General features: G+C 65.7%; 57 protein-coding genes and 1 riboswitch (2 of these 58 running past the window's edge). Of the genes, 22 read left to right on the forward strand and 35 right to left on the reverse strand.

The features are described from left to right. The 5 genes from J5474_RS12110 to J5474_RS12130 form a co-directional block, all read right to left on the reverse strand. Positions 1-1,155 carry the 5' portion of a putative DNA modification/repair radical SAM protein gene (locus J5474_RS12110; RefSeq protein WP_209361174.1) on the reverse strand. Its footprint begins 81 nt before the window's first position, so 1,155 of the gene's 1,236 nt are visible here — the first part of the coding sequence; its start codon is at positions 1,153-1,155; the stop codon falls past the left edge of the window. Positions 1,156-1,219: 64 nt separating this feature from the next. Next, positions 1,220-1,402 (reverse strand): hypothetical protein, encoded by a 183-nt coding sequence (locus J5474_RS12115; protein ID WP_209361175.1) that lies wholly within the window; start codon positions 1,400-1,402, stop codon positions 1,220-1,222. A 4-nt stretch (positions 1,403-1,406) separates the two neighbouring features. Further along, positions 1,407-2,270 carry an inositol monophosphatase family protein gene (locus J5474_RS12120; protein WP_209361176.1) on the reverse strand — a complete coding sequence of 288 codons (864 nt, stop codon included), beginning with the start codon at positions 2,268-2,270 and terminating at the stop codon, positions 1,407-1,409. Positions 2,271-2,481: 211 nt separating this feature from the next. After that, the gene (locus tag J5474_RS12125; protein ID WP_209361177.1) at positions 2,482-4,998 is read right to left on the reverse strand and encodes an ABC transporter permease; all 2,517 of its coding nucleotides are present in this window, start codon (positions 4,996-4,998) and stop codon (positions 2,482-2,484) included. Beyond that, the gene (locus tag J5474_RS12130) at positions 4,995-5,702 is read right to left on the reverse strand and encodes an ABC transporter ATP-binding protein (RefSeq protein WP_209361178.1); all 708 of its coding nucleotides are present in this window, start codon (positions 5,700-5,702) and stop codon (positions 4,995-4,997) included. Before J5474_RS12130 ends, J5474_RS12125 begins: the two co-directional genes overlap by 4 nt. A 14-nt stretch (positions 5,703-5,716) precedes the next feature. Between J5474_RS12130 and J5474_RS12135 the strand changes: the two genes are divergently transcribed. Next, positions 5,717-6,388 carry an arylesterase gene (locus tag J5474_RS12135; protein WP_209361317.1) on the forward strand — a complete coding sequence of 224 codons (672 nt, stop codon included), beginning with the start codon at positions 5,717-5,719 and terminating at the stop codon, positions 6,386-6,388. Between the two features lie 5 nt (positions 6,389-6,393). Here J5474_RS12135 and J5474_RS12140 read toward each other — a convergent pair whose 3' ends face one another. The 6 genes from J5474_RS12140 to J5474_RS12165 all read right to left on the reverse strand — a co-directional run bounded on the left by J5474_RS12140 (position 6,394) and on the right by J5474_RS12165 (position 10,169). Then, positions 6,394-6,588, reverse strand: a complete 195-nt coding sequence (locus J5474_RS12140; protein ID WP_209361179.1) for a hypothetical protein — start codon at positions 6,586-6,588, stop codon at positions 6,394-6,396. Between the two features lie 147 nt (positions 6,589-6,735). Beyond that, positions 6,736-7,899, reverse strand: coding sequence for a geranylgeranyl reductase family protein (locus J5474_RS12145; protein ID WP_342454032.1), 1,164 nt, complete (start codon positions 7,897-7,899; stop codon positions 6,736-6,738). Continuing rightward, positions 7,896-8,444, reverse strand: coding sequence for a L,D-transpeptidase (locus tag J5474_RS12150; RefSeq protein WP_209361180.1), 549 nt, complete (start codon positions 8,442-8,444; stop codon positions 7,896-7,898). The genes J5474_RS12145 and J5474_RS12150 overlap by 4 nt, the downstream gene beginning before the upstream one ends. A 147-nt stretch (positions 8,445-8,591) precedes the next feature. Further along, positions 8,592-9,278, reverse strand: coding sequence for a MotE family protein (locus tag J5474_RS12155; RefSeq protein WP_245216414.1), 687 nt, complete (start codon positions 9,276-9,278; stop codon positions 8,592-8,594). 9 nt (positions 9,279-9,287) lie between these two features. Continuing rightward, complete coding sequence (locus J5474_RS12160; protein WP_209361181.1) at positions 9,288-9,641, reverse strand: hypothetical protein; 354 nt, start codon at positions 9,639-9,641, stop codon at positions 9,288-9,290. A 12-nt stretch (positions 9,642-9,653) separates the two neighbouring features. Next, positions 9,654-10,169 (reverse strand): flagellar basal body-associated FliL family protein, encoded by a 516-nt coding sequence (locus tag J5474_RS12165; protein WP_209361182.1) that lies wholly within the window; start codon positions 10,167-10,169, stop codon positions 9,654-9,656. Between the two features lie 128 nt (positions 10,170-10,297). Between J5474_RS12165 and fliF the strand changes: the two genes are divergently transcribed. From fliF to fliP, 4 genes are read left to right on the forward strand one after another with little or no spacing between them, the layout of a single operon-like run. Continuing rightward, on the forward strand, positions 10,298-11,908 hold the full coding sequence (gene fliF, locus J5474_RS12170) for a flagellar basal-body MS-ring/collar protein FliF (RefSeq protein ID WP_209361320.1): 1,611 nt from the start codon (positions 10,298-10,300) through the stop codon (positions 11,906-11,908). Further along, on the forward strand, positions 11,905-12,525 hold the full coding sequence (locus J5474_RS12175; RefSeq protein WP_209361183.1) for a FliH/SctL family protein: 621 nt from the start codon (positions 11,905-11,907) through the stop codon (positions 12,523-12,525). Before fliF ends, J5474_RS12175 begins: the two co-directional genes overlap by 4 nt. Next, complete coding sequence (locus tag J5474_RS12180) at positions 12,518-12,799, forward strand: FliM/FliN family flagellar motor switch protein (RefSeq protein WP_209361184.1); 282 nt, start codon at positions 12,518-12,520, stop codon at positions 12,797-12,799. The genes J5474_RS12175 and J5474_RS12180 overlap by 8 nt, the downstream gene beginning before the upstream one ends. 1 nt (position 12,800) lies before the next feature. After that, positions 12,801-13,535: a flagellar type III secretion system pore protein FliP gene (fliP, locus tag J5474_RS12185; RefSeq protein WP_209361185.1), complete on the forward strand. Its 735-nt coding sequence runs from the start codon at positions 12,801-12,803 to the stop codon at positions 13,533-13,535. A gap of 24 nt (positions 13,536-13,559) precedes the next feature. Here fliP and J5474_RS12190 read toward each other — a convergent pair whose 3' ends face one another. Continuing rightward, the gene (locus tag J5474_RS12190) at positions 13,560-14,516 is read right to left on the reverse strand and encodes an aldose epimerase family protein (protein ID WP_209361186.1); all 957 of its coding nucleotides are present in this window, start codon (positions 14,514-14,516) and stop codon (positions 13,560-13,562) included. Between the two features lie 65 nt (positions 14,517-14,581). Here J5474_RS12190 and J5474_RS12195 point away from each other — a divergent pair, with 65 nt between their 5' ends. After that, positions 14,582-15,799, forward strand: a complete 1,218-nt coding sequence (locus tag J5474_RS12195; protein ID WP_209361187.1) for an MFS transporter — start codon at positions 14,582-14,584, stop codon at positions 15,797-15,799. 88 nt (positions 15,800-15,887) lie between these two features. Here J5474_RS12195 and trhO read toward each other — a convergent pair whose 3' ends face one another. Both trhO and J5474_RS12205 read right to left on the reverse strand, forming a co-directional pair. Next, positions 15,888-16,817, reverse strand: coding sequence for an oxygen-dependent tRNA uridine(34) hydroxylase TrhO (trhO, locus tag J5474_RS12200; protein ID WP_209361188.1), 930 nt, complete (start codon positions 16,815-16,817; stop codon positions 15,888-15,890). Positions 16,818-16,856: 39 nt separating this feature from the next. Continuing rightward, positions 16,857-18,074, reverse strand: a complete 1,218-nt coding sequence (locus J5474_RS12205) for an Hsp70 family protein (protein ID WP_209361189.1) — start codon at positions 18,072-18,074, stop codon at positions 16,857-16,859. Positions 18,075-18,177: 103 nt separating this feature from the next. Here J5474_RS12205 and pncA point away from each other — a divergent pair, with 103 nt between their 5' ends. From pncA to pncB, 3 genes are all read left to right on the forward strand, one after another. Then, positions 18,178-18,771, forward strand: a complete 594-nt coding sequence (gene pncA, locus J5474_RS12210; protein ID WP_209361190.1) for a bifunctional nicotinamidase/pyrazinamidase — start codon at positions 18,178-18,180, stop codon at positions 18,769-18,771. Between the two features lie 132 nt (positions 18,772-18,903). After that, entirely contained in the window at positions 18,904-20,868 is a 1,965-nt protein-coding gene (locus J5474_RS12215) for a hybrid sensor histidine kinase/response regulator (protein ID WP_209361191.1), read from the forward strand. Next, the gene (gene pncB, locus J5474_RS12220; RefSeq protein WP_209361192.1) at positions 20,805-22,094 is read left to right on the forward strand and encodes a nicotinate phosphoribosyltransferase; all 1,290 of its coding nucleotides are present in this window, start codon (positions 20,805-20,807) and stop codon (positions 22,092-22,094) included. The genes J5474_RS12215 and pncB overlap by 64 nt, the downstream gene beginning before the upstream one ends. A 16-nt stretch (positions 22,095-22,110) precedes the next feature. On the opposite strand, the gene J5474_RS12225 is transcribed toward pncB, so the two are convergent. After that, positions 22,111-23,208: an acyltransferase family protein gene (locus J5474_RS12225; RefSeq protein WP_209361193.1), complete on the reverse strand. Its 1,098-nt coding sequence runs from the start codon at positions 23,206-23,208 to the stop codon at positions 22,111-22,113. Beyond that, positions 23,205-24,200 (reverse strand): sterol desaturase family protein, encoded by a 996-nt coding sequence (locus tag J5474_RS12230; RefSeq protein WP_209361194.1) that lies wholly within the window; start codon positions 24,198-24,200, stop codon positions 23,205-23,207. Before J5474_RS12230 ends, J5474_RS12225 begins: the two co-directional genes overlap by 4 nt. A gap of 256 nt (positions 24,201-24,456) precedes the next feature. Here J5474_RS12230 and hisC point away from each other — a divergent pair, with 256 nt between their 5' ends. The 3 genes from hisC (at position 24,457) to J5474_RS12245 (ending at position 27,131) form a co-directional block, all read left to right on the forward strand. Continuing rightward, positions 24,457-25,542, forward strand: a complete 1,086-nt coding sequence (gene hisC / locus J5474_RS12235; RefSeq protein WP_209361195.1) for a histidinol-phosphate transaminase — start codon at positions 24,457-24,459, stop codon at positions 25,540-25,542. A 68-nt stretch (positions 25,543-25,610) separates the two neighbouring features. Beyond that, positions 25,611-26,465, forward strand: a complete 855-nt coding sequence (locus J5474_RS12240; RefSeq protein WP_245216435.1) for a prephenate/arogenate dehydrogenase family protein — start codon at positions 25,611-25,613, stop codon at positions 26,463-26,465. Between the two features lie 36 nt (positions 26,466-26,501). Next, positions 26,502-27,131, forward strand: a complete 630-nt coding sequence (locus J5474_RS12245; RefSeq protein ID WP_342454034.1) for an extensin-like domain-containing protein — start codon at positions 26,502-26,504, stop codon at positions 27,129-27,131. Between the two features lie 4 nt (positions 27,132-27,135). Here J5474_RS12245 and J5474_RS12250 read toward each other — a convergent pair whose 3' ends face one another. Together J5474_RS12250 and J5474_RS12255 are read right to left on the reverse strand one after the other, a co-directional pair. Continuing rightward, entirely contained in the window at positions 27,136-28,062 is a 927-nt protein-coding gene (locus J5474_RS12250; protein WP_209361197.1) for a sterol desaturase family protein, read from the reverse strand. Beyond that, positions 28,052-28,459 (reverse strand): hypothetical protein, encoded by a 408-nt coding sequence (locus J5474_RS12255; RefSeq protein WP_209361198.1) that lies wholly within the window; start codon positions 28,457-28,459, stop codon positions 28,052-28,054. The genes J5474_RS12250 and J5474_RS12255 overlap by 11 nt, the downstream gene beginning before the upstream one ends. A 333-nt stretch (positions 28,460-28,792) precedes the next feature. Between J5474_RS12255 and J5474_RS12260 the strand changes: the two genes are divergently transcribed. After that, the gene (locus tag J5474_RS12260; RefSeq protein WP_209361199.1) at positions 28,793-29,101 is read left to right on the forward strand and encodes a hypothetical protein; all 309 of its coding nucleotides are present in this window, start codon (positions 28,793-28,795) and stop codon (positions 29,099-29,101) included. Positions 29,102-29,322: 221 nt separating this feature from the next. Here J5474_RS12260 and gcvP read toward each other — a convergent pair whose 3' ends face one another. From gcvP to J5474_RS12285, 5 genes are all read right to left on the reverse strand, one after another. Next, positions 29,323-32,166, reverse strand: coding sequence for an aminomethyl-transferring glycine dehydrogenase (gene gcvP, locus J5474_RS12265; RefSeq protein ID WP_209361200.1), 2,844 nt, complete (start codon positions 32,164-32,166; stop codon positions 29,323-29,325). Between the two features lie 118 nt (positions 32,167-32,284). Then, the gene (locus J5474_RS12270; RefSeq protein WP_209361201.1) at positions 32,285-32,575 is read right to left on the reverse strand and encodes a hypothetical protein; all 291 of its coding nucleotides are present in this window, start codon (positions 32,573-32,575) and stop codon (positions 32,285-32,287) included. Between the two features lie 132 nt (positions 32,576-32,707). After that, positions 32,708-33,067 carry a glycine cleavage system protein GcvH gene (gene gcvH / locus J5474_RS12275; protein WP_209361202.1) on the reverse strand — a complete coding sequence of 120 codons (360 nt, stop codon included), beginning with the start codon at positions 33,065-33,067 and terminating at the stop codon, positions 32,708-32,710. Positions 33,068-33,084: 17 nt separating this feature from the next. Beyond that, entirely contained in the window at positions 33,085-34,221 is a 1,137-nt protein-coding gene (gcvT, locus tag J5474_RS12280) for a glycine cleavage system aminomethyltransferase GcvT (protein WP_209361203.1), read from the reverse strand. Positions 34,222-34,376: 155 nt separating this feature from the next. Beyond that, a riboswitch (glycine riboswitch) is annotated at positions 34,377-34,472 on the reverse strand. An 8-nt stretch (positions 34,473-34,480) separates the two neighbouring features. Continuing rightward, on the reverse strand, positions 34,481-35,002 hold the full coding sequence (locus J5474_RS12285) for an RrF2 family transcriptional regulator (protein WP_209361204.1): 522 nt from the start codon (positions 35,000-35,002) through the stop codon (positions 34,481-34,483). A 97-nt stretch (positions 35,003-35,099) separates the two neighbouring features. Between J5474_RS12285 and J5474_RS12290 the strand changes: the two genes are divergently transcribed. Then, on the forward strand, positions 35,100-35,675 hold the full coding sequence (locus J5474_RS12290) for a gamma-glutamylcyclotransferase family protein (RefSeq protein ID WP_209361205.1): 576 nt from the start codon (positions 35,100-35,102) through the stop codon (positions 35,673-35,675). A 73-nt stretch (positions 35,676-35,748) separates the two neighbouring features. On the opposite strand, the gene J5474_RS12295 is transcribed toward J5474_RS12290, so the two are convergent. Together J5474_RS12295 and ubiG are read right to left on the reverse strand one after the other, a co-directional pair. Continuing rightward, entirely contained in the window at positions 35,749-36,054 is a 306-nt protein-coding gene (locus tag J5474_RS12295) for a YciI family protein (protein ID WP_209361206.1), read from the reverse strand. Beyond that, positions 36,048-36,797 (reverse strand): bifunctional 2-polyprenyl-6-hydroxyphenol methylase/3-demethylubiquinol 3-O-methyltransferase UbiG, encoded by a 750-nt coding sequence (gene ubiG / locus J5474_RS12300; protein WP_209361207.1) that lies wholly within the window; start codon positions 36,795-36,797, stop codon positions 36,048-36,050. The genes J5474_RS12295 and ubiG overlap by 7 nt, the downstream gene beginning before the upstream one ends. A 47-nt stretch (positions 36,798-36,844) precedes the next feature. Here ubiG and pip point away from each other — a divergent pair, with 47 nt between their 5' ends. From pip to J5474_RS12325, 5 genes are all read left to right on the forward strand, one after another. Then, on the forward strand, positions 36,845-37,843 hold the full coding sequence (pip, locus tag J5474_RS12305; RefSeq protein WP_209361208.1) for a prolyl aminopeptidase: 999 nt from the start codon (positions 36,845-36,847) through the stop codon (positions 37,841-37,843). A gap of 64 nt (positions 37,844-37,907) precedes the next feature. Then, complete coding sequence (locus J5474_RS12310; RefSeq protein WP_209361209.1) at positions 37,908-38,897, forward strand: ABC transporter permease; 990 nt, start codon at positions 37,908-37,910, stop codon at positions 38,895-38,897. Further along, on the forward strand, positions 38,894-40,087 hold the full coding sequence (locus J5474_RS12315) for an ABC transporter permease (protein ID WP_209361210.1): 1,194 nt from the start codon (positions 38,894-38,896) through the stop codon (positions 40,085-40,087). Before J5474_RS12310 ends, J5474_RS12315 begins: the two co-directional genes overlap by 4 nt. A gap of 73 nt (positions 40,088-40,160) precedes the next feature. After that, positions 40,161-41,810, forward strand: a complete 1,650-nt coding sequence (locus J5474_RS12320) for an ABC transporter ATP-binding protein (RefSeq protein ID WP_209361211.1) — start codon at positions 40,161-40,163, stop codon at positions 41,808-41,810. 110 nt (positions 41,811-41,920) lie between these two features. Beyond that, a complete protein-coding gene (locus J5474_RS12325) occupies positions 41,921-43,471 on the forward strand; it encodes an ABC transporter substrate-binding protein (RefSeq protein ID WP_209361212.1) in 1,551 nt (516 codons plus the stop codon). A gap of 150 nt (positions 43,472-43,621) precedes the next feature. Here the strand turns inward: J5474_RS12325 and J5474_RS12330 are convergent, their stop codons facing one another. From J5474_RS12330 to J5474_RS12345, 4 genes are read right to left on the reverse strand one after another with little or no spacing between them, the layout of a single operon-like run. Beyond that, positions 43,622-44,053: a MarR family winged helix-turn-helix transcriptional regulator gene (locus J5474_RS12330; RefSeq protein ID WP_209361213.1), complete on the reverse strand. Its 432-nt coding sequence runs from the start codon at positions 44,051-44,053 to the stop codon at positions 43,622-43,624. Beyond that, positions 44,050-44,901: a carbon-nitrogen hydrolase family protein gene (locus J5474_RS12335; RefSeq protein ID WP_209361214.1), complete on the reverse strand. Its 852-nt coding sequence runs from the start codon at positions 44,899-44,901 to the stop codon at positions 44,050-44,052. Before J5474_RS12335 ends, J5474_RS12330 begins: the two co-directional genes overlap by 4 nt. Beyond that, complete coding sequence (gene grxC / locus J5474_RS12340; RefSeq protein WP_209361215.1) at positions 44,901-45,158, reverse strand: glutaredoxin 3; 258 nt, start codon at positions 45,156-45,158, stop codon at positions 44,901-44,903. Before grxC ends, J5474_RS12335 begins: the two co-directional genes overlap by 1 nt. Positions 45,159-45,198: 40 nt before the next feature. Continuing rightward, entirely contained in the window at positions 45,199-45,912 is a 714-nt protein-coding gene (locus tag J5474_RS12345) for a ComF family protein (protein ID WP_209361216.1), read from the reverse strand. 30 nt (positions 45,913-45,942) lie between these two features. Here J5474_RS12345 and J5474_RS12350 point away from each other — a divergent pair, with 30 nt between their 5' ends. Both J5474_RS12350 and hemH read left to right on the forward strand, forming a co-directional pair. Then, positions 45,943-46,761, forward strand: a complete 819-nt coding sequence (locus J5474_RS12350; RefSeq protein ID WP_209361217.1) for a methyltransferase domain-containing protein — start codon at positions 45,943-45,945, stop codon at positions 46,759-46,761. Positions 46,762-46,820: 59 nt separating this feature from the next. After that, positions 46,821-47,888: a ferrochelatase gene (gene hemH / locus J5474_RS12355; RefSeq protein WP_209361218.1), complete on the forward strand. Its 1,068-nt coding sequence runs from the start codon at positions 46,821-46,823 to the stop codon at positions 47,886-47,888. A gap of 200 nt (positions 47,889-48,088) precedes the next feature. Here the strand turns inward: hemH and J5474_RS12360 are convergent, their stop codons facing one another. Together J5474_RS12360 and J5474_RS12365 are read right to left on the reverse strand one after the other, a co-directional pair. Further along, positions 48,089-48,286 carry a hypothetical protein gene (locus tag J5474_RS12360; RefSeq protein WP_209361219.1) on the reverse strand — a complete coding sequence of 66 codons (198 nt, stop codon included), beginning with the start codon at positions 48,284-48,286 and terminating at the stop codon, positions 48,089-48,091. Between the two features lie 147 nt (positions 48,287-48,433). Next, a complete protein-coding gene (locus J5474_RS12365) occupies positions 48,434-49,033 on the reverse strand; it encodes a L,D-transpeptidase (protein ID WP_209361220.1) in 600 nt (199 codons plus the stop codon). A 170-nt stretch (positions 49,034-49,203) separates the two neighbouring features. Here J5474_RS12365 and dalA point away from each other — a divergent pair, with 170 nt between their 5' ends. Further along, on the forward strand, positions 49,204-49,755 hold the full coding sequence (dalA, locus tag J5474_RS12370) for a divisome-associated lipoprotein DalA (RefSeq protein WP_209361221.1): 552 nt from the start codon (positions 49,204-49,206) through the stop codon (positions 49,753-49,755). A 118-nt stretch (positions 49,756-49,873) separates the two neighbouring features. Here the strand turns inward: dalA and J5474_RS12375 are convergent, their stop codons facing one another. The 4 genes from J5474_RS12375 to J5474_RS12390 form a co-directional block, all read right to left on the reverse strand. Continuing rightward, on the reverse strand, positions 49,874-50,374 hold the full coding sequence (locus J5474_RS12375; protein WP_209361222.1) for a L,D-transpeptidase family protein: 501 nt from the start codon (positions 50,372-50,374) through the stop codon (positions 49,874-49,876). 77 nt (positions 50,375-50,451) lie between these two features. Next, complete coding sequence (locus J5474_RS12380) at positions 50,452-51,675, reverse strand: class I SAM-dependent RNA methyltransferase (protein WP_209361322.1); 1,224 nt, start codon at positions 51,673-51,675, stop codon at positions 50,452-50,454. 98 nt (positions 51,676-51,773) lie between these two features. Further along, entirely contained in the window at positions 51,774-53,606 is a 1,833-nt protein-coding gene (locus J5474_RS12385) for an ABC transporter ATP-binding protein (protein WP_209361223.1), read from the reverse strand. Then, on the reverse strand, positions 53,603-55,067 hold the 3' portion of the coding sequence (locus J5474_RS12390) for an ABC transporter ATP-binding protein (RefSeq protein WP_209361224.1). 383 nt of this gene lie beyond the right edge of the window; only the last 1,465 of its 1,848 coding nucleotides appear in the window; its start codon lies off the right edge, out of view — the gene reads right to left on this strand; the stop codon is at positions 53,603-53,605. Before J5474_RS12390 ends, J5474_RS12385 begins: the two co-directional genes overlap by 4 nt.

Consider the following 55,067-nt stretch of genomic DNA (forward strand, 5'->3'; position numbering starts at 1 on the left):
GTCGAGCGCGTGGATGAAGGGTTTCGCGTTCTTGAGATTCGCGCCCATGCGCTTCAGGTCATCGTAGCGCAGGGTACGGTGGCGTCGGCTGGCGAGGATGCGCTGCACGGTCTTCGTGCCAAAGCCGGGCACGCGCAGCAGCACCTCCTTTTGCGCATGGTTTACGTCGACCGGAAACAGCGCACGGTTCGCCAGCGCCCAGGCGAGTTTCGGATCGATTTCCAGGTCGAGATTTCCGTCGCTGCGGTTGGCGGTGATCTCCTGGACGTCGAACCCGTAGAACCGCATCAGCCAATCGGCCTGATACAGGCGATGCTCGCGGATCAGCGGCGGCTTCACCAGCGGCAGCTTTGCCGTTGCGTCCGGGATCGGCGAAAAGGCGGAATAATAGACCCGCTTCAGCTTGTAGGAACTGTATAGCCGGGTGGAGCTGGTCAGGATCGTCGCGTCCGACGCACCATCCGCGCCGACGATCATCTGCGTCGACTGACCCGCCGGGGCGAATTTCGGCGGGCGCCTTCCGGTGTGGGACCGCTCTGTCGCCCCTTCCTTCAGCAACCGCACGTCGGCCATGGCCTTGCGGATGCGGTCGGGTGACTTCTCTGGCGCGTAGTCCTGTACCGCACGGTCGGTTGGCAGTTCGACATTGATCGACAGGCGGTCGGCATAAAGCCCGGCCTCCTCGATCAGCTTCGGGTCGGCGTCGGGGATGGTCTTAAGATGGATGTAGCCGCGAAAATGGTGTTCCTGCCGCAGGGACCGCACGATGCGCACCATATCCGCCATGGTATCGTCGGGCGAACGGATGATCCCGGAGGACAAAAACAGCCCTTCGATGTAATTGCGGCGGTAGAACTCCAGCGTCAGGTGCACGACCTCCTCGGGCGCGAAACGCGCGCGCTCGACGTTGCTGCTGACGCGGTTCACGCAGTAGGCGCAATCGTAGATGCAGAAGTTCGTCATCAGGATCTTGAGCAGGCTGATGCAGCGCCCATCCGGTGCGTAGGCGTGACAGATTCCAGACCCGGTGGTGGAACCGATGCCCTTGCCGTCGCGCGAATCGCGTCGGGTACCGCCACTGGAAGCACAGGAGGCATCGTATTTCGCGGCGTCCGACAGGATTGCCAACTTCTGTTCGAGGGTCTTGCTGTGCATTTGTTCCTTTTATGTTCACTTTTTTACGTGAACAAGTGCAGAACTTTAACCGATCACGAAGGCGTCAGCGTTTGAGAACCTCCGCCGAAAAGGCCACGCAACGAGCCGCCAGCCATTCCGTGACATGCGCGATCGTCCCGTCAAGCGAACAGATCCCCGTCAGGCAGGCCGGATCGTGGCCATAGGCTTCGCGCAGGGCCAGTTGCTTCTCTGGCGAAAGACTGGCGCAGGCGCGGGCGTCAGACACCGGGTTACTCGATGAGAAAACCAAAGAGGTCGCGCAACCGGGTCCACGTCTCCTCGTTCGCCGCCGCCAGCAGGAAACCCTGCGTGCGGTCGGCCCGATAGTCGGAACCGTCCAGCATCGCCACATGGCCACCGGCCTGGCGGATTGCGATTGCCCCGGCGGGCTGGTCCCATGGCGTGAGCTTTCCATACAGGACGAAATCCGCGTGGCCGGAGGCGACCATGCGCGCCTCGTGGCAGGCGCAGCGCAAGGAGGTTACCCGGGCAAAGCGCGGAAAGGTGGCGGCCATTTCGCCGCGTTTCGGTTCGGGGACGAGGGCCAGCGGAACAAAGCCCACGAGATCCTCCACAGCGCCGCCTGCCGATGTTTGCACCGGACGGCGCAGGTTGCGGGGCATGACCAACTCCGCAGGGTGCCCCGCGGCGGCCGTGATGAAATCGTTCACCATCGGGTCATAAAGCAGCCCGTAAACCGGCGTGCCGAACCGCAGGATCGACAGCATCACCCCAAAGAGCGGCAGACCCTTGGCATAGTTCCACGTCCCGTCGACCGGGTCGATGGTGATGCACATCTCCGCCTCGGCGATCTTTTCGACAATCTCCGGGTGGGCGGACGCGTGTTCCTCCCCGACAATCAGGGCGTGCGGAAACATGGCCTGCAACGCGCGGGTGAGCATCGCCTCAGCGCCCTTGTCGGCCTCGGTCACGAGGTCGTGCACGCCGGTCTTGGTCGTGACCTCATGGGCGGAAAGCTTGCGGAAACGCGGCAGGATTTCCGCGCGCGCGGTGCGGCGAACAAGGTTCAGCACCTGTGCCCGCTGGGCGAGTGTCAGGGGCGCGGTGACGGGCATGGGCAGGTGGTCTGTCATCTCGGCGGCTCCGGCGGTTTGCTGCGACTGCTCCATTGAGTGCCAGCCCCGCCGCCCTGGAGCAAGTGTTTGCGGAGGTGGCATGGTGTCCGCCTGTCTCGCCGGGACGACCCATGGCTATGGGTCCATGCTGGCTACGCCACGGCAAGGGAATCTCTATATTTCAACCCGCGTTCCAGGGACGATTTGGACCAAGAAGAAACAGGGGCCCTCATTCGCTGGCCCGGAGGACCTGCGCCGGGCGGGCGGAAAGCGGTCGCCAGGCAAAGAGCAGGTTGGCGGCAAGCGTGGCGAAGATGCCGCCCGACACGACGCCCAGCGCGTTGGGCCAGACCACGGCAAAGCGCGTCTCCATCACGAAGGTCATGATCGCCCAGGCCCCGAGGATGCCCGCCGCCAGCGCCACCAGCCCCGCGGCCGCCCCCAGCAGGGCGGAGCGCAGGGCAAAGCTTTGCAGGATCGTGCGGCGCGGGGCGCCCAGTGTCTTCAGCACGGCGGATTCGTAGGTGCGCGCGGTTTCCCCCGCCGCCGCCGCGCCGATCAGCACGAGGAAGCCGGTCAGCAGTGTCGCCGCCGCGCCCCAGCGCACCGCGCTGGCGATGCCGTCCAGCAATTCGGAGACACGCTCGATGGCGTCCTTCACCCGGATCGCGGTGATGTTGGGATAGGCACCCGCGAGGTCGCGCAGGATCGCCGCCTCCGCATGTGGCTCGGCGTAGACGGTGGAGATGAAGGTATGCGGCGCACCTTCGACCGCGGCGGGGTTCATGGTCAGGACAAAGCCGATCCCGGCGGTAGAAAAATCGACCTCGCGGAAGGAGGTTATCGTCGCCTCGATGTCGCGGCCGAGAATATTGATGGTGATCGTGTCGCCAAGCTTCAGACCGATCTCCTCGGCTTCTTCGGCGGCAAAGGAAACCTGCGGCGGGCCACTGTAATCCTCGGGCCACCATTCCCCGGCGGTGACGGTCGTTCGGCTGTCGGGTTGTGCCGCGTAGGTGATGCCCCGGTCGCCCCGCACGACCCAGTGACTGCCCGCCACCTCGCGCGCGGGGCGGTCGTTTATGCGTGTGATGATGCCGCGCATCATCGGCGCGCTGTCGACGCGGGACACCGCCGGATCGTTTTCCACCCGATCCCGGAAACCGGGCATCTGGTCCTTCTGGATGTCGACAAAGAAGTATGACGGCGCGCGCTCCGGCAGGTCGCGCTGGATCGCGGCACGGAAGTTGCCGTCGATCTGGCCGATGGCGGCCAGCACCGCGAGGCCGAGGCCAAGCGACAGCACCACGGCGGAGGCGCTTTCGCGCGGGCCGCCGATGCTGGCCACGGCCCAGCGCAGGGCCGGACGCCCCCGCGTGGCGCGGGCAGCACGCCGGGCCACGGCGCGGATCAGCAGGGCCGCCCCCGCCAGCAGCACAAGAGCGCCAAGGATACCCCCGGCGGTGGAAAAGGTGAGCAGCGCATTGCCGGAGAACAGCGCCGCTGTGCCGACAAGCCCCGCGATCAGGATGCCCGTGGCGATCACATACTGGGCGGCGGGCAATGCACGGGCGCTGTCCAGCGCGTCGCGAAACAGGGTCGCGGCGCGCACTTCCTCCGCTCGCGCCAGCGGCCAGAGGGTGAAGATCAACGCGGTGAGCGTGCCATAAAGGGCGGCTTCCATCAGCGGTTCGGGGTAAAGGGTAAAGACCGTCGGGATCGGCAACGCCTGCGCGATGATCGGTGACAGCAGCAGCGGGATACCCACACCGAGGCCGAGGCCAATGCCGATGCCCAGCACCGACAGGGCGCCGATCTGCAGAAAATACGTCAGGAAGATGGTCTTCCGCGTCGCCCCGAGCGTACGCAGCGTCGCGATGACAGAGGTTTTAGTCGCGAGATAGGCCCGCACGGCCGCCGACACGCCGATGCCCCCCACGGCGAGGCCTGAAAGCCCCACCAGAACGAGAAAGCTGCCCAGCCGGTCGACAAAACGCGCGATGCCCGGCGCACCACGCCGCGAATCGCGCCAACGCAGCCCGCTGTCCTCGTATTGCGCCAGCGCGTCCGCGCGCGCCACGTCGAGATCCGTGCCGGGAGGCAGCAGCAGGCGGTATTCCGTTTCATACAGCGATCCGGGCGCGAGCAGGCCCGAGCCTTCGAGGTCGCGCGTCAGCACCAGCGTACGCGGCCCGAGGCCAAAGCCGTCGCCCGCGTCGTCAGGTTCGGTCACGATGGTGGCGCGCAGTGTGAAATCTGCCTCCCCAAGCCGAAAACTGTCCCCCGGTTTCAGCCCCAGCCGGTCCGCCAGAACCGGGGCCATGACGGCCCCCCGGTCGGAAAGCGCGTCAGGCAGGGCAACGTCGGGCGACAGCACCATCCGCCCCAGTAACGGATAGGCGTCATCGACGGATTTCACCTGTGTCAGGCCGCGCTCCGTCTCTCCGTTCCGAGTCACCGTGGCCATGGAGCGGAAATCCGTGATCTCCGAGACCTCCGTGGCGATGGTGCCGAGCCAGGCGCGTTCCTCTTCGGTGGCGAAACGATAGGTGAATTCCGCCTGTGCGTCGCCTCCGAGCAGGACCGCGCCCTGATCCTGAAGCCCCGCCTGAATGGCCGAGCGAACAGAACCGACACCGGCAATGGCCGCGACGCCAAGCGCAAGGCAGGCAAGGAAAATCCGGAAACCCTTCAGGCCGCCGCGCAATTCCCGGCGGGCGAAACGGCGGGCGATCAAGAGGCTCATTCGGCGGCTCGGGTCTGGGAACCCGCCAGCGCCTCGGCATCGATCAGCCCGTCGCGCAGCGGCACGGTCCGGTCGCAAAGCGCGGCAAGCTCCGGCGCGTGGGTCACCAGAACCAGCGTCGCGCCATGGTCCTTTGACAGTTCGAACATCAGGCCGGTGATCGCCTGCCCGGTTGTGCCGTCCAGGTTGCCCGTCGGTTCGTCCGCCAGCAGGATCTTGGGCTGCGGTGCCAGCGCGCGGGCCAACGCCACGCGTTGCTGTTCTCCGCCCGACAGCTGAGCCGGGTAGTGATCGGCCCGCGGGCCCAGCCCCACCCGATCCAGCATCGCCTGCGCCCTGTCGAAGGCATCCGGCAGGCCCGCGAGTTCCAGCGGCGTGGCGACATTCTCCAGCGCGGTCATGGTCGGGATCAGATGGAACCGCTGAAACACCACACCCATGTTGTCGCGCCGGAATCGCGCCAGCGCGTCCTCGTCCATGGCGGTCAGATCATGGCCCAGCGCGGTGACGGTGCCGGTGGTGGCGCGTTCCAGCCCGCCCATGATCATCAGCAGCGACGACTTCCCCGACCCCGATGGCCCGACGAGGCCCAGCGTCTCGCCCTCTGCCACGTTCAGCGAAATGCCATGCAGGATTTTAACCATCCCGGCATTGCCCCTCAGGCTGAGGGTGACATCTTGGAGGGAGAGAACGGGTGAAGACATGGAGATGCTCCGCGATGTTTGGTCAGTTGGGATATGGGGTCGTTCGCGGCTGCAGCAAGGCGCTGGCCTGCGCGGTCTTCCTTTGCGGCAGTGCGGTGCAGGCGGAAACGGTGCACCTGCTGGCACTGGGCGACAGCCTGACCCAGGGCTACGGGCTTATGGACGACGAAGGGTTCGTGCCGCAACTGCGCGAATGGCTGGCCGACCACGGCCATGACGCCCGCGTGGTGAACGGCGGCGTCTCCGGCGATACCACAGCGGGCGGGCTGTCGCGGGTGGAGTGGTCGCTGACCCCCGAGATTGGGGGGATGATCGTCACACTCGGCGGCAACGACCTGCTGCGCGGGATCGACCCGGCAGCCTCGCGCGCGAACCTCGACGGTATTCTGGAGGTGGCAGAGGCGCACGACCTCGAGGTCCTGCTGATCGGCATGACCGCTCCGGGCAACTACGGTGCCGCCTACAAAAAGTCCTTTGATGCCATGTATCCGGAGCTGGCCAAGCAATATGGGACGCTCTACCTCGACAGCTTCTTTGCCGGGTTGATGACGGATGGCGAGACACCCGCGGATGTGAAAAGCTTCATGCAGTCGGATGGGATTCATCCCAATGCAGAGGGCGTCCGCCGAATTGTGGATGCGGTCGGGCCGAAGGTCGAGGAACTGATCGCCCGCATCGAAGATTAAGGCCGTCAGCCCGCCACAGAAAGACGGGTGCCCTGTAAGGGGGGGCGCATTGCAAGGGCGATCAGGGTGAGCCCGAGGCCCGTCGCGACGGCGAGGTATACACCAAAGCTGGCCGGGAGCGACATATCAAGCGCCAGCCAGCCGCCAAGAGCGATAATCAGGCCGAGGATGCTGCTTGCCATAAGGGAGATGATTGCCATGCGGGAGCCTCGCTATCCGGGGAGTGCGGAGGAGCGCCAAGCATGGATCACCGGCAAACCCGCATCACTCCTGGAGGTTAACGCCACAATGTTTAATTGAGTGTTAATGCGGTAAGGTGAATTGAAGGCATTTTCATGGAGAGAGCATTATTGCCCGCGCAGAGCCCGCCAGGCCAAGCCGGGCAGACGCCGCGCCATGCCAGCCATGATCGCGGCATACTCGGTTTCTCCGGCAAGAAGCCGGAGGTACTCTGTCTTCAGGCTCCGGGAATTGCGGAAACTACGCAGGAAGGCGGGCCGCAGCGGGCGACGGAACATCAACTGGCGCAGAATGCGGGCCTGTCGCAGGCCGGAATGGATCGGATGCAGCGCGTCGGTGTAGACCTCTAGCGCGGAATCCGGGGCCCCTGCCGCCAACGCGCGTATCGCGGCCCGGGCGGCAAGTTCGCCGCTGCGGAGGGCATGAGCGATGCCTTCGCCGGTAATCGGATCGACAAGCCCCGCCGCATCCCCCGCCAGCAGTATCCGACCCCGCCCCGGCACCGCACGAAAGGCGCCGAAGGGCAGGAACTGACCCTTGACCGTCAAGTCTTCGGTCACGCCGAGGGCGGCGAGGTAGGCGTTCAGCGCCGCCTTCATGTCCGGGTTCCGGCGCAAGACCCCGCCAAGCCCGATGGTGGTTCCGTCAGCCTTCGGGAATTGCCAGCCGTAGCCCCATTCCGCCGCGCCAAAGTCGATTCGCAGCGGCGCGTCACCAGAGTCGCCGGGCCGTTCCACCTCAAGCGCGAAACCGATCCGGTCGCGATCATAAGCCGCTCCGAACAGACGTTTCGCGGTCGGGCTGTTCACCCCGTCGGCGGCCACCACCAGCGGCGCGGTCAGACGCAGGCCGGGCAGGTCAATGGCCGGAGCCTCGCAGTGGAGCGTCCCGCTCCGCCCGGTGAAATCCATTGCTCCGGCGGACAGCGCCCGCTCCACCAAGTCTGCGTCGAAGTCGCGGCGCATGAGCAGGTGGATCGGCGGGGCGTGTTCCCCGGTGTCGAGCCGCTCTCCGAACGCGTGGAATTCAAAGCTGTCGCGCTGTGTCATCGGCACATCCGGCAGCGGCGCGCCAAAGATCCGGGCATAGTGGCCAGTGGCGCGCCCGGTCAGCCCGCCACCGCAAAGCTTGTCTCGCGGAAATCGCTTTCGGTCGACAAGCGCTGTCCTGAGCCCGGCTTTTGCGGCGGTTGTCGCACAAGCGGCGCCAGCTGGGCCGGCGCCGATCACGATCAGGTCGAAATGTCGCGCCATGACGGCAGCGAGTGTCACAGGACGGTGACCTTTGCGCCGACCGGCACGCGCGGGTACAGATCCATCACGTGTTCGTTGATCATCCGGACGCAGCCGTTCGAAACGGAGCGGCCAATGGATTCGGGCGAGGTCGTCCCGTGAATCGCGTTATACGTGTATCGCCCATCGCGATAGAGGTACATCGCCCGTGCCCCCAGCGGGTTTTCCGGCCCGCCGGGCTGGACGTAGTCGTTGCCCTTGAAACGGCCGTAGTGCCCCGGGTCACGTTCGATCATGGCATCGGTCGGGCGCCAGGTCGGCCACTCCTTCTTCGATCCCACGTAGAACTCGCCGGTGATCGCCTGCCCCGCCTTGCCGAAGCCCACGCCATAGCGCATGGCCGATCCGGGCTGATCGACGAAATAGAGGAAATGCGCACGCGGCAGAATCAGGATCTGTCCCGGCACCATGTCCGCCTTCATGCCGACACGCTGCGGCTTGAAGATCGGATCGACCTCGAAGCCAAGCGCGGGAGTGGCCAGGGTCGCGGCAGAAGCGGCGATGAAGGTACGACGGGAAATCATTGGCGGTACTCTCCTCTGGGCGGACCTTGCTGATGTGACCCCAGGAGGGTCGAAAATCAATCCCGGCTTCGGGAAGAAAGGGATCACGATGGCGTCGTGGCAATGGCAACCGTGGCGAATGCGCCACAGTTGCTGTGGGCGGCAGGCTCAGTCCTTTGGCACCTCGGCATTGCGCCCGGCGAGAATGACGCTGATGAGGTAGGCCTTCTCCGGTTCCATGCCGGCCATGATCGCGGCGGCCGAATCGGGTTTCATCCGGGCAAGGAATCCGGAGGCAAAGTTCGGGTCCATCTGCTCGAAAAGCTGGGCGGCCTGTTTCGGCTTCATCCGGGCGTAAACGTCGGTAAGCTGGGTGATGTCCTGCTCCGCAGCGTCGCTGGCCATGGTCATGGTCTGGCGCAGGCTCGTCTCCGCTGCTTCCAGCGCCTTCAGCTTGCGGTCGATTTCCTGCTCCGCCAGCGACAGCGCCTGCATCCGGACATCCATGTCCTCCTCGCGCTTTTCTATACGGGCCTCGCGCGCCTTCAACGCTTCCATCAGGGGGAGGATGTCCGCGTCGGTGATGACCGGCGCCTCCATGGCCGCCAACTGAGTGCCCTGGTCCGGTCCGTGCGCGGCGGGGGCGGGATCGTGCGCAGCCGGGCTGTCCTTGGCAAAGGCCTGACTGGCGCCGATGCCGCCGACACGGACCAGCGCGGAGGCCACGAGCAGCGCACATATGGCGGCCAGAGCGCCCTTCTGACGCCTGCGCGTCTTCGCGGGTTTGCTGGCGGCCTTTGTACCGGTCGAAGCCTTCGCCGCCGTGTTGGCGGGCTTTTTCGTCTTCTTCAGCATGGCGACCCCTCAGTTGCGCGAGCGCAGGAATACAGGTTCGGCAGGCTCTGCCTTGGCTTGCGGCTGCGCGGCGGGTTTCGACGGCAGGTCATGCATGGAGGCGACCATCAGTTCCAGCCGCCGGGCGACATCCTCCGCCCGCTCCGTCAGTTCCTCCAGCGATTTGGTCGAAGATCCGGCGCTGTCCTGTGCGGCGGTCAGCGTGCGCGTGAGGTCGTCGACCTGCGCCGAGAGTACCGCCACCGCGCCGCCGACGCCGTTCTCCAGATCCGTGAACTTTGTCAGCCGCCGCGCCAGGATGAAGCAGTAGAACCCCGCCCCCAGCGCCCCGGCCACCAACAGGATGTCAGCAATCATTTCCATTTCGTTCCACCCTCAGTTCAATACGAATTCGAGGACCAGCAGGTCCCGCACCCGGTCCTCCCCGGCGACGAGCCGGACGCGGCGCAGCATCTGGCCACGCACCTTCACCAGCGCGCCGGGGGCCTCTATGTCGCGGGGTTCCAGCGCCCGCAGGTAGCTGTTCAGCACGTCCTGCACGCGGGGCAAGATGCCCTCCACCTCCGTCTGGTACTTCTGCGGCACCTCGAGGCTGGCACGGAACCGCAGATGTTGCGCCTGCCCGCCAGAGACGGAGACGACCACCTGCGGCACTTCGACAAAGGAAACGGCGGGCAGGGCAGGTGTGTCGACCTGTTCCTCCACCGGGTCGTGCGGCTCCCCGGTCGCAACCTCCGCCTGCGCGGCATCGCCGCCGCCAAGCATCCCGGACTGCACCGCGAAGAACCCGCCGCCGCCGCCCGCGATGGCCAGGACCACGCCGATGATCATCGGCAACTTCGAAGGCTTTTTCTCTTCGACCCCGTCGTCGTCGACCGTCGCATCCGACATGTAAAACCTCTTTTTCGCTCCGGGGTCGTTATAGGCCGAAAGGGGCTAACTGATTGTTAAGTCGAATGCGTCAAAACACTGGACAACCGAACAGAAGGTTTGGACGGAGGTCGGTTTTGAGCCAGATCATGAATAGTTGGGCGGCCCTCGGCGGGCGCCAGAGAATGGTGGTCATGGGGGCCACGGTGGCGATGGTGCTCGCGGTCTGGGGGCTTGCCCGGCTGGCCTCGGCACCGAATTTCGCGCTGCTCTATGCCGGTCTGGAAAACGACGCCGCGGGCGATGTGGTGACCGCGCTGGAACAGCGCGGGGTGGCCTACGATGTGCGCGGCGGTGCGATCTTCGTCCCCGAAGCGGAGCGCGACGCGCTCAGGCTGACGCTCGCGTCGGAAGGGCTGCCGGCCAACAGCGGTCAGGGCTACGAACTGCTCGATTCGCTGACCGGGTTCGGCACCACCAGCCAGATGTTCGACGCCGCCTATTGGCGCGCGAAGGAAGGAGAGCTGGCGCGAACCATCGTCTCCAACCCGCAGATCGCCGGGGCGCGCGTGCATATCGCCAACACCACCGCGAATCCCTTTCAGCGCGACGTGAAGCCCACCGCCTCGATCTCCGTCACGACCACGGGCGGCACGCTTTCGGTGCAGCAGGCCCGGGCGCTGAAATACCTCGTGGCCTCCGCCGTTCCGGGGATGGAGCCGGAGGATGTCGCGGTGATCGATGGCAAGGGCGGCCTGGTCGGCGCGGAATCGGAAACCGGGGCCGGCCCCACGGCCGACGACAAGGCCGTGCTGCTGCGCGACCGCGTACAACGCCTGATGGAGGCCCGCGTCGGCAACGGCAACGCCGTGGTCGAGGTCAGCGTCGATACGGTTACCGAATCGGAGATGATCCGCCAGCGCAGTTTTGACCCGGAGGGGCGGGTCGTGATCTCGACCGACACGCAGGAAAGCAGCGATCAGTCGCAGAATGAGGGCGGCGGCAATGTCACCGTGGCGTCGAACCTGCCCAGCGGCGACACCGGCGGCAACGGCTCCAGCAGCAATGCGCAATCCAACGACACGCGGGAGCGGGTGAATTACGAGGTGTCGGAAACCACCCGCGAGATCACCAAGGTACCCGGCGCGATCAAGCGGCTGACCGTGGCGGTGCTGGTGAACGGCAGTTATGTGGACGACGGCAGCGGCGGCCAGACCTTTGTTCCGATCCCGGACGACGAACTCACCGCGCTGCGGGAACTGGTGTCCTCCGCCGTGGGTTACGACGAGGCCCGCGGCGACCAGATCACCCTGCGCTCGCTGCCCTTCGAACGGCCCGAGGGTCTCGGCACCGGGCCGATCGAACCCGGTCTTCTGGTCGGCTCCATCGATACCATGCGGCTGATCCAGATGGCGGTTCTGGCGGTGGTGGCGCTGATCCTCGGTCTCTTCGTGGTGCGTCCCGTTCTGGCCGGGACGGAGGCTGCCAGCGCCGAGGGAGCCATGGGCGCGCTGCCTTCGCCCGACGATCCCGAGGCGGGTCCGGCCCTCGACGGCGAGATAGAGCCGCTGGGCGGCTTTGGCGACCTGCCGATGATGGGCGACGGACCGGACTTCAGTGGCATGGGCATGGTCGACTTCGACAACCCGCCCGACGAGGACCCAGTGGACCGCCTCCGTAACCTCATCCAGGAGCGCAAGACCGAGACGGTCGAGATCCTGCGCAGCTGGCTCGAAGAGGACAAGGAGCGCACCCCGTGACAAATCTGCAGGATCTGCTGGAGGACTTCGGGACGCACCTTCCCGCCAGGGGGGCCGCAGCGGCGGCACCGCCAGAGCCGTCGATCAGCGAATCGGAACTTGAAGGCCACAAGCTGGAATCCTTCGAGAAGGGCTATCGCGCGGGCTGGGATGACGCGGTGAAGGCGCAAACCGACGAGACCAGCCATATCACCAGCAGCTTCGGCCAGCATCTGCAGGACCTCTCCTTCACCTACGAGGAGGCCTACGGCCAGATGATGCAGGCGGTGACGCCGCTCCTGACGGAAATGGTGGAGGCGCTGCTGCCGGAACTGGCCCGCGCCACGCTTGGCCACCATATCGCCGAGCAGCTCCAGAAGCTTTCGGCCGAGATCGGCAAGACCCCGGTGGAGATCGCCGTCGCCCCCGACAAGATCCCCGCGGTGGAGGCGCTGCTGGACGGCGATTTCTCCTTCCCGCTGCAGGTAGTGCCCGACGATACGCTTGCCGACGGGCAGGCCGACCTCCGCTTTGGCAGCCAGGAACGCCAGATCGACCTTGGCGACCTGATCGCCTCCGTTACGGAGGCGGTGCAGGGCTTCGCCCACGACAACCAGAGGAAAATGACCAATGGATAATCCACAGGCCGGGCAGGGCGGCGCGACCCCCTTCACCTCCGTTCCGATCGAGATCACCGTCTCGGTCGGCAAGGCGCGCCCACTGGTGCGCGAACTGCTGCAACTGAACGAGGGATCCGTGCTGACGCTGGACAAGCAGCTGGACGACCCGGTGGAACTGTATGTCGGAGAGAAACTCATCGGTATCGGCGTGCTGGAGGTCGTCGAGGGCGACGGCCAAGGCCAGCTGGCGGTACGCCTGACCGAGGTGGTCGACCTGCAGACCCCGGCCTGACATGCGATCACGGGGGCTTTTCCTGACGCTGCTCTTCGGGGCGGTCGTCCTCGCGCTGCCCGCGCAGGCGCAGTCCATCGCCATCGACATGGGGGAGGGTGGCTCTGTCACCGCGACCTCCGTGCAGCTGATCGCGCTGATCACGCTGCTCAGTCTCGCGCCGGGCATCGCGATCATGGTCACCTGCTTCCCGTTCATGGTGACCGTGCTGGCCATCCTGCGGCAGGCCGTGGGCCTGCAGCAATCACCACCCAACATGCTGATCGTCAGCCTCGCGCTGTTCCTGACCTACTTCGTGATGGAGCCGGTCTTTACCGAAGCCTACGACCTGGGCGTCCAGCCGCTGGTGGCGGAGGAGATCGAGATCGAGGAGGCCTTTGGCCGCGCCATGGGGCCTTTCCGCACCTTCATGACCGGGCGCACAGATCCGGAAACCTTTGCCGCCATGGCCGACCTGCGCCCGGATGCGAAAGGCACGGCGCTGTCGGACGACGCGCCGCTGTCGGTCCTGGTCCCCAGCTTCATGCTGTCAGAGGTCGCGCACGCCTTTCAGGTGGGTTTCCTCGTGTTCCTTCCCTTCCTGATCATCGACCTCGTGGTGGCGGCGGTGCTGATGTCCATGGGCATGATGATGGTGCCTCCGGCCATCGTGTCGCTGCCGTTCAAGCTCGCCTTCTTCGTTGTGGCCGACGGCTGGAGCCTTCTGGCCGGGAGCCTCGTGCGCGGGTATTTCTAGGGGGCGCGCAGCCCCCTGACCGGCTCAGGTGTCCGGCGCGATCTCCACCGTCGTCACCTGCCGGTAGGGGCGCTCCGGCGCACAAAGCACCGGCGGAAAGGCGGGCGTGTTCACCGCGTTGGGAAAGCCCTGCGCCTCAAGGCAGAAGGCGGCAAACGGGCCGTGAGCCACGCCGGCAAACGGGCTGCCCTCTGTCGTCAGCATCATCGAGGTATAGACCTGCAAACCCGGTTGGTCGGTCCAGAGCCGGAGCCGCATCCCCGCCGCCCGCACTTCGGCCTGGGGTTCCGACGCGGGCCCCGAGAGCGCGTAGTTCAGGTCGTAACCCTCGCCCTCCGGGTCGGCATCGGCCACCGTCCGGGCCGAGCGGAAATCGTAGCGTGTGCCGGTCACCTCCAGCAATTCCCCGGTGGGGATCAGGTCCGGGCCGGTGGGCGTCACGTGATCGGCGGCGACGCGCACCACATGGTCGCGCACGTCGCCCTCGCCCGCGATGTTGAAATAGGTGTGCTGCGCCAGGGCCACCGGCGTTTCCCGGTCCGGGGTCGCGGTCATCTCCCACGTCAGGGCATGGCCCTCCAGGCGCATCCGCACCGCGACCTCCACCCGGCCCGGATAGCCCATATCGCCATCCTCGGAGGTCAGTTCCAGCAGGACCGACCGATCGCCCTCCGGCGTCATCCGCCAGTTCCGGGTGCCGAACCCCTCGGGCCCGCCGTGCAACTGGTGCGGACCGTCGTTCGGCACCAGCTCCCATGTCTCGTGCCCCATGGAGAACCGCGCGCCTCCGATCCGGTTCGCAACCCGTCCGACCACCGCGCCGAGGTAACCGGGGTTCGTCCGGTAGTCCTCCGGGTCCGAACGCCCGAGGACCACACGCCGTCCGGCAACGCGCCAGTCCTGCACCGCGCAGCCCATGGACAGAACCGTGATCGAGGTCTCACCGTCGCGCAGGATATGGCTCTGGATGGGGTCGGTCATGTCTTGCTCCCTGTGGTGTCGTTTTCTGACTACCAGCGCCGGGGCCGCGCGCCTAGGGTCCGCGCATGACAGACTCTCCCTTCGACAGCCGCTACGCCTGGGCGCGCCTGGCCCTGACCCTGCTGATCGCCGTGATGGGCAACGTCGGCATGTGGTCGATCATCGTCATCCTGCCGGAGGTGGCCGAGGAGTTCAACGTCGGGCGGGCCGATGCCTCCCTGCCCTACACGGTGACGATGGTGGGCTTTGCGCTGGGCAACCTGCTGATCGGACGGGCGGTTGACCGGTTCGGCGTACGGCTGGCAATGACCGGCGCGGGGCTTCTGATCGCGGCGGGCTATGCGCTGGCGGCGTTCGCGCCCTCCATCGCGACCCTGAGCGCGGTGCAACTGGTGATCGGCTTCGGCACGGCGGCGTGCTTTGGCCCGCTGATCGCCGATGTCTCGCTCTGGTTTCAGCGGTTCCGGGGCATCGCCGTGGCGGTGGCGGCCTCGGGCAACTACCTGTCGGGCGCGCTCTGGCCGCTGGTGCTCGGCGCGGTCGCCGGAGACGCGGGCTGGCGCTGGATCTACATGGCGCTGGCCGTTCTGACCCTGGTGATCCTGCTGCCTTTGGCGCAACTGCTGGGTCGCCGCGTGCCGATGGACGCGCTGGCGCGCGCCGAGGCGACGGCCAGCGCGCGCGCCCGTGCCACGGGGTTCTCCTCACGCCAACTGGTCTGGCTGCTGGGGCTCGCGGGGATCGGCTGCTGCGTCGCCATGTCGATGCCGCAAGTGCACATCGTGGCGCTCTGCGTCGACTATGGCTTTGGTCCGGTCGCGGGGGCGCAGATGCTGTCGCTCATGCTGATGGGCGGAGTCGTGTCGCGGCTTGTCTTTGGCCTGCTGTCGGATCGGTTGGGCGGAGTGCGAACCCTGCTTATCGGCTCCGTCCTGCAGGCGCTGGCGCTGTTCCTTTACCTGCCAGCCGGGGGGCTGGTATCGCTCTACCTCGTCAGCCTCATCTTCGGCCTGAGCCAGGGCGGTATCGTACCCGCCTATGCCGTCATCGTGCGCGAGTATCTGCCCGCGCGGGAGGCGGGCGGTCAGGTCGGCTTTGTCATGATGCTGACCATCGTAGGCATGGCACTGGGCGGCTGGCTGTCAGGGGTGATCTACGACCTGACGGGAAGCTACGAATGGGCCTTCGTCAACGGGATCGGCTGGAACGCGCTGAACATCGCCATCATGGCGTTGATCCTGTTGCGCGGTCGTCGGGCGGGACGGGACATGGTCCCGGCCTGAGTGCTGGCCTGAGTGCTGGCCTGAGTGCTGGCCTGAGTACTGGCCTGAGTGCTGGCCTGTGTGCCGGCCTGTGTCCCGGCCGGAGCCGTCAGCGCTCCAACGGGTGATCGTCCTCGTCGGCGTGCAGGTGGCGTTCGCCGCGCGCCTGGGCCAGCGCGATCTGCTTCTGCCGCTCGCGGAAGCGCCCCTTGTCCGCGTCCGTGGTTTCGTCCACGCAAAGGTGACAGGACACGCCGTGTTCGTACTCGGGGCGCGCACGCTCCTCTGGCAGGATCGGGCGACGGCACGCGTGACACAGAACATGCGGCCCCTCCTTCAGCCCGTGGCCCACGGACACCCGCCCGTCAAAGACGAAACATTCCCCCTGCCAGGTGCTGTCGTCCTGCGGCACCTCCTCCAGATACTTCAGAATGCCGCCCTTCAGGTGGTAGACCTCGTCGACCCCCTGCCCCAGCAGGTAGTTGGTGGACTTCTCGCAGCGGATGCCGCCGGTGCAAAACATGGCGATCCGCTTGTTGTGGAAGCGGTCCTTGTTCTTCTCCCACCATGCGGGGAACTCCCGGAAGCTGGCGGTTTCGGGGTCCTCCGCGCCATCGAAGGTGCCGATGGCGATCTCGTACGCGTTGCGGGTGTCGATCACCGCCACGTCCGGGCTGCGGATCAGGTCGTTCCACGCCGACGGTTCGACGTAGTGGCCGACGCGAGCCTTCGGATCCACGTCGGGCTGCCCCATGGTGACGATCTCCTTCTTCAGCCGGACCTTCATCCGGGCAAAGGGACGCTCGACGGCCGTCGACAGCTTCCAGTCGATGTTGGCACAGCCGGGCAGCGCGCGGATATGAGCCAGAACCGCATCGATCCCCTCGCGCGGGCCGGCGATGGTGCCGTTGATCCCCTCCGCCGCCAGCAGCAGCGTGCCGGTCACATGGTTGGCGCGGCACAGCGCCTGCAGCGGGGCCTGAAGCGCCTTGGGGTCCGCGAAGCGGGTGAAATGGTAGAGGGCGCAAACGGTAAACATCGTGGTTCGATTCCCCTGGAAATTGTCAACTGACAATTCTTATTGTGCTGCGATTGCAAGACCATACACGACGGCGGTGAACACCTGGGTGTTAACGGATTTCGCGTGCGGAAGCGACCCCGCCATGCCGTCGCGCACAGCCCCCAGCAACGAAGACCCGCCGACGTAGACGATGTTCTGCACGCTCTCAGGGCGGACACCGGCCTCTGCGAGGGTCGCCATGGCCTGCGCGGCGATGGCCTCCGCCGATCGGGCGAGGGTGGCGTTCATGGCCGCCTTCGGCAGGTCGATGCCCAGCCCCTTTTCGACCTCGCGCAGGTCGATGCGGCCGCTATCGGCGGCGTTGGCGGCGATCTTGCCCGCCTCGACGGCATAGGCGATGTCGTGACCAAGATGGCTTTGCAGCACCTCGGCCAGCCGCTCGAATGGCTCCGGGTCGGGGGCCAGCCGCACCCAGCGCTCGACCTCGCGCAGCTGCGCCGCGTCGTAGACGAAGGGAATCTTTTCCCAGCTTGCCAGATCGTGGAACAGCGCCTTGGGGGCGGCGTGCGTTCGCGATCCCAGCTCAGCGCCGATCTCCGCCCCGTAGCCAAAGAGTGGCATGGCGAAGTCGAGCGAAAGCGCCTTGTCGAAGTCGGTGCCACCGAGGCGCAGGCCGGTGGAGTGGATCACTTGCGTCTGCGCACCCGCGCGATCGCAAAGGCTAAAGTCGGAGGTGCCGCCGCCGATATCGACGATCAGCGACCGGCCCTGCACGTCGGCGGAGAGAGCGGCGGCCTCCGGTTCGGGGAGGAAGTCCACCGCCTTGAAACCGGCCATCAGGTAGGCCTCCGTCAGATCCTCCAGCGCCTGCCGGTCGCGTTCCTCGGAGGCGGAGTGGAACCGCACAGGCCGCCCCGACAGCGCCGTGTCGAAACTCATGCGGGTGTGCGCCTCCGCCCGTTCGCGGATCTCGGTGAGGAAGCGGGCGATGACCTCGATCAGGGTGATGCGTTCGTTCAGCAGGCGGCGGGGTTCGCGCGCCAGCGGCGTGCCGAGGATGGATTTCAGCGCCCGCATGAAGCGTCCTTCGGCACCGTCCCGCATCGCCCGCGCCGCCTGCGACCCGTAGACGTAGCGTTTGTCGGCAAAGTCGATGAAAACGGCGGTGGGCAGCGTCTGTTCGCCCGGTTCCAGCGGGATCACATAGGGCCGATTGCCCGCCATCACGCCGGCGGCGGTGTTCGAGGTGCCGAAATCCAGTCCGAGCCGTGCCATGGGAATCCCCTTCCTGCGAAGCGGGCGGCATAGCGGCAACGCCGCGCTATGGCAATCCACGCCCCTGCGGACTAGCTTTGGCGCAAATCCAAAGGAGACAGCCATGCAGGCGCTGATCGTGATCGACGTCCAGAACGATTTCTGCCCCGGAGGCGCATTGGCCGTGCCCGGCGGGGACGAGATCGTGCAGGGTATCAACGCGCTGATGGCCGAATTCGATGCCGTGGTGCTGACGCAGGACTGGCATCCGGCGGGGCATTCGTCCTTTGCTTCCACCCACGAGGGGCGGGCGCCCTTCGATGTGACGCAGATGCCCTACGGGCCTCAGGTGCTCTGGCCCGATCACTGTATCCAGGGCAGCCCCGGCGCACAGTTTCACATGGAGCTGGAAACCGACCGCGCCGACCTGATCCTTCGCAAGGGGTTCCGGCCGGAGGTCGACAGCTACTCGGCCTTTTTCGAGAACGACCACCAAACGCCGACCGGGCTGGAGGGCTACCTGGACACGCGCGGCATCGAGCGGTTGACCATGGTCGGTCTGGCCACGGATTTTTGCGTAAACTTCTCTGCGGTAGACGCGGCGCGGCTGGGCTTTGCCGTCACGGTACAGGAGGACCTGTGCCGCGCGATCGACCTCGACGGATCGCTGGCAACGGCAAAGGCGGGAATGACAGAGGCCGGCGTCCTGTTCCGATGACCTCCCCCTGACCAGCCCCGGTCCGGGTGCCTTCGGTTGGGAGCCTTCGGTTGGGGGCCTTCGGTCTGGGGGGCCTTCGGGATTTGTTCATCCTCGTGGCATAGCGTCACGCCAGAACAGGATGAGCACATCATGCAGCAGGCCCGCGAGGTCAGGACCGCCGTAGAAGCGCAGTTCGAGGAACAGTATGGCGCCGCGGCGCTGTTCCGGCGCTATGCCCGCGTGCGGATCCGGGATTTCATCCTGCGTCAGGTGATGACGGTACTTGGCACCATCGTGGTGTGGTACGTTGCATACCCCTCTGCGGCCATGTTCTGCCTCGTCATCACACTTGCCGGGGAAGCGCTGGACCTCGCCGTGCTGCGTTGGGCGCTCAGGCAGCTTGATCGGGGCACGGCGGTGCAGGCGTTGCTACACCCGACCGCCATCAGTGCGGGCCTCCAGTCCGTCACCATCGCGACCTGCGTCCTGACCATGCAATATGCCGCGCATTCCATTAATCAGGCGACGCTGCTGGCCATGTGCTACCTGATGGCCGCTTCGGTGAACGCAGGGTTCATCATGACGCACCACCCGCTTGTCGCATGGGCAAAGCTTTCGGTCCTGGCGGCCTGCGTGCCACTGCTGCTGCTGGGGGACATCATATCCCACGGCGGGATCGACGCGCATAATCTGATCCACCTGCTGGAACTGGCGATGCTGGGCTACCTCGTCTACGTCTTCATCGATTTCGCGCGGCGCATGTGGCGCAAGCGGCTGAAGAACGAGCGCGCCATGCTGGAAAAGACGGCGCAACAGGCCGTCCTGAATCGCAATCTTCTGGAGGCACAGAGCCAGGCGGAACAGGCGGCACAGGCAAAATCCGCCTTTCTCGCCACCATGAGCCACGAGATCCGCACGCCGCTCAACGCCATCATCGGGATGAGCGACCTACTGGGAGCAAAGGAGCTGGATGCCGAGGGGCGCGGCCATGTGGACACGATCCGCACGGCCTCCTGTTCCCTGCTCGGGATCATCAACGGCGTGCTGGATTTCTCGCGGCTGGACGCGGATCAGATGGCCTTTGACCCGCAGCCATTTTGCCCGGCGGACTGTATTTCCGGGGCGGCGCAGTTGCTGATGCCGCTGGCGCGGGAAAAGGGGCTGCTCCTCGTTCTGGCGGATGACGGATCGCTGCCGATGCGGGCCTCAGCAGATTCCGGGCGGCTTCGGCAGATTCTCGTCAACCTGATCGGGAACGCGATCAAGTTCAGCGTGGACGGAGAAGTCAAAGTCGCCTCGTGCGCGCAACAGACCGACGACGGCTGGCGGCTGCGGGTGCGGGTGACTGACGAGGGCATCGGCGTGCCGCCGGAACGGGCGGAGGCGATCTTTGAAGTGTTTCAGCAGGCGGATGCGGCGACTACCCGGCGTTTCGGCGGCACCGGGCTGGGGTTGCCGATCAGCCGCGCGCTGGCGCGCCAGATGGGCGGCGACATTCGCCTGCTGCCGCACGACCCGGACCGGCCTGGTGCCAGCTTCGAGGTGGAGATAGCCCTTGCCCGCGCTGCGGCGGAGGTCCCGGCCCGCGTGCGACCGGTGCCCGTACAGGGCGGAATTTCGCAGCCGCTGCGCGTGCTTCTGGCCGATGACAACGAAACCAACCGCCTGCTGATCCGGCAGTTTCTGCGCGACGAACCGGTAACGCTATATCAGGCGGCGGACGGGCGCGAGGCGGTCGACCTGGCGCGGCGACTGGAACCGGACGTGATCCTGATGGACATGGCCATGCCGGAGATCGACGGCCTGGAGGCCACCCGCCGTATCCGCGCGCTCGACATGCCGCAGCCCCGGATCGTGGCGCTGACGGCGAATGCCTTTGCCTCCGACCGGGCGGCATGCGACGCGGCGGGGATGGATGACTTCCTTACGAAACCGATCCGCAAATCGGTGCTGGTAAACGCGCTGGGCGAGGCCTGCCGGAGGGAGAAAGCGCTTTCAAACCGTGGCGATGATGCCGTATCACGGGCTGAACGCGCGGAGGGAGGCGACACTTGGACATCGCCACGAGAGTCTGGAACCACAAGTGGAAGATCGATCCGATCGTCCGGTCGCTGATCGATACGGATTTCTACAAGCTTCTGATGTGCCAGTCGGTTTTTCGCAATCGCCTGGACACGCAGGTGACTTTCAGCCTGATCAACCGCTCTTCGGACGTGCCTTTGGCCAAGTTGATCGACGAAGGCGAACTGCGCGAGCAGCTGGACCACATCCGGTCGCTGTCCCTGACCCGCGGCGAAAGCACGTGGCTGCGCGGCAATACCTTCTATGGCAAGCGGCAGATGTTCCGTCCCGACTTCATGGAGTGGTTCGAGGCCCTGCGCCTGCCTCCCTACCACCTCGAACGGGTGGGCGATCAGTACGAACTGACCTTCGAAGGCAACTGGCCGGAGGTCATGCTGTGGGAAATCCCCGCGCTGGCGGTGCTGATGGAACTGCGCGGCCGCGCGGTGCTGAACGGCATGGGGCGGTTCGAGTTGCAGGTCCTCTATGCCCGCGCGGCGACAAAACTGTGGGAAAAGGTTGAGAAGCTGCGCACCAACCCCGGTCTGCGTATCGCGGATTTCGGCACGCGGCGGCGGCATTCCTTCCTCTGGCAGGACTGGTGCGTGCAGGCGATGATCGAGGGGCTGGGCGACAGCTTTGTTGGGACGTCGAACTGCCTGATCGCAAAGAACCGCGATCTGGAGGCCATCGGCACCAACGCCCACGAACTGCCCATGGTCTACGCCGCGCTGGCCGAGGATGACGCCGCGCTGGCGCAGGCCCCCTACGACGTGCTGGCCGACTGGCACGAGGAACACGACGGCAACCTGCGCATCATCCTGCCAGATACCTATGGCACCGAAGGTTTCCTGAACCGCGCGCCGGACTGGCTGGCGGGCTGGACGGGCATCCGCATCGACTCCGGCGATCCGGCACAGGGCGCGGAAACGGCGATCCGCTGGTGGAAGGCGCGGGGCGAGGACCCGTCGAAGAAGCTGGTGATCTTCTCTGACGGGCTGGACGAGGACCGCATCCTCGATCTCTATGAACAGTTCGCGGGCCGGGTACGGGTGTCCTTTGGCTGGGGCACGCTGCTGACCAACGACTTCCGCGGGCTGGCGCCCGACGACGGGCTGGCGCCGTTCAGTCTGGTCTGCAAGGCGGTTTCGGCCAACGGGCGCCCCACGGTGAAGCTGTCGGACAACCCGAACAAGGCGATGGGTCCGAAGGACGAGATCGCGCGCTACAAGCGGGTCTTCGAGGTCGGCCGCCAGGTCGCTCAGGAGGTCGTGGTCTGATCCTCCAGCCGGGGCATCAGGCAGGCTGATCGCGGCGGAGCATCCCCCGAAGCAGGCGGCGCTGGGCAGGCAGCGTCCGCTCGAACACGGCGGCAAACCCGTAGCCCACGACACAGGCCAGCGCCAATTGCGCGACATCGCCGACCGGCCCGAGGCCTTTCAGATGCGGGCCCGCGAACTGCAGCACGGGATAATGCAGAAGGTATAGCGAGAAGCTGCCCCCCGCGAGCCAGCGAATGACGCGCCCCAGGGACGCGGTGTCCGTCTCCGTCCCGACGCCCCGCTCATTGCGCGACAGGGCCGCGACGCCGGTCAGGTGGATGTAGACCAGCACACCCAGCACGGCGTTCCATACGAATTCGTCCGAAAAGCCGAAGACGGCGGTGTTCCTGATCGGCAGCAGTGCCACCGTGAGTCCGCTCAGGAGGCCGGGAAGGTGCAAAGCCAGCCCCGCGACATAGATCACGGGCGGCAGCACCGCGTGGTACAGGCCGTTGGCGGGCAGATCGCCCCGGTCGATGCGGCGCCAGAGTGCCACGCCCATGATCCAGGCAGGCATCAGGAGCAGCGCGTTCGGCCCCACCACCAGGACGGCGACTGTCAGAAGCCCCACACGCCACAGGCCCCGTGTCCATGACCAGAGTGCGAAAAGCAGGTAGAAGGCGGCCTCGTAGGACAGCGACCACCATGGACCGTTGGTGCCGATCCGGATCGCATCGCCCCACTGGCTGGTCAGCGAGACTGCGCGCAGCAGATCCCGCGCGGACTGCAGGGGTTCGTAAAACCAGCCTTCATATTGCGCGGGCCAGAGCGCGGCCCCCCCGCGATCCAGGGCCAGCGTCAGCAGAAGCGCCGGGATCGCCACCGACCACAGCCGCGTCATTCGCTGGAAGGCAAAGCGCCCGGGGGCGCCATCCTTTTTATGCGCGGCAAAGGCAACCACCAGTCCGGAAAGCACGAAAAAGATCACCACCGCGTCGGAGCCGAGGTTGAGATCACGTATCCAGATGTACCGCCCGTCGGTGAAGCGCGGGTAGGCCCAATGCGACAGCAGCACGACGAATGCCGCTCCGAAACGCAGCGCGTCGAGGTAGAGGGACAGCGCCAGGGTCATTCGGCGGGGGTAATGTCGGGGGTAAGTTGGGGGGTAGGTTTGGGGGCCTCGGCGGGTGTTGCGTCACGCGGCTTGCGGCGCAGGGCGGCGGCGGCCTCCTTCAAGGGCAGACAGAGCGCGGCGGAGAGCGTCGGATGTGGCTGCTCGATCCGGTTGCCTTCGGCGTCGCCGACGCCGAAGGTCAGCGCTTCTTCCCTCTCGCAGATGTAGAGCGTGCCAAACATCCAGTCCCAGAGGGCAAGTACCTCGCCGTAGTTCTTGTTGTAGTGCTTCAGCGCGGAGGAATGGTGCACCTGATGCTGGGCCGGGGAGATGAACACATGCTCCAGCACCCGGCCGAAGCTCAGCCAGACATGGGTGTGGCGCAGGTTCGCCGTGACCGCGTTGAAGGCAAGGTAGAAGACGTTGACGCCCAGCAGCAGAGGCACGCTGATATGGGAGACAAAGAAGGACAAGAGCACGCCCTGCGTGACGCCGATCAGCACCCCCTTCAAGGCAGAGGACAGCAGGTCGTAGAACGGGTGCTTGCGGTAGACGGTGACGGGGGTCATGACCTCCGCGCTGTGGTGTACCGCATGAAAGGGCCAGAGGGCCGGGTTCTCGTGGTGGACACGGTGCACCCAGTAGACGGCGAAATCGCTGGCGACCAGAAGCAGCAGGCCGATTGCCCAGCCGGGCACCCTGTCGACTTCCGTGATCTGGCCCCCGAGCAGGCTGATGGTCAGTGCCGCCATGGCCGTGCCCACGGCAGCCAACTGAAATGCCCCCAGAAGCGCGAGAATGCGGCCCACGACAAACAACTGAATGTCCACGAGGTGAGATGCGTGCAGGTAGATCCGACGCGGGAAAAGCCAGCCGACAAAGCTTCCGCCCTCGCCCTTTCGCTGCCAGACCACCCAGGCCAGAATGATCATGCCCGGCAGGTAAAGCGGCCAGAGCCGCGAGCCCGCACCGCCGATGGCGGCCGTTACTGTAGCGATGAAATCCTGCATGCCCTGTCTCCCGACCGCGATCTGAGGCCCTTTGCGGACTTTCTGGACGGCAGGTTGAGGTGGCTTTGGGGCCTGTTTATGGCAACAAGGGCAAAAGCTCTTGGCAATCGGGGGCATATCGGCCTTTCGATCCGGATTTTCGTTGCTCAGGGCATGGCCCGAATGCAGCACCCGGCGGGGCGGTGGCGGTGCAGCGGTTTGTAGGTCTTTCCTTGGCGCGGAGGCCCGGGTAAGGCAGGTTCCGAAGGAGTTACCCATGGCACCCATCGAACCGCAGCCGGGGATCATGGACATCGCGCCCTATGTCGGCGGGAAGTCCAGGGTCGAAGGCGTCACCAACGTGGTGAAACTCAGCTCGAACGAGAACCCCTTTGGCCCCAGCGCGGCGGCGAAGGACGCGGTGGTGCGTGCCACGCATGAGATGCACCGCTACCCTTCGACCGATCACGCGGAGCTGCGCGCCGCCATCGCGGAGGTGCACGGGCTCGATGCGGAGAGGATCATCTGTGGCGTGGGGTCCGACGAGATCATCCACTTTCTCAATCAGGCCTATGCCGGGCCGGAAACAGAGGTGCTGTATACCGAACACGGTTTTGCCATGTACCGGATCAGCGCGCTGGCGGCGGGGGCAACCCCGGTCGAGGTGAGGGAACGCGACCGCGTGACCTGCATCGACACCCTGCTGGCGGGCTGCACCGAACGGACGCGGCTGATCTTTATCGCCAACCCGAACAATCCCACGGGCACGATGATCGGCATGGCCGAGATCGAGCGCCTGGCCGACGGGATGCCCGACAACTGCCTGCTGGTGCTGGACGGCGCCTACGCGGAATACGTCGAGGGCTACGACGGCGGTGCAAAGCTGGTGGAGCAGCGCGACAACGTGGTGATGACGCGCACGTTTTCAAAGCTTTACGGGCTGGGCGGGATGCGCGTCGGCTGGGGCTACGCGCCAAAACCGGTGATCGACGTGCTGAACCGCATCCGCGGGCCGTTCAACCTGTCGAATGTGGCGCTGGTCGCCGCAGAGGCCGCCATACGCGACACGGCTTATGTGGAGAAGTGCCGGGACGACAACACCCGCCTGCGCACGCTTCTGTCTGAATCTCTGGCGGAACATGGCGTGCCCTGCGACACCTCCATGGCGAACTTTGTGCTGGCGCGGTTCGCCGACCAGGCAGAGGCGGAGGGCTGCGACCTCTACCTGCAGAAACAGGGGCTGATCGTACGCCGTGTGGCGGGCTACAACCTGCCGAACTGTCTGCGGATCACCGTGGGGGACGAACCCTCGGTACGGCGCGTCGCCTATTGCATCGGTCAGTTCAAGGCAGGCGACCGGTGACAGCCGTCTGCGAGCCAGCCGTCTACGAAAAGGTCGCGCTGATCGGCCTCGGGCTGATTGCCGGGTCGATGGCCTGGGCAATGAAGCGCGACGGCACGGCGGGCGAGGTGCGCGGTTACGCGCGCTCCGCCGAGAGCCGCGAGATGACGCGCCGGCTGGGGTTTTGCGACGTGGTCTGCGACGACCTCGCCGAGGTGGTGCAGGACGCCGACCTGATCGTGCTGGCGACCCCGGTGGGCGTCATGGGCCGCGTGGCGGAAACCATCGCGCCGCACCTGAAACCGGGTGCCGTGGTGATCGACGTGGGCTCGGTCAAACGCACGGTGATCGAGGAGGTCGCGCCGCATATCCCCGAGGGCGTGCATTTCGTCCCCTGTCACCCCATGGCAGGGACGGAACATTCCGGTCCGGCCTCGGGCTTTGCCAGCCTGTTCGACAACCGCTGGTGCCTGATCGTGCCCGTCGAGGGCACCCCGGAGGCTGAGGTCGCCCGCCTGGAGAGCTACTGGCAGCGGCTGGGCGCCCGGACAGAGCGGATGGAGCCGGAGCATCACGACCTCGTCTGTGCGGTCGTGTCTCACGTGCCGCACCTGATCGCCTATACCATGGTGGGCGTCGCGGACGACCTGCGCCGGGTCAGCGATCAGGAGGTTATCAAGTTCTCAGCCGCCGGTTTCCGCGACTTCACCCGCATCGCGGCATCGGACCCGACCATGTGGCGCGACGTCTTTTTGACCAACAAGGAAGCCACCCTGGAGATCCTCGGGCGCTTTACCGAGGAACTCTTTGCCCTGCAGCGAGCCATTCGCACTGGCGACGGTGAGCAGCTTCACGCCTATTTCACCCGCACCCGCGCCATCCGTCGTGGCATCCTCCAGGCGGGTCAGGATACGGATAAACCGGACTTTGGCCGGACCCGGTAAGGGGCGACCCGAAGCGAGCGGCCTGCGGAGGATGGCGTGAGACGATTCCTGATATTCGGTGCGATGTTTCTTGCGGCCAGCTGCGGCGGCGCCCGCGACACAATGGACGCCAGCCTGAAGGCGGTGCGCGCACGCTTTGCCGGGCAGGGATCGGTCTGCGGCGACCCGGCGCTGATCGGGGAACGCATCGGTGCGGTCGAAGCCAACGGCATCTGCGGGATCGAGAACGCCGTGCTGCTGCGCGCCGTCGATGGAGTAGCGTTGTCCACCCCGGCGACGCTGAACTGCGGCACGGCCAAAGCGCTGAAGACCTGGGTCAACACCGCCGCCCGCCCCGCCGTGGGCAGACGCGGCGGGGGCGTGGGCGAGCTGAAGGTGGCCGCCTCCTACGCCTGCCGCACGCGCAACAGCCAGCGCGGCGCGAAGGTGTCGGAACATGGCAAGGGCAACGCCATCGATATCGCGGCCGTACGGCTGATGGACGGCACGGAACTGTCGGTGCTGCACCACTGGCACGACCGCAAGAACGGCCCAACCCTGAAACGGATGCACAAGGCCGCCTGTGGCACCTTCGGCACCACGCTGGGTCCGGGGTCGGACGGGTTCCACGAGGATCACGTCCACTACGACATCGCGCGCTATCGCGGCGGACCCTACTGCAAGTGAAGCCTCAGAACCCCGGCGTGCCCGCGTCCTGCGGGTTGCGCGCGAGGTGGCTGGCCTTGATCTGCTCGGACATGGCGCGCGATCCGTCATGGCTCCACCCCGGCGGGGCAAAACAATAGGCCAGACGCTGGCGCAGCGTCAGCCCCGGCTGGCGCACGTCGGCCCAGATCCCCTGCCATTCATGGAACGCCACCCGCAACGGGTTGAAGGTGCCAAGGTTGCGCACCAGCCCGTAGTCCGGTTTTTCGTTATCCTGCTCCGGCACGAAGGTGCCAAAGAGCTTGTCCCAGACGATGAACACCCCGGCATAGTTGGCATCAAGGTAGCGCGGATTGCGCCCGTGGTGCACACGGTGGTGCGACGGCGTGTTCATGACCGCCTCGAACCAGCGGGGCATACGTCCGATGGCTTCTGTATGGATCCAGAACTGGTAGATCAGGTTCAGCCCGCCGACAAACAACACCATGGCCGGGTGAAAACCGATCAGGATCAAGGGCGTACGCACCACCATCATGAAGGTGAACTGGTAGGTCCAGGTCTGCCTGAGCGCGGTCGTCAGGTTGTAATGCTGGCTGGAGTGGTGGTTGACATGGCTCGCCCAGACCCAGCGCACCCTGTGGCCAAACCGGTGCACCCAGTAATACCGCAGGTCGTCCAGCACGAAGCACAGAAGGATCACCGGGACCGACGTCCCGAGGTCGAGCGGCGTCAGCGCCCAGAGCACGCTGAAAAATCCCCAGGCGATGAAACCCAGCAGGATGCCGGAGACCACGTTCCCTGCTCCCATGATGAGCGATGTCACCGCATCGCGGGTTTCGTACCGGCCGCCGCGCCCCGAAAGACGGATCCAGAGGATTTCGGCAAGGATTGCGGCGATAAAGAAGGGCACCGCCAGTTGGACGACATCGGGAAAGGTGATCTCAGGAGTCATGTCGGGCTTTCGAGGCTTCTATGATGCGTGCCCAGGCCTGCGTCTCGTCCTGTGTCAGGATCAGTCGCAGGCGCGGAGCGGAGGGGTCTGGGAGCCGCAGGTCAAGCCCGTCGGCGGTGGGCTGCGCGCGGGAACCGTGCAGCAGGCGGGCGGTGCTGTCCGACCCCATCGGCCACACAAGGCCGGGGCCTTCGGACGTCATGACCAGCGCGGCGGCGCGTTTGGCTGTAAGCGTCACAGTGCCCGCAGGCAGGTCGGGGAACTCGCGTCCCCAGGCGGCGCGGGCGTCGTCTTCGGTGTCGAAGGTGCGGGCGCGCGACAGGCCGCTCGCGTGGATCAACCACGCGATACCCGCGATCCCGCAGGCCACCAGCACGATCAGGATCGGTAGCGGCATATTTCCTCCCTCCATCCGACTGTGCAAAGACGCAGGCCCCCTGTCAAAGGGGGCGCGGCGTCACGCGTCAGAGAGGTGCCTTCGGGCGACAGGTTGGCGATTGTGTTGGCGACAGGCATCGCGCGCGGCGATTCGGGCGCTGCGGGTCGGGCGCTGCGGGTCGGGCGCCGGAGGGACATTAAACTTCGATTTGGAAACTGTTTTCCTGATGTGGGGCAAGTGTTGACTAAATCCTGAACAATGCGGCGATTGTGGCTAAAAACCGTTGCCTGCCGCCGCGGTCTTGCCTCAATCTGAGCGCGTCGGTGGGGGCCGACGACAAGGACCGCCCAGATGCGCACGCTGTTGATCGCCCTCGGCCTGACACTTTCGGCAACTCTGGCACAGGCGGGCGCCGGCCCTCAGGCTGCGTGGACGGTGGACCAGTTGAATGCGCCGCCCAGGACGCCGTGCAGTGAATTCGGGCTGCCCGCGCCCCGCGTCGCCCCCGGCTCCCTGAAGAACCGGGCATACGGCCCCGACCGCCCCAGGACCGAGGGTCCGCATCACGCCGACAAGGACGGCACGACAAAGGACGGCGGAAAGCGGGACGACAAGGGCGACCAGCAAAAACAGCGCAGGAAACGCATTCTGCTGACGTGACACAACCCGCCGGGCACAGCTCTCTCCACGGCGCGACCTGATTTTTCTCTCTCCGAGAGCGTGACGCCCGCCCGGTCTCTCTCCCGGGTGGGCGTCGTGCCTTGGACAAACCCCACCTCTTCCGCGGGATAAGGAGGCAGAGACGCGCCTCTGTTTCTTCTTGGTCCAAATACTCCGGGTGGCGCGCGCCCCGAAGGAGCGGCAGGGGCAGAGCCCCCTTTTTACTCGGCCGCCTCGGCGATATCCTCCATTGGCGGGCAGGTGCAGATCAGGTGTCGGTCGCCATAGACGTTGTCGACGCGATTCACCGGCGGCCAGTACTTGTCCACCCGGAAGGCCCCCTTGGGGAAGCAGCCCTCTTCGCGCGAATACGGCCGATCCCAGTCTCGCACGAGGTCTTCCATCGTGTGCGGTGCCATCTTCAGCGGGTTCACCGCGCGATCCATGCGGCCGTCCTCGATGGCGCGGATCTCCTCGCGGATCGCCAGCATGGCATCGCAGAAGCGGTCAAGCTCGGCCTTGGTTTCCGATTCCGTGGGTTCCACCATCAGCGTGCCCGCCACCGGCCACGACATCGTCGGCGCGTGAAATCCCGCGTCCATCAGACGCTTGGCGATATCCTCCACCGTGACACCGGCAGTCTTCTCGAACGGCCGGACATCGAGGATGCACTCATGTGCCACCCGCCCCTCGCCGCCACGGTACAACACGTCAAACGCCCCCTCCAGCCGTGTCGCGATGTAGTTGGCGTTCAGGATCGCCACGCGGGTTGCCTGCGTCAGCCCCTTGCCGCCCATCATCAGGCAATAGCTCCAGGAAATCGGCAGCAGTGAGGGGGAGCCGAAGGCCGCCGCCGAAACCGCGCCATCGCCGCCATTCGGGTTTCCGGGCAGGTGCGGGATCAGGTGCGCCTTCACGCCGATGGGGCCCATGCCGGGACCGCCGCCGCCATGGGGAATGCAGAAAGTCTTGTGCAGATTGAGGTGGGACACGTCCCCGCCAAGGTCGCCGGGCCGCGACAGCCCCACCATGGCGTTCATGTTGGCGCCGTCGATGTAGACCTGCCCGCCGTGTTCATGCGTGATGGAACAGACCTGCTTCACCGTTTCCTCGAAGACGCCGTGGGTCGACGGATAGGTGATCATGCAGGCGGCCAGCGCATCGGCGTGCTTCTCCGCCTTTGCGCGGAAGTCATTCAGATCGATCGACCCCTGCGCATCGCATTTCACCGCCACGACCTTCCAGCCGACCATATGGGCCGAGGCAGGATTCGTGCCATGCGCGTTGACCGGGATCAGACAGACGTCGCGCTGGCCCTCGCCGCGCGCACGCTGCCAGTCCCGGATCGCCAGCAGGCCGGCATATTCGCCTTGCGCGCCGGAGTTCGGCTGCATGGAAAAACCGTCGTAGCCGGTGATCTGGCACAGCTTGGCCGACAGGTCGTCGATCAGTTCCGCATAGCCGCGCGCCTGATCCTTCGGCACGTAGGGGTGGATCATGGAAAACTCGCGCCACGACACGGGCATCATCTCCACCGCGGCGTTCAGCTTCATGGTGCAGGACCCCAGCGGGATCATCGCGCGATCCAGCGCCAGGTCGCGGTCGGCGAGACGGCGCATGTAGCGCATCATCTCGGTCTCCGCCCGGTTCATGTGGAAGACCTCGTGCTGGAGGTACTCCGTCTGCCGCAGCAGCGCCTCCGGCAGACGGTATTCTGACTGCGCCGGATCGTCCTTCTGGACAAGGCCGAAGGCACGCCAGACCGCTTCGATGGTCTGCGGGCGGGTGCGTTCGTCCAGCGTGATGCCGACCTTGGTCTTACCAACCTTGCGCAGGTTCAGCCCCTGCTGCACAGCCGCCTGCAACACACCGCGCTGCAACAGGCCCACGTCCACCGTGATGGTATCAAAGAACGCCTTCGGCTCGATGCGGAACCCCGCCGCCTCCAGCCCCTTGGCCAGGCGCGCGGTCTTGCGGTGGATGCGTTGCGCGATGGCCCGCAGACCTTTCGGCCCGTGGAAGACCGCGTAGAAACCCGCCATCACCGCCAGCAGCGCCTGCGCGGTGCAGACGTTCGATGTCGCCTTCTCGCGCCGGATGTGCTGCTCGCGGGTCTGCAACGCAAGCCGGTAGGCCTTGTTGCCATGGCTGTCGATGGAGATGCCGACGATCCGTCCCGGCATGGCGCGCTTCATGTCGTCGCGGCAGGCCATGTAGGCGGCGTGCGGGCCGCCATAGCCCACCGGCACACCAAAGCGCTGGGTAGACCCCACGGCGATGTCCGCGCCCATGGCGCCCGGCTCCTTCAGCAGGCACAGCGCCATCGGGTCTGCGCTGACCACGCCGACGGCACCTGCGGCGTGCAAGGCTTCCATCTCGGGGGTGAAATCGCGCAGGTGGCCATGCGTGCCCGGGTACTGGAAAATCGCGCCAAAGACCGCCGCCGCGTCGAGGTCGTCCGGCGCGCCGACGATGACCTCGATGCCCAAGGGCTCCGCCCGCGTCTTCATCACAGCGATGTTCTGCGGGTGACAGCTCTCATCGACGAAGAAGGCCTTCGACTTCGACTTCGCAACGCGCTGTGCCATGGTCATCGCCTCGGCGCAGGCGGTGGCCTCGTCCAGCAGGGAAGCATTGGCCACCGGCAGGCCGGTCAGATCGCAGACCATGGTCTGGTAGTTCAGCAGCGCCTCCAGACGGCCCTGCGAGATTTCCGGCTGATACGGCGTGTAGGCCGTGTACCACGCCGGGTTTTCGAGGATGTTGCGCTGAATCGCGGGCGGCGTCACCGTGCCGTGGTAGCCCTGGCCTATCAGCGAGACGAGTACCTTGTTCTTCTGCGCCACCTCGTGCAGGCGGTGGATCACCTCACGCTCCGACAGCGCCTTGCCCCAGTCGAGACTGCCGTCCCAGCGGATATCCTCCGGCACGGTCTCTACGATCAGCTGGTCCAGGCTGTCGATGCCCAGCGCCGCGAACATCTCCGCCATCTCTTCGGGCGAGGGCCCGATATGGCGGCGGTTGGCGAAGTCATACGGCAGGTAGTCGATCGGCTCATACGTCATATCCGGTCCTTCCACGACCCATGCACAGGGGCGCCCGGCCCCCGCTTCTTCTTGGAAAATTTCTCATGGCAACGCCGCCATCGGCGCCCCGTCTCAGCGCCCCGTCTCAGCGCCAGCCTCAGCCCTTGGCCTTCACCGCTTCCAGCAGCATCATCAGGCCCATCCGCGCGCCCTTGGGATTGTCGAACGCGACGCCCGCCCCGGACATCTGCCAAAGCTCGCGCGCGTCCTCGCCGGAGGCCAGCATCCGCTCCAGAAGCACGCGCAACGCGCCACGCTCCTCGGGTACCAGTCCCGAAAGCGCCTCGTCCACCGCGTCCTCGAACCGTTCGAAACGGTCAAAGATCTGGTGCGACAGCCCCTTGCCCACGCGCTGCCACAGCGTCTTTTCCTCGGAGGTCAGGTCCATGTTTCTCTGCTTCCCAAATACTCAAGGCCCCGCGGGGGTCAGGACGCGCCGCCTCGGGGACAGCGCGACCAAACGCGAGGCGGGGCCAGTCACGGGCCAGCCACGGGCCAGCCACGGCCCCGCCCCAATGCGTCAGGAAATGAAATTCCTGTAGGCTTTCTCGTCCATCAGCTCATCGAGCGCGGACATGTCCTCCACTTTCATCTTGAAGAACCACGCGTCGCCTTCCGGGTCCTCGTTGACCTTGCCGGGATCCGCGACGATGGCCTCGTTGACCTCGACGATCTCGCCGTCCAGCGGCGCGAGAATGTCGGAGGCGGCCTTTACCGACTCGATCACGACGACCTCGTCGTCCTTCGACACCTCGCCGCCCGGCTCCGGCAGCTCGACGAAAACCACGTCGCCCAATTGTTCCGCCGCGTGTGCCGTGATGCCGACCACCACGAGGTCGCCTTCAACCAGCAACCACTCATGCTCTTCGGTAAACTTCATTCCGGTCTCCTGTCCGCTCACCGTTTGAATCCATTGGGCACAAAGGGCAGCGCGGCCACGTCGACCGCCATGCGTTTGCCCCGTACCTCGCCCCAGAGCCGCGTGCCCACCGTGGACAGCGCCTCCGATACGTATCCCATCGCTACCGGCCCGTTCACCGAGGGGCCGAAGCCGCCGGAGGTCACTTCGCCGACCTTCTCGCCGCCATCCTCGGCGTCGAACAGCGCGACACCGGAGCGCATGGGCGCGCGGCCTTCGGGCTTCAGGCCGACGCGCTTGCGGTCGACGCCCTGTTCCAGCTGCTTGAGGATCTCCGCCGCACCGGTAAAGCCGCCCTCGGCCTTGCGCCGCTTGCCCATGGCCCAGGTCAGCCCCGCCTCCACCGGCGACGTGCCGCTATCGATGTCGTTGCCATAAAGGCAAAGCCCCGCCTCGAGCCGAAGCGAGTCGCGCGCGCCTAGTCCGATGGCCTCCACCCGCTCGTCCGTCAGCAGCGCGCGGCACAGCGCCTCCGCGTCGGATTCGGGGATGGAAATCTCGAACCCGTCCTCGCCGGTGTAGCCGGAGCGGGACACCCAGGCCTCCGCCCCCTGTAGGTCCACGGTCGCCACATCCATGAAGCGCATGTCCCGCACGGCGGGTGCAAGGGCCGCCAGCACGTCTTCCGCCTGGGGTCCCTGCAGGGCGATCAGCGCTCGGCCCTCGATCAACTCGACGGTGATCCCCTCCGGCTCAAGCCCCCGGCGCAGCAGGGCTAGGTCATTGCCCTTGCGCGCCGCGTTCACCACCACAAAGAGATGATCGTCACGCCGCGCGATCATCAGGTCATCCTCGATCCCGCCGTTGTCATTGGTGAAGTAGCCGTATTTCTGCCGCCCCACGGGCAGGCCGGCCACGTCCACCGGCACGATCCGTTCCAGTGCCGCATCAAGGCCCGCGCCCCGCAGGATCACCTGCCCCATGTGGGACACGTCGAACAGCCCGGCCGCGGCGCGCGTGTGCAGATGTTCCTTAAGCACGCCCAGCGGGTACTGCACCGGCATCTCGTAACCGGCAAATGGCACCATTCTGGCGCCCAGCTCGCGGTGAAGCCCGTTCAGGCAGGTGTCCTGCAATTCGCCGTGATGTGTGTCGTGCGTTGTCGCTTGCGCCATGCGCCCGCCCCCGTCGTTACGCCGGGGCCCATGCCACCGGACAGCCATGGACGCGCCCGCGCCCGTACTGCCCCCTCTGTCCCTCGGCCTTGCGGCCTGCCTGAGATCGTTATCCCTTCGGCGTGCGCGTGGACTGCGCCTCTCTCCAGAGTCCCTGCACCACATCGGTCCTTTTGCCTGAGCGTTTCCGGGGCGGTTGCGCCTTCGGCACCGGCCCCGTCAAGGGCACCGGATTCTCCCGTCGTGGTCAGCGCGGACGCTATGCGATGGCATCGCTATTGGCAAGGGGCGTCCCGGGGGCGAGGTCAATACCGACCTCCGGCTTAGCCCCTGCTCTGCGGCAGACCGTTCCGGGGGCGAGGATGTCCAGCAACGGGCCATTGCCGCAGACCAGAGAGTCCAGGGTGACCGGGTCCAAAGTCGCATAGAAGGAATTCGCCGCCTTGGTCAGCAGATCGCGCAGACGGCAGGCTTCTATCAGCGGACAGGTGTTGTCCACATCGGCAAAGCATTCCGCCAGCGGCACCGGCTGTTCCAGGTGCCGGAACACGTCACCGATGACAATCTCTGTCGCCGGGCGGGCCAATTGCAGGCCGCCGTTCCGCCCGCGCTGGGTATGGAGGAATTTCAGCTGCGCCAACTGATTGATGACCTGGGCCAGGTGGTTCTCGGACGCGTTGCAGACCTGGGCGATCTCGTGCTTGGTCACCAGACGGTCGGTATGCGCCGCGCAGTACATCAGCACCCTCATGGCGATGTTGGTTCGCTTCGTGACTCGCATGGGGCTGCCCTCCGCAGGCTGTTTCCTCGCATCCTTGTCGCATCAATCTTCAACGATGTGTTTGACATGCATCAATCGGCGGATTTACCCATGCACCATGAAGGACGGCTGCGCACATGCGTATTTCTTTGGGTACGGGTCGCTGGTAAACGCGGCCACGCATGTCCATGCCCCCCTCCACCATGCCACGGCGAAGGGCTGGCGGCGCGCCTGGGTTGCGGTGCCGGAACGGGCGTTGTGCTATCTGACTGCCGTCATCGACCCGCTGTCGGACCTGAAGGGCGCGATCGCCCCGGTGCCGGGCGACGACTGGGCCACGCTCGACCTGCGCGAAGCGGCCTACGCCCGCCACACCCAGAGCCACGCCGTCACCCACGACAGCCCCGCGACCGAAATCGCGCTGTATGCCGTATCGCCCGAACGGCACACCGCGCCAGGCGATCACAATCCGATTCTGCTCAGCTACCTCGATACTGTGGTGACGGGCTACATGACCCTGTATGGCCCGCAGGGCGCGGCAGAGTTCTTTTCGACCACCTCTGGCTGGCAGGCACCGGTGCTGAACGATCGCGCCGCCCCACGCTATTCGCGCACCACGCCACTGTCCGACGAGGTGCGCGACATGGTGGACGATGGTCTGGGGCGCCAGAATTGCCGGATCATTCCGGGCTGATATCCGGACGGCTCTCGATCCCCGCAGCCCGAGCCCTGATCGGCGAGGGCCTGCAGGGGAGCAGCCGGGTTGGTCAGAGATCGCGAAGGGTCGGGTGCCTCGTGCCGGGATCGACCTCCGTATAGGTCACGGCCACCAGCCCGTGGATGACAAAGGGATCCTCCGCCATCCGGGCCTGCGCCGCCGCCAGATCCCGCGCTACGGCGACGATCACGCCGCCATCACGCGGCACCTTCGGCCCCGAAAGCAGGATGAATCCATCCGCCAGGCAGGTCGCGACAAAGGCCATGTGAGCCGTCCGGTGCAGGTCGATCTTCTCCGCGCCGGCGACATAGGTCAGGTCGATGATGAACAGGTGGTGACCTTCGGGAATCAACATGCTGATCCCCCGGGCTTCAGGGCGGCGGTGACATAGTTCACCGACAGGTCACGGTCGGAGATCGACCATTTCCACGACACCGGGTTGAAGACGTAGCCCTTGCGGTCGACCGGCTTCAGCCCCGCGCGTGTCATCAGGTCGTAAAGCTCCTCGGGGGTGATGAACTTTGACCATTCATGCGTGCCCTTGGGCAGCCAGCGCATGACGTATTCCGCGCCGACGATGGCCATGGCGAAACTCTTGGGGTTGCGGTTGATCGTTGAACACAGGTGCAGCCCGCCGGGCTTCAGCAATTGGCGGCAGGCGGTCAGGTAGGCCAGCGGGTCGGAGACGTGTTCCACCACCTCCATGTTCAGGACCACATCGAACTGCTCGCCCGCCTCGGCCATGGCCTCCGCGGTGGTGTGGCGATAGTCGATATCCAGTCCCGACTGGCGGGCGTGCGCCTCTGCCACGGGGATATTGCGCGCGGCCGCGTCGACGCCGACCACGTCGGCCCCCAGCCGTGCCATAGGTTCGCACAAAAGCCCCCCGCCGCAGCCAATATCGAGGATGCGCAGGCCCTCGAAGGGCCGCTCCGTCCCGAGCTGGCGGTCGTACTCTCCCGCGATCTGCGTCGTGATGTAGTCCAGCCGCACCGGATTCATCATGTGCAGAGGCTTGAACTTGCCGTTCGGGTCCCACCATTCGGCCGCCATGGCCTCGAACTTGGCGATCTCTCCGGCATCGACGGTGGTTGTCATCGCTTTCCCCATGGTCTTTCCCTGTTACCACGCAATATAGTGAGACCATGGACAAATTCCCGGGCCAAAAGCGCGCAGTGCAGTATCTCTACCCGCCCATAGACGCCTTTGACCAGCGCAAGCTGGACGTTGGCGACGGGCATACCGTCTACCTTGAACAATGCGGCAACCCCGACGGCTGGCCGGTCATTGTTCTGCACGGCGGCCCCGGCGGCGGCTGCAGCCCCGCCATGCGACGCTATTTCGATCCCGACATCTACCGCGTCATCCTGTTCGATCAGCGCGGCTGTGGCCGCTCGCGCCCGCACGCCAGTGTGGCCAACAACACCACCTGGGATCTTGTGGCCGATATCGAACGCATCCGCGAAGCGCTGGGAATCGAGAAGGCCGCCGTTTTTGGCGGCAGCTGGGGCGCGACGCTGTCGCTGATCTATGCCATCTCGCATCCCGACCGCGTGAGCCACCTGATCCTCCGCGGCGTCTTCCTGATGACCCGGAAAGAACTGGACTGGTTCTACGGCGGCGGTGCGGGGCAGTTCTGGCCGGAGCCATGGGCCCGCTTCACCCACCTGATCCCCGAGGAGGAGCGCAGCGACCTGATCTCCGCCTATGAAAAGCGCCTGTTCAGCGGCGACCTCAGGACGGAAACGCGCTACGCGCAGGCCTGGTCGGCATGGGAGAACGCGCTGGCCTCGGTCTATTCCAGTGGCCACGGCGGCGAGGCCCCCGGCGAATACGCCCGTGCGTTTGCCCGGCTGGAGAACCACTATTTCGTCAACCGCGGCTTTCTGCCCGAAGATGGCTGGATCCTGAACAATATCCACAAGATCCACGGCATCCCCGGCGTCATCGTGCAGGGGCGCTATGACATGATCTGCCCGCCGCGCCGCGCCTGGGAACTGGCGCAGGCCTGGCCCGACGCCGATCTGCGCATGATCCGCAATGCCGGGCACGCGCTGTCGGAACCGGGCATAAGCGCCGAACTGGTCCGCGCCATGGACGACATCGCCCGGCAAGAGGGTTTACATACCGTGACAGGCCGATAGGTTGACTCGTGAGTCAATAAAAACAATCCGCGTAAAGGCGCTCTCAGGGAGGGCATGAAGGAACGTGCATCCGGTCCTTAAAATCATATTGCAGCGCCTCGCTCTGGGCCTGCTCACACTGTTCATCGTCTCCATCGTCATCTTTACGGCGGTGAACATGCTGCCCGGTGATTTCGCCCAGGCCATCCTCGGCCAGAGCGCCACCCCAGAAGCCGTCGCCGCCATTCGTCGCGACCTCGGGCTGGATCAGCCCTATGTGGTCCGCTACTTCGGCTGGCTGACGGACATGCTGCAGGGAAATCTCGGGATTTCCTACGCGCAGTTGAACTTTCAGTCGAACATGGGCGGGCAGAACCTGAAGACGGTCGCCGACCAGATCGCGCCGCGCTTTGCCAACACCATGTTCCTTGCCGGTGTGGCGGCGGTGATCGCCGTGCCCTTTGCCGTGACGCTGGGGGTGCTGGCGGCGCTCTACCGCAACTCTGCCTTCGACAAGGCGGTGAACGTGGGCACACTGACCTCGATCTCATCGCCGGAGTTCTTCCTCGCCTATATCCTCGTGCTGTTCCTCGCCGTGTTGAACCCGCTGCTGCCGTCGATCGCCAATATCTACCAGGGTATTTCCCTGGCGGACCGGCTGACCGCGACGCTGCTGCCAGCGCTGACCCTGACGCTGGTGGTGACGGCGCACATGATGCGCATGACGCGGGCGGCGATCATCAACCTTCTGGCCTCGCCCTATATCGAGATGGCGCGGCTGAAGGGTGTCTCGCCCTTCCGCATCATCGTCAAGCACGCGCTGCCAAACGCCTGGGCGCCAATCATCAACGTGATCGCGTTGAACCTCGCCTATCTGATCACCGGTGTGGTCGTGGTGGAGGTGGTGTTCAACTATCCCGGCATCGGGCAGCTCTTTGTCGACGCGGTGAAGAACCGGGACATCCCGGTGGTGCAGGCCTGCTGCCTGATCTTCGCCGCCGCCTACATCCTGCTGAACCTCGCCGCCGACATCCTGTCGATGCTGGCCAACCCCCGCCTGAGGCACCCGAAATGAGCGCCTGGATCCTTGTTCCCGCCGTTTTCGCGTCGCTTCTGGCGCTTGGCTGGGCCGGGCGGCTTGCCGGGCAGAAAGCCACCGGCAATGCGCCCACCTACCGGGACATGCCGCTGGCGGTGGCCTTCGGCTACGCCTTTGCGCTGGCACTGGTGGTGGCGGGCGTCTGGCTTTACCTGCAACCGGCCACACTGGACGGCGCTCCGCGCGCCTCGGTGATCTTCTGGCGCTGGGCGGTGCATTTCCTCGCGGCCTCCGCTGTGGCGGCCTTCGTATTTCGGCTGGCGGGGCGGCACATCGGCACCGAAGGGACAAAGAAAGCCTTTCGGAACATGCCGCTGACCGCCGCCTTCGGCATCCTCGTGGTGCTGATCTACGCGCTGACAGCGATTTTTGCCGGGTGGATCGCACCGCACGGGCAGAGCCAGGTCTTTGCCACCGCGAATGTCGTACCGGGCGGCAATGCCGCGCTGGGAGGCAACCCGGAGTTCCCGCTGGGCACCGACCAGATCGGTCGGGATATCCTGTCGCGCCTGATCTACGGGGCGCAGAACACGGTGGGCATCGCCTTTGCCACGACGCTGCTGGCGTTCTTTCTTGGCGGGACGCTGGGGTTCCTGGCCGCGACGCTGCAGGGGTGGGTGGATCAGGTGCTGTCGCGCCTCGTCGATGTACTGATGGCGATCCCCTCGTTGATCTTCTCGCTCCTGCTGATCACCGTGGCATCGGCCTGGGTATCCGGCGCGGGGCTGACGGCGGCCATGGTGGTCATCATCGCGGTGATCGATTCCACCCGCGTCTTCCGCCTGAGCCGCGCGGTCGGCATGAACATCGTCGTCATGGACTACATCGAGGCGGCGAAACTGCGCGGCGAGGGCCTGACCTACCTGATCTTCCGCGAGATCCTGCCGAATGCCACCGCGCCCCTGCTGGCTGAGTTCGGGCTGCGCTTCTGCTTTGTCTTCCTCACGATCTCCGCGCTGTCCTTCCTTGGCCTCGGCATCCAGCCGCCGCTGGCGGACTGGGGCACGATGGTGAAGGACCTTTCCGCATTCATCAACTACGCCGCCTTTGCGCCGCAGATCGCCAGCGCACCGCTGCTGGCGGCGGGGGCCATCGCGCTACTGACCGTGGCAGTGAACTTCGTGGTGGACTGGATGCTTCAGCGGTCGTCGGGGTTGAAGGAATGAGCGCGCCCCGGACCCTGATGCGGAGGGCCACGTCCGGCGCGGCGACGGAATTCACCGGAACGGAGGCCACCTCATGACCGATCTCCTCCTCGAAATGCACGACGTCCAGATAGAGGGGCGCTCGGACGAGACCTGGATGCCGATCATCAAGGGCGTCGATCTGATCTTGAAAAAGGGCGAGGTCCTGGGCCTCATCGGTGAATCCGGGGCAGGCAAATCCACCCTCGGCCTTGCCGCCATGGGATTCACCCGCGATGGCGTCAGGATCTCGGGCGGGACGGTGACCTTCGACGGCATCGACCTGCGCACAGCTTCCGCCGAGACGAAGCGCCAGCTTCTTGGCAAGCGGATCGCCTACGTGGCGCAATCGGCCGCCGCCTCCTTCAACCCTGCGCACAAACTGATCGACCAGCACACGGAGGCGCCGGTCCAGCACGGCACCGCCTCGAAGGCCGAGAGCATGGCGGACGGGATCGAGCTATACCGCCGTCTTCGCCTGCCTGACCCGGACGAGATCGGCTTTCGCTACCCGCATCAGGTGTCCGGCGGGCAGTTGCAGCGGGCGATGACCGCAATGGCCATGGCCACGCGCCCCGACCTCATCATCTTTGACGAGCCGACCACCGCGCTGGATGTCACCACCCAGATCGAGGTTCTGGCCGCCATCCGCGACATCGTGGAACAGTTCGGCACGGCGGCGATCTACATCACGCACGATCTCGCCGTGGTCGCGCAGATGGCCGACCGCATCAAGGTGCTGCTGAAAGGCGAAGAGGTCGAGGAGGCCGAAACACGCGAAATGCTGAGCGCGCCAAAGGAGGACTACACAAAGTCGCTTTGGGCCGTGCGCGCCTTCCAGCGCCCGGCCAAACCCGCCCCCGCCACCGACGCCATCCCCGTGGTCAGCGTTCAGACCGTCACCGCCGCCTATGGGAAGATCCCGGTGCTGCACGATGTGTCCTTTGACATCCACGCGGGCCGAACCGTGGCCGTCGTGGGCGAGAGCGGGTCGGGCAAATCCACCACCGCACGCGTCATCACCGGCCTCCTGCCACAAAGCGCGGGCGTGGTGGAACTGGACGGCGAACCCCTGCCCGCCGACTACCGCAAACGGTCCAAAGACCAGCTGCGGCAGATCCAGATGATCTACCAGATGGCGGACACGGCACTGAACCCGCGCCAGACGATTGCAGAGATCGTCGGCCGCCCGGTCGAATTCTACACGGGTCTCAAGGGCCACGCGAAACGCAACCGCGTCGCGGAACTCATGGAACAGATCGAACTGCCCGCTTCGGAATACGCCGATCGCCTGCCCTCGGAACTGTCCGGCGGCCAGAAGCAGCGCATCGGCATCGCCCGCGCGCTGGCGGCGGAGCCGAAGTTCATCATCTGCGACGAGGTGACAAGCGCGCTCGACCAGCTGGTGGCCGAAGGCATACTGCGCCTGCTTGCCCGGCTTCAGGACGACCTCAACCTCAGCTATATGTTCATTACCCACGACCTTGCCACGGTGCGGTCAATCGCCGACGAGGTCGTGGTGATGAAGGACGGTCGCGTGGTGGAACAGGGTCGCAAGGCGGAAATGTTCCGCCCGCCGCATCACCCTTACACCGACCTGCTGCTGTCTTCGGTGCCGGAGATGGACCCGGACTGGCTGACCAACCTGCTGGCCGAACGCGGCGTGCACAACATAGGCGACGCCGCTGCGGCGTCGATCAAGTGAACATGATAGGACAGGGGCGGATCACCGCCCTGTGACGAGTTTTGCGTTTATAATCGCAAGAGAATCGCTAGGGTCGCTGAACGACCCGGCAAAGACAGGGAGTAATACACATGATGAAGATCAGCCGACGCGGGCTTCTGACCACCGGCGCCGCAGCGGGCGTTCTGGCGGCCTCCGGCCTGCCGCTGCGCGCTCAGGCCAAGAAGGGCGGTCGCCTGCGCGCGGGCCTTTCGGGTGCCAACACCTCCGACAGCTGGGACGCGCGCACGCATTCCGACCTCTTCATGATTGCCTCAGCGCAGGGCTCCGTCTTTGACAGCCTGACGGAAATCGCCGCCGACGGCACCCTGAAGGGCGAACTGGCAGAAAGCTGGGAGGCCTCGCCCGACGCGAAGACCTGGACCTTCAACCTCCGCCCCGGCGTGACCTTCCACAACGGCAAGAGCTTTGGCGCCGACGACGTGATCGAAAGCTTGCAGATGCACGTGGCCGAGGGCGCAAAATCCGCCGCCAAGCCGATCGTCGAACCCATCGTCGAGATGAAGAAGACCGGCGACCTCCAGGTGCAACTGGTGCTGAAGGACGGCAACGCCGACCTGCCCTACCTGCTGTCGGACTACCACATCCTGATGTACCCGGCCGGCCAGATCGAGGAGGCCATCGCCAAGGGCATCGGCACCGGCCTCTACCAGGTGCAGAGCTTCGAGCCGGGCGTGCGCATGGTCGCCACCCGCTACGCGGATCACTACAAGGGCGACGCCGCGGGCTTCTTCGACGAGATCGAGTATATCGCGATCAACGACAACACCGCCCGCATGAACGCGCTGATGACGGGGCAGGTGGATGCAATCAACCGCATCGACTTCAAGACCGAGGCCCTGCTGAAGGCCAACCCGATGATCCGCATTCAGGAGGTCACCGGCAACCAGCACTACATCTTCCCGATGCTGACCGATGTGGCGCCCTTCTCGGACGTCAACGTGCGCAAGGCGCTGAAGTACGGCATCAACCGGCAGGAAATGGTGGACAAGATCCTGCAGGGCCACGGCAAAGTCGGCAACGACAGCCCCATCGGCCCCGCGAACCAGTACTATCAGGAGATGGAACAGCTCGCCTACGACCCCGACAAGGCGAAGTTCCACCTGAAGGAAGCCGGCCTCGACAGCCTCGACATCGACCTCTCGGCCTCCTCGGCGGCTTTCGAGGGCGCGGTGGATGCGGCCCAATTGTTCCAGGCCTCGGCCAAGGCGGGCGGCATCAACATCAACGTGGTTCAGGAACCGGCGGACGGCTACTGGTCCAACGTCTGGCTGAAGAAGCCCTTCTGCGCCTCCTACTGGTCGGGCCGCGCAACGGAGGACTGGATGTTCTCGACCGCCTACGCCGAAGGCGCACCATGGAACGACAGCCACTGGGGCAGTGAACAAAGCCCGCGTTTCCAGGAGCTTCTGGTCTCCGCCCGCGCCGAACTGGACAGCGCCAAGCGCCGCGAACAGTATGGCGAGATGCAGATGATCCTGCGCGACGAGGGCGGCGTGCTGGTGCCGATGTTTGCCAACTACGTGCAGGCGGTTTCTTCCAAGGTCGCCAACCCGGATACGGTCGGCAATCTCTGGCAGATGGACAACGCCCGCATGGCGGAACGGTGGTGGATGGCGTAATCGCCCGACACCGAAAAAAGAAATCAGCGCCCCGCCCAACCGGCGGGGCGTTTCGCGTCCCGACATGTCACAATGCGCCGCACCGCTGTTTCACCTTGGCTGAAATACGCCCGGGAGGAGCGGCACAGGCGCGGGGGGCAGCGCCCCTTCCTACCCCTCCAGCTTCCCGCGCAACTCCCGCAGCACCGGCAGCGCCGCGCGCACCTTTTCCTCGCCGAGGTCGCCCATGACTTCGTCTATCAGTGGCGTGATCGCCGCCAGCGCGGCATCGCGTGCCGAGCGTCCGGCGGGCGAGATCGACACCATCTTTCGACGCGCGTCGTCCCAGTCAGGGCGAATATGCACGTAACCGGCGATCTCCAGCTTGGACAGAGTGTTGGTCATCGCGCCGCGCGTGACGTGGAACGTGCGGGCCAGTTGTGCCGGGCTTTTCTCGCCGCCGCGCGCCAGTTGGTTCAGTACCGAAAAATGCGAGATTTCCATCTTGTTCGGCAGCACCTTCGTCAAGCGCGCGCGCAAGAGCTGATCCGCCACCAGCAATTCGGAGAAAAGCGAGATCGCCAGCACGCCGCCTTCGCTCATGCGCCTGCACCCGGAAGCAGAGGGCCCTCGAATACCCGATCATGCGTCAGCGACGGCACCTTGTGACGGGCCTCCTCCACGCGGGACAGATCCAGATCGACGCAGAACACACCCGGTGCTGTCCCGGCATCCAGCAGCATCTCGCCCCAGGGGGCCACAACCATCGAGTGCCCGTAAGTTGCGCGCGCCCGGCCTGTACGCGTCGGGTGGGTTCCGCATTGCGCGGGCGCCAGCACGAAACAGCCCGTCTCGATCGCGCGCGCCTGCAAAAGCGGCTGCCAATGCGCTGGCCCCGTACCGGGTGAGAAGGCCGCGGGCACCGTCAGCACCTGCGCCCCCGCCTGCGCCAGTGCGCGGTAGAGGCAGGCGAACCGCACATCGTAGCAGATCGTCAGGCCCAGCATGGCCCCGGCCGCCTCTGCCAGCACCGCACGCGATCCCGGCGCGTAGCCCGACGATTCTCGGTATGTCTCCGCCTCCGACACCTGCACGTCGAACATGTGCATCTTGTCGTAGCGTGCGGTCACAACGCCCTCGGGCGAGACCAGCAGCGAACGGTTGACAAAGCGGGTCTCCGGCGGCTCGGCCTTCAACGCCAGCGATCCCAGCAGCACCCAAATACCCAGCGCCCGCGCCTCCTCCTGCACGCCCGCCAGCACGGTATCCTCTGCCTCCGGGCGCAACACGGCGGCCTGATGCGCGCGGTCCATGGAGACGCAGTTCGTGACCTCGGGTGTGAGCGCGATTTCCGCCCCGGCGGCCTTCGCCGCCTTGAGCATCGAGACCAGCATTGCAAGGTTCTGCGCCGGATCGTCCGACGCGGTCATCTGCAGGAGAGCGGCGCGCATCACCCCGCCAGCAGCGGGTCGAGCTTGCCCGCCCGCTCCAGCGCGTAAAGTTCGTCGCAACCTCCGACGTGGGTTTCGCCGATAAAGATCTGCGGCACCGTGTGGCGACCATGGGCGCGGTCCATCATTTCCGACCGGCGACCGGGTTCCTTGACGACATCGATCTCGTGGAACTCCGCCCCTTTGGAGGTCAGCAGCCGTTTCGCCGAGTGGCAGAAACCGCAATAGGGCGAAGAATAGATTTCAATACGTTGCATGAGCTTTCCCTTGGGGCCGACATGGCCCGTTTACAGGAACTTAGGGCGCCTGTGCAACGCGTGCCAGCACGCAGGTGCAGACCTCGGTTGCGCCGGCGGCAAGACAGGCCTCCGCTGCCGCCGCCAGCGTGGCCCCGGTGGTCATCACATCGTCGACGACCATGACGGGTCGTCCGACGATCATCCGCGTGCGCAGATTCGGCACAGTGATCCGTCCCGCCAGCACCTCGAACCGTTCGGCGCGGGACTTGCCCTCCAGCGAGGGCGTGGCCTGCCGCCGTTCGAGCGCGTCCGGGCACCAGTCGAGCGACAGTTCCGCCGCCAGCGCCTGCGCCAGCAAGGCGGACTGATTATGCCGCCGCGCGAGATGACGTGACAGGTGCAGCGGCACCGGCACCACCAGCATGTCGGGCGTCGCCATACCGCGCGCCGCCCGCGCCATCCAGCGCGCCGCCGGGCGGGCGATGTCGTGTCGGTCGCCGTGCTTCAGCCCCAGCACCAGCTTGCGCCCCACCCCGGAATACAGCAGAGCGGCGCGCCCGTGGCTCCATGGGCGGGCGACGGTCAGGCACTCGTCACAATGTTCCGCGCTCTCCGACTCCCCCGGAAGAGGCGCGCCGCAGAGGTCGCAGCACAGGCCCGAGGTAAACGTCGTCTGCGCCCAGCAGTCGCCACACAGGCCAAAGTCGCTTTCTACCAGCCCGCCACAGGACAGGCAGCGCGGTGGAAAAACCATTTGAACGAGGGTTTGCATCCCCGCCTTCCAGACCCTATCTGCCTTCATATGTCAGCCCCTCCCCGTCTCACGGATCGCGCGGCGCTCAGCCGCAACCGGGCGCGCGCCGATCGCGCCGCCCTATTCCTTCACGACCTCGCCCGCGACGAGGCGCAGGATCGGCTGTCTTTGGTTAAGAAGACCTTTACAGCCCCGGCCGTGGTGACTCCTTTCCCGGAGGTCTGGCGCGAGGCCTTTCCGCAGGCGACGATTGTCCCGGACGCGGAGGTGCTGCAACTGGACCGCAACGCCCACGACCTGGTGATCCACGCGCTTTGCCTGCATTGGGCCGACGATCCGGTGGGTCAGCTGATCCAGCTGCGCCACGCGCTGCGCCCCGACGGGCTCGCGCTGGTTCTGAGCCTTGGCGGGCAGACGCTGAACGAACTGCGTGCCGCGCTGGGTCAGGCGGAGGCGGAGGTGACCGGCGGCCTGTCCCCGCGCGTGCTGCCGATGGCCGATATTCGCGACCTCGGCGCGCTGATGCAACGCGCCGGGCTGGCGCTGCCGGTGGCCGACAGCGCGCCGTTGACGGTGACCTATCAAAGCCCCCTGCACATGATGCGCGACCTGCGCGCCATGGGCGAAGCCAACGCCCTGCAGGGTCGCCTGCGCCATCCCACGCGCCGCGCCGTGTTGCTGCGCGCCACCGAAATCTATGCAGAGAGCTTTTCCACCGGGGACGGCCGCATCCCGGCCAGTTTCGAAACCATCACGTTGACCGGCTGGGCGCCGGACGACAGCCAGCCGCAGCCGCTGAGGCCCGGCTCTGCGACGCATCGTCTTGCCCAGGCGCTGGGGACTGATGAAACCAGTCTGAAGGATTGACCGTATACCCGGGTGCGATAGGTATCGCGCCGACATATTCCGAAAGGGGACCAGACAAGATGCTCGATTCCAGGCCCGAGGGCACCCGTCCCGCCCATGCCCCCGCCGATCACCCGAAGGTTCGTGCCGGCAAGGTGGGCGTGCTGCTCGCCAATCTCGGCACCCCGGACGGGCACGACTACTGGTCCATGCGGCGCTATCTGTCGGAGTTCCTCTCCGATCAGCGGGTAATCGACTACCCGAAGTGGAAGTGGCAGCCGCTCCTGCAGCTCATCATCCTGTCGAAGCGGCCCTTTACCTCCGGCGCGGCCTACAGATCGATCTGGAACAACGAGCTGGACGAATCTCCGCTGATGACGATCACCCGCGCCAAGACGGCAAAGATCGGCGCCCGTATGGCGGAGCAATACGGCGACGAGGTCGAAGTCGCCTTTTGCATGCGCTACGGCAATCCCTCGACCAAGGCGAAGGTCCAGGAGCTGATCGACAAGGGCTGCCGCAAGATCCTGTTCTTTCCACTCTACCCGCAATACGCGGGCGCAACCTCGGCCACGGCGAACGACCAGTTCTTCCGCGCGCTCATGGAGGTCAAATGGCAACCGACGGCGCGCGTGGTCGACCCCTATTTCGAGCACCCCAAATACATCGAGGCGCTGGCTCAATCCGTCGAACGCGCCTACGCGCAGGCGGAGGCGAAGCCCGAACTGCTGATCTGCTCCTATCACGGCCTGCCGCAGCGCTACCTGATGGAGGGCGACCCCTACCACTGCCAGTGCCAGAAGACCACGCGCCTGCTGAAGGAGCGACTCGGCTGGGACGACACCCAGATCAAGACAACCTTCCAGAGCCAGTTCGGCCCGGAAGAATGGCTGCGCCCCTACACGGTGGAGGAAGTCGCGCGGCTGGCAAAGGAAGAGGGCAAGAAGCGCATCGCCGTGGTGGCGCCCGCCTTCAGCGCGGATTGCATCGAGACGCTCGAGGAGATCAACGAGGAAATCAAGGAAAGCTTCGAGCACGCCGGTGGGGAGAGCTTCCTCTATATTCCCTGCCTGAACGACGACGATGCCCACATCGACGCGCTGACCGCGGTGATTTCGGAAAACCTCGGCGGTTGGGTATCTGACTGAAGCGTGCCTAAACCTGACAGGTTGAAACTGAAAAACACCCGCCATGGCCAAAGCCCGTGGCGGGTGTTTTCACGTCCGTCATAACGCCAAGCGTTTTGACGGACGGTAACATCCGAAGAAAAACGAACAAAGAAAAAGGCGGTGCCGTCGCACCGCCTTCTTTGTTCTCAAGCCCGCGCGTGGCGCGGGTCGCAGGCAGCTTAGTTGGACGCTGCGGCGGCGATGACGGCGATCAGCAGCAGCGGGATCAGCAGAGCTGCGGACGACGACGACGCCTGGGTCTCTTCGACGACAACAACCGGCTCGACTTCCATCACGACGTCGTCCTTAGCGTAGGAACCGGCCATTGCGGACGTTGCGGCTGCTGCGAAAGCTGCGGCGAGTGCGAGTTTCTTCATTATATCCTCCAGATATTCGCCTGAGCCGGTCGCAATTGGACCGACAACAGGCACCCAAGACTTACCTCGTGACTCGTTCTAAGCAGCATTTCAAAGCGTTTGCAATTGCTAGTTAACGCGCGAAAACCGCCGGTGACCGCCTTGTCGTCAAATTAGCAACACCTGAGTGCCCACCTGAGCCATCTCGTACAACTGTTCGATGTGTTCGTTGTACAGGCCGATGCAGCCGTTCGAAGACCGGCGCCCGATCTTGCGTGTGTCATGGGTGCCATGGATGCGATAATAGGTCCAGCCCAGGTGCATGGCGCGGGTGCCCAGCGGGTTGTCCGGTCCGGGGCCGACGAAGTCCGGCCACTCCGGGTTGCGGACCTTCATCGCCGGCGTCGGGCGCCACGAGGGGGTCGGATCCTTCAGCACAATGGCGGTGCGACCGCGACGGGTCAGATCCTCAGTGAGCGGGACGGAGCACGGGTAAAGGTGATACTGCCCGGTTTCCTCCCAGTAGTGCAGCGCCCGCGACGAGATATCGACAAGGATCGCGCCCTTTGTCAGGCTGGAGAAATAGGGCTGCCAGTCCAGGGTCCGAAAGCTCGAGACGTTGCGGCGCACGGAGGTGTTCAACTCGCGCTCCACCTCGGTGGTGGAGCCATCGTTGACGTTCTGTGCCAGCGCGGGGGTGGCCAGCGCGGCGGCGGTTCCCGCCAGGAACGCACGGCGGCCCAGCGACTTGTGCGACCAATCGGCCATGGTCCAATCCTCTTCAGATGGAAATTTCCTGCAGGGTGGCATGATATTGCGCGAAAGAGACAGGTTCAATTCAAAGCCGCGTGTTTAGGCGCGCTCACGCCGATGTGGGTTTGATTGGCAACGCTCGTTTCGTTAAGGCGGGTGGAAACAGCATCCGAAAGCAGTTCCCCATGAAACGTCGCGTCTTTCTCGCCCTGTCCGCGTCGGCCCTGGCCGCCGCATGTACCCACCAGCCCACCGCCCCGGCGGGTGGAGGGATCGGCCCGGACGGGAAGCCCCTGCCCCGCGTCTATCGCATCGGGCCGGGCCAACAGGCGCAGATCGAATACCGGATGCTGGACGCGGTGAATGCGCTGCGCTCCGCGGCGGGCGCCCCGGCGCTGTCCCTGAACGCAAAGCTGAACGCCGCCGCCGCCACCCATGCGCGCGACATGTCGGTGCAGAACCGGCCGTGGCACTTCGGCTCCGACGGATCTTCGCCGGTCGACCGGGTGCAGCGCGTTGGCTACACCGGCCGCCTCGTGGGCGAGAATATCTCCGAGACCTACGAGACCGAACTGGAAACACTTTCGGCGTGGATGGAAGAGGAACCGACCCGCCGCGTACTGCTGGACAGCGCCGCCTCGGACATGGGCTTTGCCTGGTATCAGGAGGACAACGGCAAGATCTGGTGGTGTCTCGTGCTTGGCGCCACGGGCGTGGCGCCGATTCCCGGCACCTGAGTCAGGCATACGGACTGAAAAGAATGGGGTCGGTGTTTCGCACCGACCCCATTTTCATGCCCGTATCCGGTTGTCTTGACCTGCGCGACGACTCCCCCCGATCTTGCCCGGAAACCCGTCAGGGGTTGATCACCACCGGCGTACCCTCGCGCACCATGGAGTAGACGTCGCGAATCTGCTTGTCCGTCACCGCGATACAGCCCGCCGTCCAGTCGCGGGGCGCGCCCTTCTTGTAGGTCTGGCCCTGCCCGTGGATGAAGATATCGCCGCCCGGGCTTTTTCCCATGGTGGAGGCAAAGGCGCGGTCCTGCGGGTTGGGATAGCTGAGACCGACGGACAGGTGGAAGGCCGAATTCGGATTGCGACGGTCAATGTAGTAGATGCCCTCCGGCGTCCGGCCGTCGCCCTCGACCTGCTTGTGTCCCACGGGGGCAAAGCCTAGCCCCACGTCGTAAGCCTTCAGCACTTCCTCGTTGTGCAGAAGGTACATGCGACGGTCGGATTTGTTGATGACAACCTGCGTCACCTCCGGCCCCCGGTAGTTGTAGAATTTGCTCTGCCCGCAGGCCGTCAGCAACAGCCCCGTCAGCAGGATCACACCGAACCTGATCATACGCATCACACTGCCCCTCATGGATTTTGGCACAGGGTATACACCCTTCCGGGGGCGCCTGTAAGCACACCTTTTCCGGGCGCTCACGCGGGTGTGAATTGCGCTGCCAGCTCCACATGCGTCGACCAGCGGAACTGGTCGATGGTGCGCACCCAATCCAGCCGGTAGCCCGCGCGGGTCAGCACTGCGGCGTCACGGGCGAAGGTCACCGGGTTGCACGACACAAATGCGATCCGCGGAACGCGCAGTCTGGCGATCTGCGCCACCTGCGCTTCGGCCCCGGCGCGCGGCGGATCGATCACCACGCCGTCGAAGCGTCCCAGCTCGTCCGGCAGCAGGGGGTTGCGGAAAAGGTCCCGTGTCTCCGTCGTGACGTGCTTCAGACCCTGCGCCTGCCGCCACCCCTTGTCGAGCGCCCGGAGCATGGCTCCGTCACCCTCGACCGCGTGGACCCGCGCCTGTTCCGCAATTGGCAGCGAAAAGGTTCCGCAGCCGGCAAAGAGATCGGCGACATGGCGCGCGCCTGTCAGGGCCTCCGTGACGCAGGACAGCAGCGCGGCCTCGCCCTCCTTCGTCGCCTGCAGGAAGGCCCCCGGCGGGGGCACCACCTGCGCGGATCCGAACGTAACCATGGCGGGCCGGAAGGTCAGCACCTCCTCGTCCCAGGACAGCCGCGCGATGCCTTCTGCCTGCGCGATCCCGGCCAACGTCACGCGAAAGTCGTCGTCCACCGGCTTGCCCCCGCGCACCGCAACGTCGAGCCCGGCTTCGGTTTCGGTCATCATCACCGACAATTCGCCCTTGCGTGACGCACCGGCGACGGCCAGCGCCTCTGCCAGCGGCAGCGCTGCCGACAGCGCGGGGCGCACCAGCTGACAGTCAGGCACGCTGATCACCACGTCCGATCCCTTGGCGTGGAACCCTGCCAGTGCGCCCTTCTTCTTGCGCCGTGCCGAAAACCCTGCCCGCCTGCGCGAAAGCGGCGGCGAAACAATGCATGGGCGCATCTCGCACTCCAGCCCCTGGGCGGCCAGCGCACGTGTGACGACTTCTTCCTTCCAGCGTGTGACGAAGCCGTAATCCGCGTGCTGCAACTGGCAACCGCCGCAGGCCTTCGCATGGCGGCAGGGCGGGGAAACGCGCTCCGCCACCGGTGTCACGATCTTCGGCACGGCCATGACGCCATTGTCCACGGCACCCTCGACCACCTCGCCCGGCAGCGCGCCCGGCACATAGACCGGGCTTCCCGAAGCATTGGCTGCGATGCCATCGCCGAGATGCCCCAGCCGCTCCACCGTCACGCGCATCAGTTCGGTCATGGTCCCGGCCCCTGCTTCTTCTTGGCAAAAATACTCACTAGCCCACGCCCGCCACGCAGACCAGAGGCCAGAGGTCCTTCACGGATCTATTCCGCCGCCTCTGCGCCTAGAAAACCGCCCGACTGTCGCGCCCAGTAGCGGGCATAAAGCCCCTTCCCCGCCAGCAAGGCGTCATGGGTGCCCTGCTCGACGATGCGACCGCCGTCCAGCACAAGAATGCGGTCCATGGCGGCGATGGTGGACAGACGGTGCGCGATGGCAAGAACCGTCTTGCCCTTCATCACCTCCTCCAGCGCGTGCTGAATTTCGGCCTCCACCTCGGAATCGAGCGCGGACGTCGCCTCGTCCAGAACCAGCACCGGAGCGTCCTTCAGGATGGCGCGGGCCAGCGCGATGCGCTGCCGCTGGCCACCTGACAGCTTCACGCCGCGCTCGCCCAGCCGCGCCTCGTAGCCGGAGCGGCCCTTCAGATCCTTCAGGTCCAGGATGAAGTCATGCGCCGACGCCCGCCGCGCCGCTTCAAAAACCTCTTCGTCGCTGGCCCCGGGTCGACCGTAGCGGATGTTCTCCATGGCGGAGCGGTTGAACATCGACGTGTCCTGCCGAACCACGGCCACCGCTTCGCGCAGCGCCGACTGCGCGAGGTCGCGGATATCCGTTCCTCCCAGCAGAATGCGTCCCTGTTCCACCTCGTGCAGCCGCAGCAGCAGCGAAACGGCGGTGGACTTCCCCGCCCCCGAGGCGCCAACCAGTGCGACCTTCTCGCCCTCGCCGATGGTCAGGTCGAAGTCCGCCAGCGCCCGCCCCTCGCCTCCATAGGCAAAGCCGACGTGCTCGAAGCGCACCGGTCCCTTCGGCGGGTGGTCCAGCGCGCCCGGCCGGTCGGTGATGCCATGCGGCGGGGTCAATGTGCCGATGCCGTCCTCGATTTCGCCCAGATGGGTGAAGATCGTGATGGCCACCCGCCCCAGCCGGTTGGTCAGCATCGACAGTCGCGAGGTGATCATCGCCGTCATGGCGATGTCCCCCGCCGTGGCGTGGCCGCCACTCCAGAGGTAGAGCGCACCGAGGATCGAAACCGCCGGCAGGATGCCCCCCAGCGTCATCAGCACCATGCGGAACAGGGCGGACAGCTCTCCGAACTCCAGCCCGCGCTGGCGGTAAACGTCCAGCGTGGCTTGCGTGGCGCGGTCTTCCTCGGCGTCGCGGGCAAAGAGTTTCACCGTGGACATGTTCGATAGCGTGTCGACGATCTGCCCGGTTACCAACGTGCGCGCCCCCGCCCGCCGGGCGGACCGCTTCTGCACGCGCGGGATGAAAAACCACAGCGTCAGGCCGTAAAGCACAGCCCAGACGGCAAAGATCAGCAATAGCCGCCAGTCGATGCCCCCCAGCAGCAAGAAGGACCCCGCGAACATCGCCAGAGAGAAGACGATGACATCGGTGGTCTCCAGCACAAGATCGGTCAGCGCGCGAGCCGCCTGCATCGCCTTCTGGCTGATGCGCCCGGCAAAGTCGTTTTCGAAAAAAGCCATGGAGTGGCCCATGGTGTAGCGGTTCAGCCGTTGCAGGATCAGCGGGAACAGGTTCGGCCCCAGCATGATGCCCGACACGCCCGCGTCAGCGGCAAAGACGATAGGCCGGACCAAGAGGAAGAAGACGAGGCCGAACACCACCAACGGCCAGAACGCCCCCCAGAAATCCCCCGGGCCACTCTCAGCGGCGCTGTCGATGACCCAGCCGGTGAACTTTGCCGCAACCAGCTCGGACGTTCCGGCGAAGAAGGTGACGAGGCAGGCGACGAGGATGGCCTTTTCCGCCCCCTTCAGCGCCCATCGCATGAATGGCCATAGCGCGCGCGGCGGCGGACCCTCGGCGGGCTGAAAGGGGTCGATCTTCGGAAAGAGGCGGCGGATCACTCGGCGGCCTCCGTCTGGTCGTTGTCCGCGCCGATGAAGCCGCCGGATTGCCGCTCCCAATAGCGGGCATAGAGCCCCTGCGCCGCGAGAAGCGCGTCATGGGTGCCTTCCTCGGCGATGCGCCCGTGGTCGAGAACAATGATCCTGTCCATACCCGATATGGTAGAGAGCCGGTGCGCGATGGCCAGCACCGTCTTGCCCTCCATCACGTGGTCAAGCGCGGACTGGATCGAGGCCTCGACCTCCGAATCGAGCGCGGAGGTCGCTTCGTCCAGCACGAGGATCGGCGCGTCCTTCAGGATGGCGCGGGCCAGCGCGATGCGCTGCCTCTGGCCGCCGGACAGTTTCACGCCGCGTTCACCCAGATGCGCGGCATAGCCCTCGCGGCCCTTGTGGTCCTTCAGCGTCAGGATGAAGTCATGCGCCTCCGCGCGCCGGGCGGCGGCGATCACCTCTGCCTCCGTCGCGTCGGGGCGGCCGTAGCGGATGTTGTCCATCGCGGAGCGGTTGAACATGGACATCTCCTGCGTGACCATGCCGATCTGGCGCCTGAGGCTGTCCTGCGTCACGCGCGCGATGTCCTGTCCGTCGATCAGCACCCGGCCCTTCTCCGTGTCGTAGAGCCGCATCAAGAGCGCAACGAGGGTCGATTTCCCTGCGCCCGAAGCGCCGATAATAGCCAGCTTCTCGCCCGGTTTCACGGTTAGGTCGACGCCTTCAAGCCCGCCGGCCTCGCCGCCATAGGTAAAGGTCACGTCGTCGAAACGGATCTCTCCGTCGGTCACGTTCAGAGTCCTGGCATCGGGTGCGTCGGTCAGGTCATGCGCGACCGACAGCGTGCTCATGCCATCCTCGACCTCGCCCAGGTGGCCGGAAATCACCATGATCGAGAAGCTGATCCACCCCGTCATCTGCGCCAGTCGCAGCGCCGCGCCCCCGATGGCCGCGATATCGCCCGGCGTGACGGAGCCGCGCAGCGCAACCGCGGCGCCAATCAGCGCCACTGGCAGCAGCCCCGCGATGCAGATAAGCCCCAGCCGGAAGCTGGTCGTCGCCTCCCCGAACAGGAGCGCCTTCAACCGCAGTTCATCCAGCGCGCCCAGCGTCTTGCCGTCCTCGTGCTGGCGCCCGGCGAACAGTTTGACTGTCTTGATATTGGACAGCGTGTCCACCACCTGCCCGGACACCATTGCCCGCGCCCCGGCGCGCTCGGCGGATCGGGTGCGGATGGTGGGCAGGTGGCGCTTGAGGAACCACAGGTACAGCACGAACCACACGCCGAGGATCAGCACCAGCCAGAGGTTCACCGCACCAAGCAGCGCCATGGTCCCCAGCACGGTCGCCAGCCCCAGCGTCAGGGCGTTGACGGATTCGACCACGGTTTCCGTCAGCGCATTCGCGGCCTGCACCTTTTTCTGCGCCAGCCGACCGGCGAAATCATTGTCGAAGAAGCTCACCGAC

Origin of the sequence: Sagittula salina (genome assembly GCF_017813235.1) — a bacterium.
Taxonomy (GTDB): Bacteria; Pseudomonadota; Alphaproteobacteria; order Rhodobacterales; family Rhodobacteraceae; genus Sagittula; species Sagittula salina.

Coding starts and splice junctions, on each gene's coding strand:
- trhO (WP_209361188.1), bottom strand. CDS start 16,817: ATGTTTACCGTTTGCGCCCTCTACCATTTCACCCGCTTCGCGGACCCC.
- J5474_RS12285 (WP_209361204.1), bottom strand. CDS start 35,002: ATGCGAGTCACGAAGCGAACCAACATCGCCATGAGGGTGCTGATGTAC.
- J5474_RS12315 (WP_209361210.1), top strand. CDS start 38,894: ATGAGCGCCTGGATCCTTGTTCCCGCCGTTTTCGCGTCGCTTCTGGCG.
- J5474_RS12195 (WP_209361187.1), top strand. CDS start 14,582: ATGACAGACTCTCCCTTCGACAGCCGCTACGCCTGGGCGCGCCTGGCC.
- J5474_RS12365 (WP_209361220.1), bottom strand. CDS start 49,033: ATGGCCGATTGGTCGCACAAGTCGCTGGGCCGCCGTGCGTTCCTGGCG.
- J5474_RS12320 (WP_209361211.1), top strand. CDS start 40,161: ATGACCGATCTCCTCCTCGAAATGCACGACGTCCAGATAGAGGGGCGC.
- J5474_RS12380 (WP_209361322.1), bottom strand. CDS start 51,675: ATGCGCGTGACGGTGGAGCGGCTGGGGCATCTCGGCGATGGCATCGCA.
- hisC (WP_209361195.1), top strand. CDS start 24,457: ATGGCACCCATCGAACCGCAGCCGGGGATCATGGACATCGCGCCCTAT.
- dalA (WP_209361221.1), top strand. CDS start 49,204: ATGAAACGTCGCGTCTTTCTCGCCCTGTCCGCGTCGGCCCTGGCCGCC.
- J5474_RS12135 (WP_209361317.1), top strand. CDS start 5,717: ATGTTTGGTCAGTTGGGATATGGGGTCGTTCGCGGCTGCAGCAAGGCG.
- J5474_RS12240 (WP_245216435.1), top strand. CDS start 25,611: ATGGCCTGGGCAATGAAGCGCGACGGCACGGCGGGCGAGGTGCGCGGT.
- J5474_RS12130 (WP_209361178.1), bottom strand. CDS start 5,702: ATGTCTTCACCCGTTCTCTCCCTCCAAGATGTCACCCTCAGCCTGAGG.
- J5474_RS12375 (WP_209361222.1), bottom strand. CDS start 50,374: ATGCGTATGATCAGGTTCGGTGTGATCCTGCTGACGGGGCTGTTGCTG.
- J5474_RS12325 (WP_209361212.1), top strand. CDS start 41,921: ATGATGAAGATCAGCCGACGCGGGCTTCTGACCACCGGCGCCGCAGCG.
- J5474_RS12180 (WP_209361184.1), top strand. CDS start 12,518: ATGGATAATCCACAGGCCGGGCAGGGCGGCGCGACCCCCTTCACCTCC.
- J5474_RS12360 (WP_209361219.1), bottom strand. CDS start 48,286: ATGAAGAAACTCGCACTCGCCGCAGCTTTCGCAGCAGCCGCAACGTCC.
- J5474_RS12205 (WP_209361189.1), bottom strand. CDS start 18,074: ATGGCACGGCTCGGACTGGATTTCGGCACCTCGAACACCGCCGCCGGC.
- fliF (WP_209361320.1), top strand. CDS start 10,298: ATGAATAGTTGGGCGGCCCTCGGCGGGCGCCAGAGAATGGTGGTCATG.
- J5474_RS12215 (WP_209361191.1), top strand. CDS start 18,904: ATGCAGCAGGCCCGCGAGGTCAGGACCGCCGTAGAAGCGCAGTTCGAG.
- grxC (WP_209361215.1), bottom strand. CDS start 45,158: ATGCAACGTATTGAAATCTATTCTTCGCCCTATTGCGGTTTCTGCCAC.
- J5474_RS12330 (WP_209361213.1), bottom strand. CDS start 44,053: ATGAGCGAAGGCGGCGTGCTGGCGATCTCGCTTTTCTCCGAATTGCTG.
- J5474_RS12270 (WP_209361201.1), bottom strand. CDS start 32,575: ATGGACCTGACCTCCGAGGAAAAGACGCTGTGGCAGCGCGTGGGCAAG.
- J5474_RS12190 (WP_209361186.1), bottom strand. CDS start 14,516: ATGACCGACCCCATCCAGAGCCATATCCTGCGCGACGGTGAGACCTCG.
- J5474_RS12230 (WP_209361194.1), bottom strand. CDS start 24,200: ATGCAGGATTTCATCGCTACAGTAACGGCCGCCATCGGCGGTGCGGGC.
- J5474_RS12335 (WP_209361214.1), bottom strand. CDS start 44,901: ATGCGCGCCGCTCTCCTGCAGATGACCGCGTCGGACGATCCGGCGCAG.
- J5474_RS12155 (WP_245216414.1), bottom strand. CDS start 9,278: ATGCTGAAGAAGACGAAAAAGCCCGCCAACACGGCGGCGAAGGCTTCG.
- ubiG (WP_209361207.1), bottom strand. CDS start 36,797: ATGACAACCACCGTCGATGCCGGAGAGATCGCCAAGTTCGAGGCCATG.
- gcvT (WP_209361203.1), bottom strand. CDS start 34,221: ATGGCGCAAGCGACAACGCACGACACACATCACGGCGAATTGCAGGAC.
- J5474_RS12150 (WP_209361180.1), bottom strand. CDS start 8,444: ATGATTTCCCGTCGTACCTTCATCGCCGCTTCTGCCGCGACCCTGGCC.
- J5474_RS12350 (WP_209361217.1), top strand. CDS start 45,943: ATGTCAGCCCCTCCCCGTCTCACGGATCGCGCGGCGCTCAGCCGCAAC.
- J5474_RS12120 (WP_209361176.1), bottom strand. CDS start 2,270: ATGACAGACCACCTGCCCATGCCCGTCACCGCGCCCCTGACACTCGCC.
- J5474_RS12125 (WP_209361177.1), bottom strand. CDS start 4,998: ATGAGCCTCTTGATCGCCCGCCGTTTCGCCCGCCGGGAATTGCGCGGC.
- pip (WP_209361208.1), top strand. CDS start 36,845: ATGGACAAATTCCCGGGCCAAAAGCGCGCAGTGCAGTATCTCTACCCG.
- J5474_RS12345 (WP_209361216.1), bottom strand. CDS start 45,912: ATGCAAACCCTCGTTCAAATGGTTTTTCCACCGCGCTGCCTGTCCTGT.
- J5474_RS12160 (WP_209361181.1), bottom strand. CDS start 9,641: ATGGAAATGATTGCTGACATCCTGTTGGTGGCCGGGGCGCTGGGGGCG.
- J5474_RS12290 (WP_209361205.1), top strand. CDS start 35,100: ATGAAGGACGGCTGCGCACATGCGTATTTCTTTGGGTACGGGTCGCTG.
- J5474_RS12260 (WP_209361199.1), top strand. CDS start 28,793: ATGCGCACGCTGTTGATCGCCCTCGGCCTGACACTTTCGGCAACTCTG.
- J5474_RS12250 (WP_209361197.1), bottom strand. CDS start 28,062: ATGACTCCTGAGATCACCTTTCCCGATGTCGTCCAACTGGCGGTGCCC.
- J5474_RS12255 (WP_209361198.1), bottom strand. CDS start 28,459: ATGCCGCTACCGATCCTGATCGTGCTGGTGGCCTGCGGGATCGCGGGT.
- J5474_RS12225 (WP_209361193.1), bottom strand. CDS start 23,208: ATGACCCTGGCGCTGTCCCTCTACCTCGACGCGCTGCGTTTCGGAGCG.
- gcvH (WP_209361202.1), bottom strand. CDS start 33,067: ATGAAGTTTACCGAAGAGCATGAGTGGTTGCTGGTTGAAGGCGACCTC.
- fliP (WP_209361185.1), top strand. CDS start 12,801: ATGCGATCACGGGGGCTTTTCCTGACGCTGCTCTTCGGGGCGGTCGTC.
- J5474_RS12165 (WP_209361182.1), bottom strand. CDS start 10,169: ATGTCGGATGCGACGGTCGACGACGACGGGGTCGAAGAGAAAAAGCCT.
- J5474_RS12140 (WP_209361179.1), bottom strand. CDS start 6,588: ATGGCAATCATCTCCCTTATGGCAAGCAGCATCCTCGGCCTGATTATC.
- hemH (WP_209361218.1), top strand. CDS start 46,821: ATGCTCGATTCCAGGCCCGAGGGCACCCGTCCCGCCCATGCCCCCGCC.
- gcvP (WP_209361200.1), bottom strand. CDS start 32,166: ATGACGTATGAGCCGATCGACTACCTGCCGTATGACTTCGCCAACCGC.
- pncA (WP_209361190.1), top strand. CDS start 18,178: ATGCAGGCGCTGATCGTGATCGACGTCCAGAACGATTTCTGCCCCGGA.
- J5474_RS12295 (WP_209361206.1), bottom strand. CDS start 36,054: ATGTTGATTCCCGAAGGTCACCACCTGTTCATCATCGACCTGACCTAT.